63 protein-coding genes and 1 tRNA gene (1 of these 64 running past the window's edge) are annotated in these 52552 nt (G+C 66.5%); 6 read left to right on the forward strand and 58 right to left on the reverse strand.

The window, feature by feature from the left end; all coding sequences use genetic code 11:
* The 14 genes from EDC22_RS05060 to EDC22_RS05125 form a co-directional block, all read right to left on the reverse strand.
* Nucleotides 1-1333, reverse strand: the 5' portion of a protein-coding gene (locus EDC22_RS05060) for a S8 family peptidase (protein WP_132805516.1). 284 nt of this gene lie to the left of the window's left edge; 1333 of the gene's 1617 nt are visible here — the first part of the coding sequence; its start codon is at nt 1331-1333; its stop codon lies off the left edge, out of view.
* Between the two features lie 94 nt (nt 1334-1427).
* Nucleotides 1428-2627 carry a GGDEF domain-containing protein gene (locus EDC22_RS05065; RefSeq protein ID WP_132805517.1) on the reverse strand — a complete coding sequence of 400 codons (1200 nt, stop codon included), beginning with the start codon at nt 2625-2627 and terminating at the stop codon, nt 1428-1430.
* A gap of 73 nt (nt 2628-2700) precedes the next feature.
* Nucleotides 2701-3870: an isovaleryl-CoA dehydrogenase gene (locus EDC22_RS05070; protein ID WP_132805518.1), complete on the reverse strand. Its 1170-nt coding sequence runs from the start codon at nt 3868-3870 to the stop codon at nt 2701-2703.
* A 211-nt stretch (nt 3871-4081) separates the two neighbouring features.
* Nucleotides 4082-5737 (reverse strand): acyl-CoA dehydrogenase family protein, encoded by a 1656-nt coding sequence (locus EDC22_RS05075; protein ID WP_132805608.1) that lies wholly within the window; start codon nt 5735-5737, stop codon nt 4082-4084.
* 151 nt (nt 5738-5888) lie between these two features.
* On the reverse strand, nt 5889-6335 hold the full coding sequence (locus EDC22_RS05080) for a PaaI family thioesterase (RefSeq protein WP_132805519.1): 447 nt from the start codon (nt 6333-6335) through the stop codon (nt 5889-5891).
* Complete coding sequence (locus tag EDC22_RS05085; protein WP_207903693.1) at nt 6332-6712, reverse strand: MerR family transcriptional regulator; 381 nt, start codon at nt 6710-6712, stop codon at nt 6332-6334. The genes EDC22_RS05080 and EDC22_RS05085 overlap by 4 nt, the downstream gene beginning before the upstream one ends.
* Before the next feature lie 359 nt (nt 6713-7071).
* Nucleotides 7072-7749, reverse strand: coding sequence for a glycoside hydrolase family 25 protein (locus tag EDC22_RS05090; protein ID WP_245499632.1), 678 nt, complete (start codon nt 7747-7749; stop codon nt 7072-7074).
* Between the two features lie 348 nt (nt 7750-8097).
* The gene (locus EDC22_RS05095; protein WP_132805521.1) at nt 8098-8475 is read right to left on the reverse strand and encodes a GNAT family N-acetyltransferase; all 378 of its coding nucleotides are present in this window, start codon (nt 8473-8475) and stop codon (nt 8098-8100) included.
* Entirely contained in the window at nt 8381-9505 is a 1125-nt protein-coding gene (locus tag EDC22_RS05100) for a DegT/DnrJ/EryC1/StrS family aminotransferase (RefSeq protein ID WP_245499633.1), read from the reverse strand. Before EDC22_RS05100 ends, EDC22_RS05095 begins: the two co-directional genes overlap by 95 nt.
* Before the next feature lie 72 nt (nt 9506-9577).
* Nucleotides 9578-10549 carry a Gfo/Idh/MocA family protein gene (locus EDC22_RS05105; RefSeq protein ID WP_132805522.1) on the reverse strand — a complete coding sequence of 324 codons (972 nt, stop codon included), beginning with the start codon at nt 10547-10549 and terminating at the stop codon, nt 9578-9580.
* Between the two features lie 23 nt (nt 10550-10572).
* On the reverse strand, nt 10573-11979 hold the full coding sequence (gene mgtE, locus EDC22_RS05110; protein WP_425385511.1) for a magnesium transporter: 1407 nt from the start codon (nt 11977-11979) through the stop codon (nt 10573-10575).
* Between the two features lie 94 nt (nt 11980-12073).
* Nucleotides 12074-13162, reverse strand: coding sequence for an NAD(P)/FAD-dependent oxidoreductase (locus tag EDC22_RS05115; RefSeq protein ID WP_132805524.1), 1089 nt, complete (start codon nt 13160-13162; stop codon nt 12074-12076).
* A gap of 75 nt (nt 13163-13237) precedes the next feature.
* A tRNA-Leu gene (locus EDC22_RS05120) sits at nt 13238-13324 on the reverse strand.
* Nucleotides 13325-13425: 101 nt separating this feature from the next.
* Nucleotides 13426-13674 (reverse strand): FliM/FliN family flagellar motor switch protein, encoded by a 249-nt coding sequence (locus EDC22_RS05125; protein WP_132805525.1) that lies wholly within the window; start codon nt 13672-13674, stop codon nt 13426-13428.
* 67 nt (nt 13675-13741) lie between these two features.
* On the opposite strand from EDC22_RS05125, the gene lipB reads away from it, so the two are divergent.
* Complete coding sequence (gene lipB / locus EDC22_RS05130) at nt 13742-14440, forward strand: lipoyl(octanoyl) transferase LipB (protein WP_132805526.1); 699 nt, start codon at nt 13742-13744, stop codon at nt 14438-14440.
* Here the strand turns inward: lipB and EDC22_RS05135 are convergent.
* From EDC22_RS05135 to EDC22_RS05150, 4 genes are all read right to left on the reverse strand, one after another.
* Nucleotides 14418-14693, reverse strand: a complete 276-nt coding sequence (locus tag EDC22_RS05135) for an acylphosphatase (RefSeq protein WP_132805527.1) — start codon at nt 14691-14693, stop codon at nt 14418-14420. The genes lipB and EDC22_RS05135 overlap by 23 nt on opposite strands.
* A gap of 11 nt (nt 14694-14704) precedes the next feature.
* Nucleotides 14705-15955: an SAM-dependent methyltransferase gene (locus tag EDC22_RS05140; RefSeq protein WP_132805528.1), complete on the reverse strand. Its 1251-nt coding sequence runs from the start codon at nt 15953-15955 to the stop codon at nt 14705-14707.
* 253 nt (nt 15956-16208) lie between these two features.
* Entirely contained in the window at nt 16209-18218 is a 2010-nt protein-coding gene (locus EDC22_RS05145) for an acetyl-CoA carboxylase biotin carboxylase subunit (protein ID WP_132805529.1), read from the reverse strand.
* 107 nt (nt 18219-18325) lie between these two features.
* The gene (locus EDC22_RS05150; RefSeq protein WP_132805530.1) at nt 18326-19609 is read right to left on the reverse strand and encodes an MgtC/SapB family protein; all 1284 of its coding nucleotides are present in this window, start codon (nt 19607-19609) and stop codon (nt 18326-18328) included.
* 421 nt (nt 19610-20030) lie between these two features.
* Here EDC22_RS05150 and EDC22_RS05155 point away from each other — a divergent pair, with 421 nt between their 5' ends.
* The 3 genes from EDC22_RS05155 to rimO all read left to right on the forward strand — a co-directional run bounded on the left by EDC22_RS05155 (nt 20031) and on the right by rimO (nt 23107).
* Nucleotides 20031-20960, forward strand: coding sequence for a ring-cleaving dioxygenase (locus EDC22_RS05155; protein ID WP_132805531.1), 930 nt, complete (start codon nt 20031-20033; stop codon nt 20958-20960).
* A gap of 175 nt (nt 20961-21135) precedes the next feature.
* The gene (locus tag EDC22_RS05160; RefSeq protein ID WP_132805532.1) at nt 21136-21756 is read left to right on the forward strand and encodes an alpha/beta hydrolase; all 621 of its coding nucleotides are present in this window, start codon (nt 21136-21138) and stop codon (nt 21754-21756) included.
* Nucleotides 21757-21790: 34 nt separating this feature from the next.
* Entirely contained in the window at nt 21791-23107 is a 1317-nt protein-coding gene (gene rimO / locus EDC22_RS05165) for a 30S ribosomal protein S12 methylthiotransferase RimO (RefSeq protein ID WP_132805533.1), read from the forward strand.
* A 104-nt stretch (nt 23108-23211) separates the two neighbouring features.
* Here rimO and EDC22_RS05170 read toward each other — a convergent pair whose 3' ends face one another.
* Nucleotides 23212-24687 (reverse strand): MDR family MFS transporter, encoded by a 1476-nt coding sequence (locus EDC22_RS05170; RefSeq protein ID WP_132805534.1) that lies wholly within the window; start codon nt 24685-24687, stop codon nt 23212-23214.
* Between the two features lie 205 nt (nt 24688-24892).
* Here EDC22_RS05170 and fghA point away from each other — a divergent pair, with 205 nt between their 5' ends.
* On the forward strand, nt 24893-25726 hold the full coding sequence (gene fghA / locus EDC22_RS05175) for an S-formylglutathione hydrolase (protein ID WP_132805535.1): 834 nt from the start codon (nt 24893-24895) through the stop codon (nt 25724-25726).
* A 225-nt stretch (nt 25727-25951) separates the two neighbouring features.
* On the opposite strand, the gene EDC22_RS05180 is transcribed toward fghA, so the two are convergent.
* From EDC22_RS05180 to EDC22_RS05215, 8 genes are all read right to left on the reverse strand, one after another.
* Entirely contained in the window at nt 25952-27484 is a 1533-nt protein-coding gene (locus EDC22_RS05180) for an acyl-CoA carboxylase subunit beta (protein ID WP_132805536.1), read from the reverse strand.
* A 76-nt stretch (nt 27485-27560) separates the two neighbouring features.
* On the reverse strand, nt 27561-28325 hold the full coding sequence (locus tag EDC22_RS05185) for an ATP12 family chaperone protein (RefSeq protein ID WP_245499634.1): 765 nt from the start codon (nt 28323-28325) through the stop codon (nt 27561-27563).
* Nucleotides 28322-29266, reverse strand: coding sequence for a DMT family transporter (locus tag EDC22_RS05190; RefSeq protein ID WP_245499635.1), 945 nt, complete (start codon nt 29264-29266; stop codon nt 28322-28324). Before EDC22_RS05190 ends, EDC22_RS05185 begins: the two co-directional genes overlap by 4 nt.
* Nucleotides 29263-29736, reverse strand: a complete 474-nt coding sequence (locus tag EDC22_RS05195) for a Na/Pi symporter (protein WP_342635139.1) — start codon at nt 29734-29736, stop codon at nt 29263-29265. The genes EDC22_RS05190 and EDC22_RS05195 overlap by 4 nt, the downstream gene beginning before the upstream one ends.
* A 57-nt stretch (nt 29737-29793) precedes the next feature.
* Nucleotides 29794-30771 (reverse strand): RluA family pseudouridine synthase, encoded by a 978-nt coding sequence (locus tag EDC22_RS05200; protein ID WP_132805540.1) that lies wholly within the window; start codon nt 30769-30771, stop codon nt 29794-29796.
* The gene (locus EDC22_RS05205) at nt 30768-31109 is read right to left on the reverse strand and encodes a DUF190 domain-containing protein (RefSeq protein WP_132805541.1); all 342 of its coding nucleotides are present in this window, start codon (nt 31107-31109) and stop codon (nt 30768-30770) included. Before EDC22_RS05205 ends, EDC22_RS05200 begins: the two co-directional genes overlap by 4 nt.
* 21 nt (nt 31110-31130) lie before the next feature.
* Complete coding sequence (locus EDC22_RS05210) at nt 31131-31511, reverse strand: CrcB family protein (RefSeq protein ID WP_132805611.1); 381 nt, start codon at nt 31509-31511, stop codon at nt 31131-31133.
* 19 nt (nt 31512-31530) lie between these two features.
* Complete coding sequence (locus tag EDC22_RS05215; RefSeq protein ID WP_245499636.1) at nt 31531-31926, reverse strand: CrcB family protein; 396 nt, start codon at nt 31924-31926, stop codon at nt 31531-31533.
* 388 nt (nt 31927-32314) lie between these two features.
* Here EDC22_RS05215 and EDC22_RS05220 point away from each other — a divergent pair, with 388 nt between their 5' ends.
* Entirely contained in the window at nt 32315-33529 is a 1215-nt protein-coding gene (locus EDC22_RS05220; protein WP_165926800.1) for a GNAT family N-acetyltransferase, read from the forward strand.
* Here the strand turns inward: EDC22_RS05220 and EDC22_RS05225 are convergent.
* The 31 genes from EDC22_RS05225 to EDC22_RS05375 form a co-directional block, all read right to left on the reverse strand.
* The gene (locus EDC22_RS05225; RefSeq protein ID WP_132805543.1) at nt 33526-34839 is read right to left on the reverse strand and encodes a replication-associated recombination protein A; all 1314 of its coding nucleotides are present in this window, start codon (nt 34837-34839) and stop codon (nt 33526-33528) included. The two genes, EDC22_RS05220 and EDC22_RS05225, sit on opposite strands and share 4 nt — an antisense overlap.
* Nucleotides 34840-34854: 15 nt before the next feature.
* Entirely contained in the window at nt 34855-36276 is a 1422-nt protein-coding gene (locus EDC22_RS05230; protein ID WP_132805544.1) for a Do family serine endopeptidase, read from the reverse strand.
* Between the two features lie 76 nt (nt 36277-36352).
* Nucleotides 36353-38155: a DNA helicase RecQ gene (recQ, locus tag EDC22_RS05235; protein ID WP_132805545.1), complete on the reverse strand. Its 1803-nt coding sequence runs from the start codon at nt 38153-38155 to the stop codon at nt 36353-36355.
* A gap of 122 nt (nt 38156-38277) precedes the next feature.
* The gene (gene rplQ / locus EDC22_RS05240) at nt 38278-38706 is read right to left on the reverse strand and encodes a 50S ribosomal protein L17 (RefSeq protein WP_132805546.1); all 429 of its coding nucleotides are present in this window, start codon (nt 38704-38706) and stop codon (nt 38278-38280) included.
* 35 nt (nt 38707-38741) lie between these two features.
* The gene (locus EDC22_RS05245) at nt 38742-39776 is read right to left on the reverse strand and encodes a DNA-directed RNA polymerase subunit alpha (protein WP_245499648.1); all 1035 of its coding nucleotides are present in this window, start codon (nt 39774-39776) and stop codon (nt 38742-38744) included.
* Between the two features lie 82 nt (nt 39777-39858).
* Nucleotides 39859-40248 carry a 30S ribosomal protein S11 gene (gene rpsK, locus EDC22_RS05250; RefSeq protein WP_132805548.1) on the reverse strand — a complete coding sequence of 130 codons (390 nt, stop codon included), beginning with the start codon at nt 40246-40248 and terminating at the stop codon, nt 39859-39861.
* Between the two features lie 129 nt (nt 40249-40377).
* On the reverse strand, nt 40378-40746 hold the full coding sequence (rpsM, locus tag EDC22_RS05255) for a 30S ribosomal protein S13 (protein WP_132805549.1): 369 nt from the start codon (nt 40744-40746) through the stop codon (nt 40378-40380).
* 201 nt (nt 40747-40947) lie between these two features.
* Complete coding sequence (locus EDC22_RS05260; protein WP_132805550.1) at nt 40948-41523, reverse strand: adenylate kinase; 576 nt, start codon at nt 41521-41523, stop codon at nt 40948-40950.
* Nucleotides 41520-42854 (reverse strand): preprotein translocase subunit SecY, encoded by a 1335-nt coding sequence (gene secY / locus EDC22_RS05265; RefSeq protein WP_132805551.1) that lies wholly within the window; start codon nt 42852-42854, stop codon nt 41520-41522. Before secY ends, EDC22_RS05260 begins: the two co-directional genes overlap by 4 nt.
* A gap of 55 nt (nt 42855-42909) precedes the next feature.
* Nucleotides 42910-43410 (reverse strand): 50S ribosomal protein L15, encoded by a 501-nt coding sequence (rplO, locus tag EDC22_RS05270; protein ID WP_132805552.1) that lies wholly within the window; start codon nt 43408-43410, stop codon nt 42910-42912.
* Nucleotides 43411-43432: 22 nt separating this feature from the next.
* Nucleotides 43433-43630 (reverse strand): 50S ribosomal protein L30, encoded by a 198-nt coding sequence (gene rpmD, locus EDC22_RS05275; RefSeq protein ID WP_132805553.1) that lies wholly within the window; start codon nt 43628-43630, stop codon nt 43433-43435.
* 32 nt (nt 43631-43662) lie between these two features.
* A complete protein-coding gene (gene rpsE, locus EDC22_RS05280; RefSeq protein ID WP_132805554.1) occupies nt 43663-44205 on the reverse strand; it encodes a 30S ribosomal protein S5 in 543 nt (180 codons plus the stop codon).
* Nucleotides 44206-44255: 50 nt separating this feature from the next.
* Nucleotides 44256-44618 carry a 50S ribosomal protein L18 gene (gene rplR, locus EDC22_RS05285; RefSeq protein ID WP_132805555.1) on the reverse strand — a complete coding sequence of 121 codons (363 nt, stop codon included), beginning with the start codon at nt 44616-44618 and terminating at the stop codon, nt 44256-44258.
* A gap of 11 nt (nt 44619-44629) precedes the next feature.
* Nucleotides 44630-45163: a 50S ribosomal protein L6 gene (gene rplF / locus EDC22_RS05290; protein ID WP_132805556.1), complete on the reverse strand. Its 534-nt coding sequence runs from the start codon at nt 45161-45163 to the stop codon at nt 44630-44632.
* A gap of 37 nt (nt 45164-45200) precedes the next feature.
* Nucleotides 45201-45599, reverse strand: a complete 399-nt coding sequence (rpsH, locus tag EDC22_RS05295) for a 30S ribosomal protein S8 (protein ID WP_132805557.1) — start codon at nt 45597-45599, stop codon at nt 45201-45203.
* A 10-nt stretch (nt 45600-45609) separates the two neighbouring features.
* Nucleotides 45610-45915, reverse strand: a complete 306-nt coding sequence (gene rpsN / locus EDC22_RS05300; RefSeq protein ID WP_132805558.1) for a 30S ribosomal protein S14 — start codon at nt 45913-45915, stop codon at nt 45610-45612.
* A gap of 35 nt (nt 45916-45950) precedes the next feature.
* Complete coding sequence (gene rplE, locus EDC22_RS05305) at nt 45951-46508, reverse strand: 50S ribosomal protein L5 (RefSeq protein WP_132805559.1); 558 nt, start codon at nt 46506-46508, stop codon at nt 45951-45953.
* Complete coding sequence (gene rplX, locus EDC22_RS05310; protein WP_132805613.1) at nt 46501-46815, reverse strand: 50S ribosomal protein L24; 315 nt, start codon at nt 46813-46815, stop codon at nt 46501-46503. The genes rplE and rplX overlap by 8 nt, the downstream gene beginning before the upstream one ends.
* 5 nt (nt 46816-46820) lie before the next feature.
* Nucleotides 46821-47189: a 50S ribosomal protein L14 gene (gene rplN / locus EDC22_RS05315; RefSeq protein ID WP_132805560.1), complete on the reverse strand. Its 369-nt coding sequence runs from the start codon at nt 47187-47189 to the stop codon at nt 46821-46823.
* A gap of 74 nt (nt 47190-47263) precedes the next feature.
* On the reverse strand, nt 47264-47494 hold the full coding sequence (gene rpsQ / locus EDC22_RS05320) for a 30S ribosomal protein S17 (protein WP_132805561.1): 231 nt from the start codon (nt 47492-47494) through the stop codon (nt 47264-47266).
* Nucleotides 47495-47505: 11 nt separating this feature from the next.
* Nucleotides 47506-47709, reverse strand: coding sequence for a 50S ribosomal protein L29 (gene rpmC / locus EDC22_RS05325; RefSeq protein ID WP_132805614.1), 204 nt, complete (start codon nt 47707-47709; stop codon nt 47506-47508).
* 14 nt (nt 47710-47723) lie between these two features.
* A complete protein-coding gene (rplP, locus tag EDC22_RS05330) occupies nt 47724-48137 on the reverse strand; it encodes a 50S ribosomal protein L16 (protein WP_132805562.1) in 414 nt (137 codons plus the stop codon).
* A 33-nt stretch (nt 48138-48170) separates the two neighbouring features.
* Nucleotides 48171-48887, reverse strand: a complete 717-nt coding sequence (rpsC, locus tag EDC22_RS05335) for a 30S ribosomal protein S3 (RefSeq protein ID WP_132805563.1) — start codon at nt 48885-48887, stop codon at nt 48171-48173.
* Nucleotides 48887-49267 carry a 50S ribosomal protein L22 gene (gene rplV, locus EDC22_RS05340; protein ID WP_132805564.1) on the reverse strand — a complete coding sequence of 127 codons (381 nt, stop codon included), beginning with the start codon at nt 49265-49267 and terminating at the stop codon, nt 48887-48889. The genes rpsC and rplV overlap by 1 nt, the downstream gene beginning before the upstream one ends.
* Nucleotides 49268-49270: 3 nt before the next feature.
* On the reverse strand, nt 49271-49549 hold the full coding sequence (gene rpsS / locus EDC22_RS05345) for a 30S ribosomal protein S19 (protein ID WP_132805565.1): 279 nt from the start codon (nt 49547-49549) through the stop codon (nt 49271-49273).
* Nucleotides 49550-49559: 10 nt separating this feature from the next.
* Entirely contained in the window at nt 49560-50390 is an 831-nt protein-coding gene (gene rplB / locus EDC22_RS05350; protein ID WP_132805566.1) for a 50S ribosomal protein L2, read from the reverse strand.
* A gap of 22 nt (nt 50391-50412) precedes the next feature.
* Nucleotides 50413-50706, reverse strand: coding sequence for a 50S ribosomal protein L23 (locus EDC22_RS05355; protein WP_132805567.1), 294 nt, complete (start codon nt 50704-50706; stop codon nt 50413-50415).
* Complete coding sequence (rplD, locus tag EDC22_RS05360; protein ID WP_132805568.1) at nt 50703-51323, reverse strand: 50S ribosomal protein L4; 621 nt, start codon at nt 51321-51323, stop codon at nt 50703-50705. Before rplD ends, EDC22_RS05355 begins: the two co-directional genes overlap by 4 nt.
* A 3-nt stretch (nt 51324-51326) precedes the next feature.
* The gene (rplC, locus tag EDC22_RS05365) at nt 51327-52061 is read right to left on the reverse strand and encodes a 50S ribosomal protein L3 (protein ID WP_132805569.1); all 735 of its coding nucleotides are present in this window, start codon (nt 52059-52061) and stop codon (nt 51327-51329) included.
* A 26-nt stretch (nt 52062-52087) separates the two neighbouring features.
* Nucleotides 52088-52396, reverse strand: a complete 309-nt coding sequence (rpsJ, locus tag EDC22_RS05370) for a 30S ribosomal protein S10 (RefSeq protein WP_132805570.1) — start codon at nt 52394-52396, stop codon at nt 52088-52090.
* Between the two features lie 62 nt (nt 52397-52458).
* On the reverse strand, nt 52459-52552 hold a 94-nt coding region (locus EDC22_RS05375), incomplete at its 5' end, for an EF-Tu C-terminal domain-related protein (protein WP_483754796.1).

The following is a 52552-nucleotide window of genomic DNA, read 5'->3' on the forward strand; positions in this document are numbered from 1 at the left end:
AGGTTCCCCTCGGAATCTTCCTGCCGGGCCGCGGTCGGCTGCCCTCATGCTCGATCTTGAAGCCGCTCCATCCCTCCGTGATCGGCAGTGTCGACCAGATCGCCGTTCCCGGAGCGCAGACCGTGATATGGGGTCCGCGATTGGAGAAGGTGGCAACACGGTCGAGCGGATCGGTCGCCCCGACTGCCACCACGTCCACATGCGCTGCGGGATACATCCTCGGACTCCCCAGCTGCCTCGAATTGCCCATTGCCGCGACCAGCAGCGCGCCCGAGCTTTGCAGCGCGTTGAACAGCATCCGCTCCTCCTCGGAGGGCGCTCCGGTACCGCCGATGCTGAGATTCACCACGTCGAGTTCGGCATCCACGCATTCCGACAATGCCCTCAGATAGAGTCTCGGGTCGACCACGAACCGGTATTCGCCGATCGAGTGGATGAGCGTCGGCTCGTCGGAGAAGATCTTCCAGACATGAAGCGGACACTCGCACAGCCCACGGATACCGGTCCGCGTGTCGAGGCCGGCGGCGATCGTCCCCGCGACGTGGGTACCGTGCCCGACGATATCCTTCGGCCCGGACACGACATTCAGGTCCGGGTAGCTGAAGTCGTACCGCATGACCCGTCCGGCGAAGAGCGGGTGGTCGAGGTCGATGCCGGTATCGAGCACGGCGACCTTGACCTCCGTCGGCTCCCGGTAGGACGGATCCGCCCGTGCCGCGGGCCAATGAATGGCGTCGAATGACCAGCCGACCGTCCTGGCCGCCTCGCCTTTAGGATCCACCGGTTCCCGACTCGCCTGGCGTGACCGGGACGGCTGCGCCATGAGGTAGCGAACCGGCACGGCCTCGGCGCGCATCGACACATCCTCGGCAATCTCGCGCCGCAGTCGGTCGAGCCGCTGGCCGGAGCGCAGCTTGACCAGATTGGTCCCGCGCAGGATCGACTGCCCGATACGTTCGGGATCCCTGACGATCAGAGACGAGGCAAGTGCGAGGTGCACACCGAGAGGATCGCCGGCGAAGGCCGGGGCGACGCTGCCTTCGGCCACCGGAGCGAGCGGCTGCACCTCCTCGATCTGCCCCTGCCGGGCCAGCGATGCGAGCACGGCAAGCCCTGGATGCTCGGCCTCGACCTCGGCAATGGCAACATCCGGCGCATCCGCACCGCGCAGCGAGCCCAGTCTGGAGGGGTCGATGTGCAGCGCCTTCGCCGCAGTACGGGCAGCACCAAGCAGGCGGGCCGCCAACGCGCCTGCCCGCCCATCGACATTGACCAGCAGCAGGTTGTCGTGGGTATCCGCCAGCGCATCGCCGGAAAAGTATGCCATCTGCATGGGTTACCTCAGGAGTTGCCGACCGAGCCTCTCTGTACTTATACGAGAAATTGAAAGAATAGACACGCTTAAGTTGCTTTTGTCGAGCCGCCGTTTAACTCGCCAGCGCGAGCGGCCCAACGACGCGGTCGCGGCCGGCATGCTTGGCCCGGTAGAGCGCCTTGTCGGCTTCCGCCAGCAGCTGATCCACGGACGAACGCCCCGTCTGCGCGGCCGCCACACCGACACTGACGGTGGAACGGATCACGATCCCGCCGTGCTCGATCGGTTTCAGCGAATACGCGGCCCTGATCCGTTCTGCCACAGCCAGTCCATCGGACTCCCCGGCGCCGGGCAACAGCACTGCGAACTCCTCGCCGCCGAGCCGCCCGAATATGTCGTCGACACGCAGACAAGACCGCACCACATCGGCGAAGACCCTGAGCGCCCGGTCGCCGGTGGCGTGACCGAACCTGTCGTTGATCTGCTTGAAGCAGTCCAGATCGAAGACCAGCATCGCGACGTTTGACGCGGGCCCGCCCCGGGTCCTCAGACGCTTGGCTGCTGCCTCGATCAGCGCGCCCCGGTTGAGCGCTCCGGTCAGGGTATCCACCGCTGCCGCAGCCCTCTGGCTGGCCAGCGCGCGCTCCATGGTGATGGCGACGACCAGTACGGCGGCTGCAATACCCAGCATGATCGGCATGAGAACCCAGAGTCCGAACCAGACGTCCGGTGCCATGACCTCGGCCGGAGGCGGCAGGATGAGCGTCGCCGGAACACGGATGCCGTAGAGCACGGCCTGGATCGCGTGCGCCACCACCAGCATGTAGCGGGCTGACAGTGCGTCCGCCCTGCCCCGCCAGAATTCGTAGGCCGTCGCTGCGCAGTAGGAAGCATAGAGCGCCGAAAAGCCTGCTGCCCGCGTCTGGAAGGAGTCGTAGAAGGCGGGAACACGGCAGGCCACAAGCCAGACTACCGCCCCCAGGAACAGCGTCCACACCGGCATGTGGCGGCCGTCGAAGACGCGGCTTCCGCCCCAGGCGAACGCTGCCCCGACCAGAATGAGCGCATTGGCCAGATCGATCGAGAGCGGATCGGCAATGCTGCCGCGCAGCAGGATCAGGATGCAGCCGGCCGATTTCAGCAGGTAGCTTGCGCTCCACCATCCCAGCAAGCGCTGGTCCTGATCCTGATACCAGGCGATCCCGAGCAGGATCGCGATCAGGAACGTTGTTGCCGCCGCCATGAACACGATGGTGAAGGTGTCGAGCATCATGACGTAGCGGCAACCCTGCTGTCCCTTCAGCGGACGCACTATGCACGGTTGCCGTTAACGGAAGACGAAGAGCCGACGCGGCGTTGCAGCAATCGGCGGCGCTACGGACCGTTCAGCGCGTCTCCTCGAACAGCTCCCGTCCGATCAGCCAGCGCCGGATCTCGCTCGTTCCGGCCCCGATCTCGTAGAGCTTGGCATCGCGCAGCAGGCGCCCGGTCGGGTATTCGTTGATGTAACCGTTGCCGCCGAGGCACTGGATCGCCTCGAGCGCCATCCAGGTGGCGGTTTCGGCCGCGTAGAGGATCGCGCCGGCGGCATCCTTGCGCGTCGTCTGCCCCCGGTCGCAGGCCTTCGCCACCGCGTAGACATAGGCGCGGGCGGCGTTCATTCGGGTGTACATGTCGGCGAGCTTGCCCTGCATGAGCTGGAACGATCCGATCGGCTCGCCGAACTGACGGCGCTCGTGCAGGTACGGAATCACGACGTCCATGCAGGACTGCATGATGCCGATCGGGCCCGCGGCCAGCACCACACGCTCGTAGTCGAGGCCGGACATCAGCACGTTGACGCCGCGTCCGACCTCTCCGAGTACGTTCTCTTCCGGCACCTCGCAGTCCTCGAAGACGAGTTCGCCGGTATCCGACCCGCGCATGCCGAGCTTGTCGAGCTTCTGTGCCGTCGAGAAGCCCTTGAACCCCTTCTCGATGATGAAAGCGGTGATGCCGCGGGGACCGGCGTCCGGATCGGTCTTGGCATAGACCACCAGCGTTTCGGCGGAGGGACCGTTGGTGATCCACATCTTCGAGCCGTTGAGGATGTAGCGGTCGCCCTTCTTCTCGGCCCGGGTGCGCATCGACACGACATCGGACCCGGCACCCGGCTCAGACATGGCGAGGGCACCCAGATGCTCGCCCGAAATCAGCTTCGGCAGATAGCGACGCTTCTGTTCCTCGGTGCCGTTGCGGCGGATCTGGTTGACGCAGAGGTTGGAATGGGCGCCGTAGCTCAGCCCGATCGAGGCCGACCCCCGGCTGATCTCCTCCATGGCAACGCAATGCTCGAGATATCCCATGCCGGCGCCGCCATACTCCTCTTCCACGGTGATACCGAGTACGCCCAGCGCCCCGAGTTTCGGCCAGAGATGGCGCGGAAACTCGTTCGTTCGATCGATTTCCGCCGCAATCGGGGCAATCTCGTCGTCACAGAACGAGCGCACCGCATCGCGCAGCATGTCGGCGGTGTCGCCGAGATCGAAATCGAGAGACGGATAGTCGTTTCTCATTCCCGGACCCTCCTGTTCGGTCGCGACCTGCGTTAGGGCAGTTTGCCAGGTTCAAGCCCGACGCGGATGTCGGCGGATCGGCAAGGCATCGGATTCGCCTGCAAATCCCGCGATCCGGCTCCTCACCGGCCGGCATCCTCGCGCGCGGTACACGCCCCATGTCCACATCATGCTCTGGCCTGACCGGGGCATCCTCAACCCCGCGATTGTCTCACCCCAGCTTCACGCTTGCCCGCTCGACGATCGCGGCCTCGTCGAGACCGTCGGGCATCAGGCCGAAGGCCAGTCCAGCGCCCTCCCCGAGCCGCGTTGCGCAGAAGGCATCCGCCACGAAGGCCGGCGCCGCGCGGATCAGCAGCGAGGCCTGAAGCCCGACCGCCAGCTCTTCGGCGATCCGTCGTGCATCGGCTTCGGCGAAGCGGCGGGAGGCAATGCGGCCGGAAATGCGGTCGATATGAGCATCGAACCGCGGATCAGTGCCTTCGGCGAGGCGAAGCTCCGCCATGACCGCCTCCAGCGCGCCAGGTTCGCGGGCGATCGCACGCAGCACGTCGAGTGCCATGACGGTCCCGGTCCCCTCCCAGATGCCGTTCAGGGGCGCCTCACGGTAGAGCCGGGCCATTTCTCCGGTCTCCACATAGCCGTTGCCGCCGTGCACTTCGAGCGCCTCGGCGACCAGCGCCGGGGTTCGCTTGCACAGCCAGAACTTGGCGATGGCGACCGCAATGCGCGAGAAGGCGGCGGCCTGCCCGTCACGCGCCGCTTCGTCGAACGCGCGGGCAACACGCATCGCCAGCGCGGTCGCCGCCTCGCTTTCCAGGGCGATGTCGGCAAGAACCCGGCGCATTGCCGGCTGGTCGACGAGCTTCTTCTGAAAGGCGGTCCGGTAGCGCGCATGGTGGATGGCGCGCGCCACCGCATTGCGCATGATGCCGGCCGCGGAGATTGCCGTGTCTAGCCGGGTATGATGCACCATCTCGATGATGGTCTTCACCCCGCGCCCCTCCTCGCCGACCATCCTGGCCCAGGTGTGTCGATACTCGATCTCCGACGAGGCGTTGGAGCGATTGCCGAGCTTGTCCTTGAGCCGCTGGATGAGGAACACGTTGCGCTCCCCGTCCGGCGTCCAGCGCGGCACGAAGAAGCAGGAGAGCCCCGCATCGGTATTGGCGAGAGTGAGGAATCCGTCGCTCATCGGTGCCGAGCAGAACCACTTGTGGCCGGTCAGCAGGTATTCGCCGCCCGGTCCGCCGGCACCGATCGCAACTGCACGGGTGGTGTTCGAGCGCACGTCGGAGCCACCCTGCTTCTCCGTCATCGCCATGCCGATCGTTGCCCCGGTCTTGACGGAGGCCGGCAGAAAGCGCGGATCGTAGCGGTCCGACAGGATGCGTGGCTCCCAGTCCGCAGCGATCTCCGGTTGCTGGCGCAGCGTCGGCACGGCCGCGAAGGTCATCGTGACCGGACACAGCACGCCGATCTCGGCGAAATTGAACAGGAAGTGCAGTCCTGCGCGTGCGACGAATGCCCCCTCCCTCGGTTCGGCGAAGGGCAGCGCGTGGATGTTCTCGGCGATCGCCTTGCCGAGCAGCTCGTGATAGCTCGGGTGGAACTCCACCTCGTCGATGCGGTTGCCGTACCGGTCATGCGTCTTCAGCACCGGCGTGCAGGTGTTGGCGAGCCGCGCCAGGTCCTGGGTGCGGCCGCTCGCCACCCATTCACCGAGTTCGACCAGCCGGCCATGCGCCCAGCCGCCGCCTTCGCGTGCGATGGCTTCGCCGAGCGCCGCGTCGTGCAGGAAGGCGTTGAAATCTTCCAGCGGCGGCACCTGGTTCGTTACCTCGTGCGTCGCGCCCGGATCGCGCATGGCGCCGACTCTCCTAGTATAGCTGATCTGACCCACCTGCCGGCTGCCTCCGGCGAGGCTCATACTAGCTGAAACGACGGCGGAGGGCGGGCGGCATCCCGCTGCGCCCCCGCCCCGCGATGGCTGCCCTGGCGGGTCGGCAGATCCCGTATCAGTCGTCGAGACCCTCGAGACAGATCATCGAGAGCAGCGCGGTCGCCACATGCGTCTCGCGCTCCGCTTCGATGCCGTAGACGTCGGATCGGCACACTGTCAGCGTGCGCCCCGGTTTCACGACCCTGCCCCGCGCGACGAGCCGCTCGCCCCTGGCCGGGTTGATCAGGTTGATCTTGAATTCGGTCGTCAGCACGCCCGTGCCCTTGGGATAGAGCGACAGCGCCGCATAGCCGGCCGCAGAATCCGCGATCGAGGTCGTGGCCCCGGCGTGGAAGAAGCCGTGCTGCTGGGTGAGGTCCGGCGCATAGGCCATCGACAGGTCAATTTCGCCCGGCGCAGCGTGCGAGATCTCGATGCCGAGCAGCCGCATGAATGCCTGACGGGCAAAGCTCGCCCGGACGCGAGGCTCCCAGTCCGGATCGCGTGGTTGAAAACTGGTCACTCCCGACCTCCCCTGATCGCCGTGAGACGCTGCCTGCAGCCGTCCTCGACGGAATCGAGTTCCGCCAGCGTCTGCTCGATATCCCGCTTCTTCTGTTCGAGCTCGGCCCGACGCTCCGCGATCCTTGCGAGCAGCCGTTCGAGCTGGCCAATCTCGCCCGGCGCCGCGCCATACATGTCGATGATCTCGCGGATCTCGGCGAGCGAGAATCCGAGCCTCTTGCCCCTCAGCACCAGCATCAGCCGCGTCCGGTCAGCGGCCCGGTACAGACGCGTTCGCCCCCGGCGGATGGGCGAGATCAATCCTTGCTGCTCGTAGAAGCGCAGCGTCCGGGTCGTCACCCCCAGTTCGCGGGTGAGCTCCGTGATGGTGAGCAACGGGCGGGTGATGGCGTCCTCGCCGGTCGATGATTGAAGGGACGAATGCAATGATTTTTGACTTTGACGTAAAAGTCAATATAATTCACAAGATCAAATTGCTTCAATGCATTGAGAAGAATTGAGAAGCGTGCGGATGATCCGCTCGTCGGATCGGCCGCCGGAGGATGGCGGCGCCACGGTACCGCGCGACCGCAACGAACCCTGACGCGGTCGGCTCCTCCGCGGGGTGTGCGCGGTCGCAGTCAGACCGCCGTTCAGAGATGTCGAGGCGCCTGCCGGACTGCCTGCGGCGCACGCGGTCGGCCCCAGGTCGGACGGTGCCTGCGGTCGGGAAGCCCGTACGGCGCAGCCCGGCCTCAGTAGCGGCCCTGCAGGAACATCCGCCAGTCGGTCTGCGACCCTACGAAGGCATTGCGGTCTACGTCGCCCTGGATGCCCGGGACCCGCCCCTTGGCCGTGTACTGCCAGAAGGTCCAGCGGCGATCGCCGTAGCGGGTGCTGGGATGACCGGCAACGCTGCGCAGCCAGAAGTGGTGGCCGGTGAAGGCATCCACCAGCCGGTCGCGGTGGAAGTCGACGGAGGTGTAGATGACCGGCCGCTTGCCGTACCAGCGCTCGGCCCCGTCGAGAAATACCTGCATCTCGCGCAGGATCTCGTCGCGCTTGGGCTGGCGCCGGCAGGTCTTCGATTCGCCGACCCACTCCATGTCGAGCACCGGCGGCAAAGCGTTGGGGTCGCGCGGCACGTTCTGGATGAACCAGTCGAGCTGTTCCTGTCCGGTGCGGCACATGTACCAGAAATGATAGGCGCCGCGCGGAACGCCCGCCTCTGCCGCGGCAATCCAGTTCGTCATGAACATGGGATCGACATGATCGCCGCCCTCGGTCGCCTTGATCCAGGCGAAGGCCACACCGCTGTGGGCGACCTGTCGCCAGTCGATATCGCCCTGCCAGCGCGAGACGTCGATGCCATGCACCGGGTAATCCTCCGGTGTCAGGATCCTCGGCCCGAAACTCGCGCACGATGCCGTCAAGGCGACGCTCCCCGCCACCACGAACCGCGCGAACAGCTTGCGCAAGGTTCCAACAACACCCTCAGGCTTCGACATCGCAGGACCGCACAGGTTACCTAACTTCGGACAACCTGCTGCGGTCGCCCGACCTCTAACCAGCCTGCCGGCGGTTAAGGGAACGTAACCCGAATCGCGAAAACGCACAGAACGGGATTAAACTTTCGTAAGGCATCGAACTGTGGGGCATCGGGCCGTTCGCTCGCGATGGCACACTGGGCGCAGACTGCAGCGGGCGTACTGGACGAAGGGCGTCCTGCGGGCGAGCCTGTCACACAGCGTGCGCGCGGTGGTGTCATGTTCCTGGGTCGCTCAGTGGATCCGTCCCGCTTCGCGGGCTCCCGCCGCCGCGTAGACAGCCTCGACCAGCGGCTGGCCCGCGCCGACGCCTCGCGTATCCGCTGCCACGAACAGATCCTCCAGATAGCAGCAGGGGGCGTCCGACCAAGTCGAAGGATGGAACAGGTAGCGGCAGATCCGGACTACCCGACCGCTGCGGACGGCGACGAGCCCGTGCAGGTCGAACTGGGGATGATCGAGCAGGCGCGACCAGGTGCGCCCGGTCCGAGGCTGCGGACCACGGGTCGGGCGCGGCTCACGATACGGCGGACCGCAGCCGCTCGACCACGAAGGCGATCTCGCGGTCTTCGAGGTCGCCGTGGATCGGCAGACTGAGGACCTCTTCCGCAAGACGTTCGCTCACCGGCAGCCGCAGGCCATCCGGGACCCATTGCGCGAAGGCGGGATGGCGATGCAGCGGGATGCGGTAGAACAGCCCCGACCCGACGCCCGACGCCGCCAGCCGGTCGCGCACCGTGTCGCGGCCGTCCACGCGTATGGTGTAGAGCGCCCAGGCGCTGGACCGCCCCTGCGGAACATGCGGAACGATGAATTCGCCGTCCAGGGCGGCCGTGTAGGCGTCGGCAACCTCCTGCCGGCGCTGAAGCTCGTCCGCGAACGCTTCGAGCTTGACGAGCAGCACCGCCGCCTGGATCGTGTCGAGCCGCCCCGTCATGCCGATGCGCAGCGCCTCGTCGCCTGAGCCCTGCCGTCCATGGGTGCGGATCATCCGCACCGCCTCGGCGAGATTGTCATCCTCGGTGAAGATGGCCCCGCCGTCACCATAGGCGCCAAGCGGCTTTGTCGGGTAGAAGCTGGTCGCGGTGATCGGCGCCAGCGTTCCCACACGACGGTTGCCGAGCGCGCCGCCGAAGCTCTGGGCGGCATCGGCCAGCACCGTCATGCCGTATCTGGCAGCGATGGCGGCGATCGTGTCGTAGTCGGCCGGAAGCCCGTACAGATCGACAGGCATCACCACGCGCGGCTGCAGCCGGCCCTCACGTACCACCGTGTCGATTGCGACCTCGAGGGCGGCCGGGTCGAGGTTGAAGCTGCGCTCCTCGACGTCGACGAAAACCGGAGTCGCGCCGAGCGGCGCCACCGAGGCCGCCGACGCGGAAAAAGTGAAGCCCGGCACGAACACGGCGTCGCCGGGGCCAACGCCGATCGCCATCAGTGCCATGGTCAGCGCATCCCGTCCGCTCGACACCGCGATGGCATGGCGGGCGCCGCAAAAGCTCGCCAGGTTGCGTTCCAGCTCCTCGACCTCCGGGCCGAGAATGAACTGGCCATGCTTCAGAACCTCGTCGATCCTGTCCTCGATACGCGCGCCGAGGCGTTCACGCTGTCGCGCCAGATCGTAGAGGCCGACCGCGGTCACGGGGGTCTCCCCGACCAGGGCCGCGATGGAGCTCGCTTTAACCACGCTGATCCATTCCTTCTGCCGGGCCGCTCAAGCGCCGAGACGTGCTTCGATTCGGGCCCTGTGGTTGCGGATGCTTTCAGTGATGCGGGCCGCCACCCCGAGCGCCTCCCGACCGACCCGCCCGTCCACCGTGGGTCGGCGGCCGTGGCGGATGCAGTCGACGAACTCGGCGATCTCGTTGGCGAGACCATCCTCGCGCGGGATGTCCCACGATTCCGCGGCGATTGCATCTGCACCAACCGTCGCAGGGTCGCCGTTGCGGGTGAACCGCGTCAGCCTGTGGGTAACGAAGTCGCAGACCATGTAGCTGTCGGGCTGGAACAGGCGGATCTGCCGTTCGGTCTTCGAGGCGATGCGGCTCGCGGTGATGTCGGCCACTGCACCATTGGCGAAGGTCAGCCGCGCATTGGCGATATCCTCGGTCGCGTTGAGGACGGGAGCGCCCAGCGCCTGCAGCGATTCGACCGGCGCCCCGACGAGACCGAGCACCAGGTCGATGTCGTGGATCATCAGATCGAGGACGACGTCGACATCCGTCGCTCGCGGCTTCCAAGGCGAAATCCGCCGGCTCTCGATGAACAGAGGATGCCTCACCTTGCCGGACAGCGCCTTGAAGGCCGCCGAGAACCGCTCGATGTGGCCGACCTGCAGGACCACTCCGCGCTGCTCGGCCATCGCCACGAGACGGTCGGCGCTGGCGACATCGTCGGTGATGGGCTTCTCGATCAGGACGTGGATGCCCGCCTCGATGAAATCCCTGGCGACCTCGAAATGCTGGGAGGTCGGTACGGTGATCGACACGCCGTCGACCTTCCCGATCAATGCCCGGTGGTCGGTTTCCACCGCGCCGCCGAACTCGGCCGCGACCGCCTCGGCCCGCGCCCGGTCGACATCGCACACCGCGACGAGATCGCAGTCGGCGTTGGCCGCATGGTGCTTGGCGTGGAAGCGGCCGAAGTACCCGAGGCCGACCACTGCGGTGCGAGGACGAAGGTGCATGTCGCCCTCATGGCACTTCGGGCCTACAGAAGCAAGACTGTCGCAAGTCCCAGAAAAGCAAAGAATCCAACAACATCTGTAACAGTCGTGAGGAACACGCTGGACGCGATCGCCGGGTCGGCGCCGATCCTGTCGAGGATGACCGGGATCGCGAACCCGAACAGTCCGGCGCAGAACAGGTTGAACACCATCGCCATGGCGATCACCCCGCCAAGCTGCGGATCCGCGAACCATACCGCCGCAACGATGCCGATGAAGATGGCAAACACGATCCCGTTCAGGATTCCCACCAGCATCTCGCGCAGGAACACCCGGCGGCGGTTGTATCCGCCGAGATCGCCGGTCGCGAGCGCCCGTACCGTCACCGTCATCGCCTGGGTGCCGGCATTTCCGCCCATCGAGGCGACGACCGGCATCAGGACGGCGAGCGCGACCATCTTCTCGATCGAGGCGTCGAACAGGCCGATCACCGAGGCCGCCACCAGCGCCGTGCCGAGATTGATCAGCAGCCAGGGAAACCGGCTGCGGGCTGTGTAGAGGACCGAATCCGAGATCTCCTCATCGCCGACCCCCGCCAGACCGCGGATGTCCTCCTCCGCTTCCTCCTGGATGACGTCGACGATGTCGTCGAAGGTCAGCACACCGACGAGCCGGTCGCTCTCGTCGACGACCGCCGCCGACACGAGGTTGTAGCGCTCGAACAGCTGCGCCGCCTCCTCCTGATCCATGTCGGCACGCACGGTATGGATCGTCGTGTCCATGATCCTCTCGATCGGCACCGGCCGCTTGGCGCGCAGCAGACGGCTCAGCGCGACGCGTCCGATCGGCTTGAATGCGGGATCGACGACGATGATCTCGTAGAATTCGTCGGGCAGGTCGTCGGCCTCGCGCATGTAGTCGATCGTCCGACCGACCGTCCAGAACGGCGGCACCGCGATCAGATCGGTCTGCATGCGCCGTCCGGCGCTGTCCTCCGGATAGTCGAGGCTGCGCTTCAGCAGCGCCCGCTCGAACGCCGGCATCTGCGCCAGGATCTCGGCCTGCTCCTCGTCGTCCAGATCCTCCAGAATGTAGACGGCGTCGTCGGAATCGAGCTCACGGACGCCTTCGGCGACCGCGGCACTCGGGAGGCTTTCCAGAACCTGCTCGCGGATCGTGTCGTCGACCTCGGTGAGCACCGCAAAGTCGAAGTCGTGGCCCAGCAGCTCGATGAAGCGCGGCCGCTCCTCCTGCGACAGCATCTCGAGCAGGTCGGCGATATCGGCCTCGTGCCGGTCCGCGCACATTGCGCGCAGCGCATCGGAGTCTGCCGCCGCGATCGCCGCGCGCACCGCCTCGACAAAGGTCTCGGCGATTGCCCCCGTGTCATCGCGCAAGACCGCAGCGACGCCGGCACCCACCGGCGCCTGATGCTCCGGATGCTTCTGCACAATCGACTCCCTGATTTGACCGGCTCGACGAAGCCCGGTCATCCAGCTTGTAGCGCAATGCCGAAGGCCGGCAAAGCTACTCCGGATGCCGCAATCAGCGGCCCAGCAGCGCGGCGACCTCCTCGCCGACGGCCAGCGACGCGGTCAGGCCCGGCGATTCGAAGCCGTAGAGGTTTATCAGGCGGTTGCCACACGGCCGGTCGATGCGGAAATCCGGTGCCGCGGCGCCGCCGAGCTTGACGCGAATGCCGGCATAGTCCGGATAGAGTGCACCGTCCGGCAAGCCCGGCCAGTAGCTGCGGATCGCCGCATAGAAGGGCTCGGCGCGCGACGGATCGACCGTGTAGTCAAGACGGTCGACCCATTCCACGTCAGGGCCGAACCGCGCCCGGCCGGCCATGTCAAGCGTCAGGTGCACGCCGAGCCCGCCGGGTTCGGGCAGCGGATAGATCAGCCGCGAGAACGGACAGCGACCGGCAAGCGCGAAATAGTTTCCCTTGGCATAGGCGACCGTCGGAATCGTAGCCCGCGGCACCCCTTCGATGGCGGCCGCCACCGCATGAGCGAACAACCCGGCGGCATTGATGACATGCGCCGCGTGAAGGGTGAACGGCTGATCGCCGCCGAACTCCAGCACGACCCCATCCCGTTCGATCCGCCCCTTGCACAAGGGCGTGCAGAAGGCGATGGCGGCACCGGCGGCCTCGGCATCACCCTGCAGCGACAGCATGAAGCCATGGCTGTCGACTATCCCGGTCGATGGCGACATCAGCGCCGCAGCAACATCCAGTGCCGGTTCCAGTTCGAGCGTACGATCACGGTCGAGCAGGACAAGATCGCGGACACCGTTTGCCTCGGCACCGGCGCGGATGCCGGCGAGCCTGACGGCCTGCTCCGCCGTCGAGGCGACGATCAGCTTGCCGCAGCGGCGGACAGCAACGCCGCGCTCCGCGCAATAGGTGTACAGCCTGTCACGTCCGGCGACGCACAGCCGCGCCTTCAGGCTGCCGGCCGGATAGTAGATGCCGGCGTGGATGACCTCGCTGTTGCGGCTGGAGGTGCCGGATCCGATCTGCGCTTCCGCCTCCGCCACGATGACCTCGCGCCCGGCTTGCGCAAGCGCCCGGGCGACCGCCAGCCCGATAACCCCGGCGCCGACGACGACGCAGTCGACCCGGTCCACTGCTCAGACCACCGCAACTGGATCTTCATGAAGAAAAAAAGCCCCGCCGGTCAGAAGACTGCCGGGGGTTCTTGATGGTGCGGTCGAGAAGACTCGAACTTCCACGGGGTCTCCCCCACAGCGACCTCAACGCTGCGCGTCTACCAATTCCGCCACGACCGCACTGGTTGCCGCGACCGACCGGTCGCGGACACGGCCGTCATGTAGCAAACGCGTTGCGCTGGAACAAGGGCTTCGCGTCGTCGCGCCTGCCGGGAAATGTGTCAGGTTCTGCGCCGATCGGAGGCGAGCGGCAACATCCGGGTGATGGAAACCGTGATCTTCTCGCCCTGCACCAGCACTTGCCCCTCGGCGATCGGCACGTTGTTGGCCAGCAGCACGACATCATCCGATTCGCGGCTGTCGAGCGCGATCACGGCGCCCCGGCCCATCCGAAGCAGCTGATGCACGGGCATGGTCGCGCAGCCGAGCTGGACTGCAAGAGCGACGGACACGCTTTCGATCGTGGACATTGTTCCGCTGACTGCCGCAAACCCCTATATCAACACAGTGCGATCCTGATGCGGACATGGTTAGCGTATGGTTAATCCCCACACCGCCGAAGATACCGCACGCTGCCTGTCCGGCATCGAATGGCGCATCTCGGACCGTCCAGTCGGCTATCTCGATGCCGTTGCCGAGATGGAAGCACGCGTGGCCGCGATCGCGGCTGGTACCGCGCCCGAGCTTGTCTGGCTTCTGGAGCATCCCCCGCTCTACACGGCCGGAACGAGTGCCGCGGATGACGAGCTGATCGACCCGCGGTTTCCGGTCTATCGGACTGGCCGGGGCGGCCGCTGGACGTACCATGGTCCGGGCCAGCGCATCGCCTATGTGATGCTCGACCTCAACGCTCGCGGCCGCGACGTGCGCCGCTTCGTGGCGGATCTCGAAACATGGCTCATCCGCACGCTGGCCGCATTCTCCGTTCGCGGCGAGGTCCGCGAGGACCGCGTCGGCGTCTGGGTCCGGCGGCCCGACAAGGGCCCGGGGATCGAGGACAAGATCGCGGCAATCGGCATCCGTGTCCGACGCTGGGTGAGCTTCCACGGCGTCGCCCTAAACGTTGAGCCCGACCTCGACCACTTCGGCGGCATCGTGCCCTGCGGCATCGCCCGGCATGGCGTCACCAGCCTCGCGGACCTCGGCCATGTCGTCACGATGCCGGAAGTCGACATGGCGCTGAAGGACACGTTCGCCGAGCTGTTCGGCCCGCTCAGACCGTCGGCAGTACGGTAAAGCCGTCGGGGGCGGCCCCGCCCTCGGCCAGGATCGCGACGGAGCGCACGCGCGCGTCGCGCGGTCCGATGCGGCAGCGCGCCAGCATCTCGGCGACCCGCTCCGGATCGCCGGCGAACAGCGCCTCGACCGCGCCGTCGCGCCGGTTGCGCACCCATCCCGACACCCCCAGCATCTCGGCCTGCTCGCGGGTCCAGGCGCGGTAGTAGACCCCCTGGACAAGCCCCTCGATACGCACATGAACGGTGCGCACGCTGCCTCCGCCTATCCCGACCTGCGCCGGCGCGCCGGCTTCGACGGTGCCAGCAGGCTGCGCTCGTCGTCGACGATGTAGTCTCGGATCACCGGCACCGCGTCCCGCTCACGGCTGAGCAGAAGCTGGAAGACCATGTTCGAGCCGTTCAGGAATCCCAGCTCCACCGCCGACAGGTAGAACTCCCACATGCGGCAGAAGCGCTCGTCGTAGATCGCCCGGGCAGCCTCGCGGTTGGCGGCGAAGCGCTGCCGCCAGTGCCGAATCGTCCAGTAGTAGTGCAGCCGCAGGATCTCCGCATCGCAGGCCCACAGGCCGACGCGCTCGAGCGAGGCGAACACCTCCGATAGGGCCGGCACATAGCCGCCGGGGAAGATGTACTTGCGGATGAACGGGCCGGTCGTTCCGGGCGGGCTCATCCGGCCGATCGCATGGATCATGGCGAATCCGTTCGGTTCCAGCAGGTCGTGCACCTTGCCGAAATACCCATCGAAGTGATTGACGCCGACATGCTCCATCATGCCGACGGAAACCACCCGGTCGAACCGCCCGGTCAGCTCCCGGTAATCACGCTCGAAGAAGGTGACCCGATCCGCCACGCCTGCCTGTTTCACCCGCCGGCGCGCCACGCGGATCTGTTCCGGCGAGACGTTGATGGCCGTCACCTCGGCACCGAGCCGTGCCAGCTGGATCGCCAGCGATCCCCAGCCAGAGCCGATCTCCGCAACTCGCATGCCCGGTTCGAGCCTGAGCTTGGCAGCAACATGCATCAACTTGGCCGCCTGCGCCTGCTCCAGCGTATCGGTCTGGGGATCGCGGAAATAGGCGCAGGAGTAGTTCAGCCCCTCATCGAGGAACAGCCGATAGAACTTCTCGGAAAGGTCGTAGTGATGGCGCGCATGCCTGGCCGCGACTCCGAGCGGGTTGGCCTGCTGCCAGCGCTTGAGCCCCCGCCAGACGCGCCGCAGCAGCTTCTGCGAGCCGGCCGAGGCCAATCCTGACCGGTTGACCGAGAACAGCTCCACAAGGCCATGCACATCGGAGCCGTCCTCGAAGGTCAGCGTGCCGTCCATATAGGCCTCGGCCGCGACGAGTTCCGGATTGAGCGCGAGCTTCCAGTCGAGAGCCTTGTCGTGCAGGCGCACCGTGACGACCGGTCCGTCGACCCCGCTGCCGAATTCGCGCAGTTCGCCGTCCGCATCGTATAGCCGCAGGTGTCCGTTGCGGATGAACTTCCTCAGCAGACGGGGCAGAAACCGCATCACGTTCTCCTCGCGCAAAGGAAGGTTAGCACCGGGATCGGTACCTCGCGAATCCCGAGGCCGTGCGAACGTGCGAGAGACTCCCCGAGCACTGGCGGCGGCGCACGGCATGATCACCGGATCAAGGGTCTCGGCACCGCTGCAGACCCGCCCGGGCTCGGCATTGCCCGCCCGCCGGCGGTTCACCCCAACGTCCCGTTGCCGCCCGCCCGCGACGGTTCGATGGGATCGACGTGAACGGCCGGCGCGATCCTCACGCGAATTCCAGGATGACGGCATCGACAGCGAGGCTGTCGCCTGGCTTGGCATGCACCTTGGAAACGGTCGCGTCGCGTTCGGCGCGCAGCACGTTCTCCATCTTCATTGCCTCGACGACCGCCAGCGTCTCGCCCGCCTTCACCTCCTGGCCTTCGACGACAGCGATCGAGACGACGAGGCCCGGCATCGGACACAAGAGCAGCTTCGAGGTGTCGGCTGCGACCTTCTTCGGCATCAGCGCGGCAAGGGCCGCCTCGGCCTCGGTGAACACGTCGGCCTTCACCGCCACGCCGCGATGGGCAAGCGCGTAGCCGGCCAGCGTCGGCTTGACCTGCACGCAGACCGCCTCGCCGCCAATGGTACCGGTCCATACCGGCTGTCCGGGAATCCAATGGGAATGGACGTGCACCGGACCGCCTTCGTCGTCATCGAAGGCGACCGTGAAATCCGGCAGTTCGCCGGACACGGTCAGGCGGATCTCCCGTCCCTCGAACCGGACCACGCGCCGATTGGGGAACCGGTAGCCGCCGACCCTCAACTGACCGGTGATCGAGCGACGGCGCGAATTGTGCAGGTGATCGACACAGGCTGCGACCGCTGCGACGACTCGCTCCGCCTCGCGGTCCGGCTCGCGCGGATGAAAGCCGTCGGGATACTCCTCGGCGATGAACCCGGTGGACAGATTGCCTGCAATCCAGCGCGGATGCTCCATCAGCGCCGACAGGAACGGGATGTTGTGCTGGATGCCGTCGATGTGAAAGGCGTCCAGCGCCCGGCTCATCTGACGGATCGCCGAGCGGCGGTCGGGCCCGTGTGTGACCAGCTTGGCGATCATCGGATCATAGAACATCGAGATCTCGCCGCCTTCGTCTACGCCGGTGTCGATCCGCACGGTCAGGCCCTTGTCGCTCGTGCCCTCCTCCGGCGGCCGGTAGCGCACCAGGCGGCCGATCGAGGGCAGGAAGTTGCGATAGGGATCCTCGGCGTAGACCCGCGATTCGATCGCCCAGCCGTTGAGGCGGATATCCTCCTGGCGGAACGGCAGCGGTTCGCCCGCCGCGACCCGGATCATCTGCTCGACGAGGTCGATGCCGGTGACAAGTTCTGTAACCGGATGCTCGACCTGCAGACGCGTGTTCATCTCCAGGAAGAAGAACGACCTGTCCTGACCGGCGACGAACTCGACGGTGCCGGCCGAGTAGTAGCCCACGGCCCTCGCCAGGGCGACCGCCTGCTCGCCCATCGCCCGGCGCGTCTCCGGGTCGAGCAGCGGCGACGGCGCCTCCTCGACGACCTTCTGGTTGCGCCGCTGGATCGAGCATTCGCGCTCGCCGAGATAGACGATGTTGCCATGCTTGTCGCCGAGCACCTGGATCTCGACATGGCGCGGGTTGACGATGAACTTCTCGATGAACACCCGGTCGTCGCCGAACGACGACTTCGCTTCGGACTTCGACCGGGCGAATCCCTCGAGCACTTCCGCTGCCGTCCAGGCGACACGCATGCCCTTGCCACCGCCGCCGGCGGACGCCTTGATCATCACCGGATAGCCGATCTCCTCGGCGATCTCGACGGCGCGCTCCGGCGTCTCGATAACGCCCAGGAAGCCCGGTACGGTGGACACGCCTGCTGCATCCGCCGCCTTCTTCGACTCGATCTTGTCGCCCATCGCCTCGATGGCGCCGACCGGCGGGCCGATGAAGGTGATGCCCGCAGCCTCGAGCGCCCGTGCGAAGCCGGCGTTCTCCGAGAGGAAACCGTAGCCGGGATGCACCGCCTCCGCCCCGGTCTGGCGGCAGGCCTCGATGATCCGGTCGACAAGCAGATACGACTCGGCGGCCGGCGGCGGGCCGATGCGGATCGCCTCGTCTGCCATCTCCACATGGAGGGCGTCCTTGTCGGCGTCCGAATAGACAGCGACTGTCGCAATGCCGAGCCGGCGAGCGGTACGGATCACGCGGCAGGCGATTTCGCCGCGGTTGGCGATCAGGATCTTCGAGAACATGTGGCCGGAACGCCCCCTGCTGGCGGTAACAGACCTGTGTGCCAAGGTCTTTTAGTCGCGGCGAACAGGCCCGTAAATGGCCGAGCGGGCCCGGCCTGCCGGATGCGTCATGGCCAGGCCGGCATGAATGGCAGCATGGCCCGGTAGACAAGGGCCATCAGCACCACCGACGCCAGCATCGCCGCCACGTGGCGCCAGGCGAAGGCGGAACTGCCCGAGACGACCGACAGCACGGACTTGGAGACCGAGTTGGCGCACGCCACCACCAGGATGGCGAGCACGGCGATGGTGGGCGGCACCGTGCTTCCGGCGCCGCGCGCCATCGACAGCGTCACCGCGTCGACATCGGCAAGGCCGGCCGCCGCCGCGAGCCACAAAGCGCTCTGCGGACCGAACCAGGCCTGCAGCGCGTTGGCGAGGAACATCACCAACGCCAACAGGCCACCGAAGCGCAGCACCGTCGCGAATTCGAAGGGATTTCCGAGCGCAATGGTCGTGGACTGCCCCTTGGCCGGGCTTCGTCCCGCACGCAGATAGGCGAAGCCGAACAGGCCGGCGACGGCCGCCGCCGTCACGAATGCAGGCGCGAGAAAGGGCCAGAGCCGTTGCTCGATGAGCACCGCGACGACGAGGATCCTCCCGAACATCACGGCACCGGACAGGCAGGCGCCGCTGGCCAGCAGCTTCGGATCGGCGGCCGGGTCGCGGCTGCGGCGGGCCATGTCGAGTGTCACGGCCGTGGAGGACACCAGCCCTCCGACGAAGGCCGTCAGTACGAGACCGCGCCGTTCTCCGACGAGGCGGGTCGCCGCATAGCCGGCGAACGACACTGTCGCGATCATGACGGTGAGCAGCCAGATGGCGTGCGGATTGAATGCGCCGAACGGACCGAAGGCCCGGTCCGGCAAGAGCGGCAGCGCCACGAAGGTCATCGCCAGCAACACGATCGCCGACCGGATCTCCGGCCAGGAAAGCGCCGCCACCCAGCGATGCAGCATGGTCTTGAACGCGAGCAGCGCGGCCGTCACCACGGCCGCGGCCGCGGCCAGGGCGATGTGGCCGACCACCGCGTAGCCGCCCAGAACGAAAACCAGCATCGCCGCGACCACCGTCGTCACGCTGTAGTCGTTCTCCTTGCCGGCCTCACGCCATTTGAACAGCGTCACCGCGCCGGCGAAGCCCAGGAAGACGACGGCGAAGATCGCAACGCCGAGTTCGCGCGCAAGAAGCGCGGTCAGACCACCCAGCAATCCCGACAGGGCGAAGGTGCGAAGTCCCGCCGTTCGTCCGCCTTCGCCCTCACCGCGCTCGCGCCAGCCGCGTTCGATACCGATCAGGAATCCGATGGCAAGGGCCAGCCCCAACCTCTCGAACAGCTCCACCGTGTCCATCGTCCTGCTCCTGCTCCACCGGACGTTCGGGCGCGCCGCAATCGCTTGTCCGGCCGCCGTCCGCCTGTCGCCGTGACCGAGCGCACCATCGGTTTGTGGAAGACACCGCACTCCATCGGGTCTTTCAGCAGCCACAGGTTGCGATTTCCGGGCTGAACCCTATTCTGACTCGAGCGATCAGTCTCGCAGACGCTGGTCGCAGACTGAAATTGCGTCAGTCCGCCCCGCCGGTCCATGGCCGGCGGGGTTTGACGACCGGGACAGGACGATACCGGGGCGGCCGATTGCCGGACTGTTGCGATTCCCGATACAGCCCGTTGTCCGATCGCACGATTGAATCTGCGACGTCATCCCCGACATCTCCCGCATCGTCCACCCCCGAGTCCCCAGGCCAGTCTCCAGGCCCAAACCGAGGTTCGCCATGGTCACCAGTGCCGGACTGCATCACATCACCGCCGCGGCCACCAGCGCGCGCGGCAATGTCCGCTTCTACACCCGAGAACTCGGCCTGCGCCTGGTCAAGCGCACGGTCAATTTCGACGACCCCGGCACCTGGCACCTGTATTACGGCGACGAGATCGGCAGCCCCGGCACCGCGCTGACCTTCTTTCCGTGGGAAGGCATCCCCCGCGGCCGCCATGGCTCTGGCCAGGCCGAGGAGATCGGCTTCGCGGTCCCGAGATCTTCGATTGCCTGGTGGTCCGAGCGGCTTTCCGCCCGCAACATCGCCCACGACCAGCCCGTCAGGCGGTTCGACGAGACGGTGATCGCCTTCAAGGATGCCGACGGCATGCTGCTCGAACTGGTCGGCACCGACTGGGCCGGCGACATTCGCGGCTGGGACAATGGCGACATCCCCGCCGAGCACGCGATCCGCGGTTTCTCGGGCGTGTCGCTGTGGCTCACCGACACTGCGCGCACGGCGGAGGTGCTGACGCGCGCGCTCGGCTACCGGTCGGCGGGCAAGGACAATGGCCGCCAACGGTTTGTCGCGGGCGACGGCAGGCTCGGCGGCGCCATCGACCTGAGGAAGGTGGACGGGCCGGCAGGCGGCTTCGCTGGCGGCATCATCCATCACATCGCCTTCCGCGCCGCCGACGATGGCGAGCAGGCTGCGATGGTGAGGGCGCTGCGCGAACTGCGGATCGGCGCCACCGAACAGAAGGACCGCAACTACTTCCGCTCCGTCTATTTCCGCGAACCGGGCGGCGTCCTGTTCGAGATCGCCACCGACATACCCGGCTTCACCATCGACGAACCGGTCGAATCCCTTGGCACCGAGCTGCGGCTGCCGGACTGGCTCGAGCCGCACCGCCAGCAGATTGCGGCGGCCTTGCCGCCGCTCGCGTAGGCGCCGGCCTCGGCGACGCCTTCACCACGCCGTCGGCTGCCGCAAAGCCGGTCCCGGATCGGGAGGGCAAGACGGCAGACCGAAGGCGAACCGCGCATCCAGCCCGGCCTTCGGCCGTCTGGGAGAAGGCAGAGATTGAAGCAGATGCGGCGTTCGGCGCCGACAGGAGAATGACATGCCCGTTTCCAGCGACTTCGGCTTCCGCCACGCGTTCGAATCCGGCGGCGCGCCTGCCCTGCTCCTCTTGCACGGAACGGGCGGCGACGAGACCGATCTCGTCCCGCTCGCCCGGCATGTCGCGCCAGGATCGGCGATCCTGTCGCCGCGCGGCAATGTCAGCGAGAACGGCTTGCCGCGCTTCTTCCGCCGTTTCGCCGAGGGCGTGTTCGATCTCGAGGATGTCGCCCGGCGTGCCGACGAACTGGCCGCCTTCATCGCAGATGCGACGGCCGCCTACGACCTGTCGAAGCCAGTTGCAATCGGTTTCTCTAACGGCGCCAACATCGCCGCTGCGATGATGCTGCGTCATCCGCAGGCGCTGGCGGGAGCGGCGCTGATCCGCGCGCAGCCCACCCTCACCCCCGGCACCCTGCCCGATCTCGGCGGAGTCCCGGTCCTGATGCTTGCGGGTGAGCGGGATCCGATCGTATCGGCCTATGACTGCAGCGGGCTGGCGGCAACGCTGGAGGCCGCGGGAGCCGAGGTGCGTCTCGAAACGCTCCCGGCCGGCCACAGCCTCACCCAGCTCGATGTCGACATTCTGAAGGACTGGCTTGCACGCCTCACCCTGGTGTAGGGAGAAGCCTTCCCGACAACCGGACCATTCCGACATGCCCCGCCAGACGCCGACCGTCGGCATCGTAAGCCTCGGCTGCCCCAAGGCCCTCGTCGATTCCGAGCGCATCCTGACCAAGCTGCGCTCCGAAGGCTACAGGATCTCGCCGGACTACGCCGGTGCCGACGTTGTGATCGTCAATACCTGCGGCTTCCTCGATTCCGCCAAGCAGGAGTCGCTCGAGGCGATCGGCGAGGCGATGTCCGAGAACGGACGCGTCATCGTGACGGGCTGCATGGGCGTCGAGGAAGCCCGCATCCGCGACGCCTTTCCCGATGTCCTCTCGGTCACCGGCCCGCACCAGTACGAGGCGGTGGTCAGCGCCGTCCACGCGGCGGTCCCGCCGGTGCACGATCCCTTCGTCGATCTGGTGCCGCCGGAGGGATTGCGGCTGACGCCGCGACACTACGCCTATCTGAAGATATCTGAGGGCTGCAACAACCGCTGCTCGTTCTGCATCATCCCCAGCCTGCGCGGCGACCTCGTCTCGCGACCGATCAACCGGGTGCTGCTGGAGGCCGAGAAGCTTGTAAAGGCCGGCGTGAAGGAACTGCTCGTCATCAGCCAGGACACGTCCGCCTATGGCCTCGACCTCAAGTATGCCGAGAGCGACTTCCGCGGCCGGCCTGTCCGGACCCGCTTCTTCGAGCTGGCCAAGGAACTCGGCGAACTCGGTGTCTGGGTCCGCCTGCACTACGTCTATCCCTATCCGCATGTCGACGAGGTCATCCCGCTGATGGCCGACGGCAAGGTGCTTCCCTATCTCGACATCCCGTTCCAGCACGCCAGTCCGCCCGTCCTGAAGGCGATGCGCCGCCCCGCCCATGCGGAAAGGACGCTGGAGCGCATCCGCCGCTGGCGCGACATCTGTCCCGACCTTGCCATCCGCTCGACCTTCATCGTCGGCTTCCCCGGCGAGACGGAGGACGATTTCGAGACTCTGCTCGACTTCATCGAGGAGGCCGGGATCGACCGCGTCGGTTGCTTCCGCTACGAGCCCGTGGAGGGTGCGAAGGCCAATGATCTGCCCGGTTCGGTTCCCGATGAGGTCAAGGAAGAGCGCTGGGCGGCGCTGATGGAGGCAGCTCAGGAGGTCAGCGCCGCACGGCTCCAGGCGAAGATCGGCCGCGAGATCGACGTCATCATCGACCGCGTCGACGGCGACGGCGCCACGGGCCGCTCGGTCTGGGACGCACCCGAGATCGACGGCGGCGTGTTCATCCCCCACGAGGACGACCTCGCCCCTGGCGACATCGTGCGCGCCCGGGTCGTCAAGGCGAGCGAATACGATCTCGAAGCCGATCTTGTTTGAGGGCTGGAGCTGTTCGCAAAAGCCGAGGATGGGCTCTGCGTCAGGACGCGCAACCAAGCAGGGAGTCGGAGGGGCTCATCGAACCCGCGGCACGATTCGCCGCTCTACCCGTCGACGCTCTCACGCAGCGGGCGCTCTTCCAGCCCGAGCAGCAGGGCGAGCGAGATCATCAGGCTCGTCGCCACCGCCAGCAAGACGCAGCGGAACGCGACATCGAAATCCGCGGCATCGCGGGCGGCCTCGGCGACGAGAAGTTCGATCGACGCTCCGGCGATGTTCGGCAGCCCGACCGCAGCGAGGAAGATGGCTCCGACCGCCGTGACCAGCAGCGCGCTGCCGAGCGCCCTGGTGAAGTTCAGGAGTGACGTCGCGGTGCCGACGGCGCCCGGATGGACTGCGTTCTGCACCGATACGGTGACCACCGGCAGATGCGTGCCGATGCCGACACCGAGCAGCCCGAGCAGGATCTCGATCTCCAGAGCGCTGGCGTTCCCGGAACGCACGGCGATCGCAGTTGCGGCGAGAACGGCCAGCGACAGCCCGAACATCGGCGCGCGCTTGTAATGGATGACCTTCGACATCAACCGTCCGGACGCAGTTGCCCCGACCACCACGCCTGCCATCAGCGGGATCAGTCCGAGGCCCGACCGGGCAGCGTCGAAGCCCAGATGCAGTTCGAAATAGAGCGGCATGTAGACGGTCGTCGCGATCATCGCTCCCATGCCGAAGAACGTCACGGCGGTTGCGGACCGCACCACACGGTTGGCCAGAACGTCGAGAGGGATGAACGGTTCGTCCGCCGCGCGCAGCCGCACCGCCAGCAACGCCGCCATGACCGCCGCCAGCGCCAGCAGGCCGAGGATCTGTGGCGAGACCCAGGAATAGGTCGTGCCGCCCCAGGTGAGCGCCAGCATCAGCGACAGCGTAGCCGTCATCATCAGCACCGCGCCGAGAATGTCGAGGCTGTGCGATCGGTGCCGGACCGGCAGCAGCCGCAGGACCCGCGACGTCATCGCGTAGGCGAGTGCCGACAGCGGCACGTTGATCCAGAAGATGAAGGACCAGTGCAGGTGCTCCGACAGGAAGCCTCCGAGCACCGGTCCGGCGACGCTGGCCAGCGCGAACACCCCGCCGATGTAGCCCTGGTAGCGCCCCCGCTCACGCGGGGACACGACGTCGGCGATGATGGTCTGGGCGAGCGAGATCAGCGCCCCGCCGCCGAGCCCCTGGATTGCGCGGGAAAAGATCAGCACGCCCATCGTCGGCGCCAGAGCACAGGCGATCGAGCCGGCGGTGAACAGGCCAATCGCCACCAGCACCATCGGCCGGCGGCCATGGATGTCGCTGAGCTTGCCGTAGAGTGGCGTCACCGCGATGGCGGCGAGGAAGTAGGCCGTCACGACCCAGGACAGGTTCTGCAGGGCGCCGAGATCGCGGCCGATGCTGGGCAGCGCGGTGACCACGATGGTCTGGTCGAGCGCGCCGAGGAAGATGGTCAGGATCGCGCCGACGACGACCATGCGCACCTGCGCGATGGCGAGGCGCGGCGTGCCGGTTGCGATGCCGGGTGTGATGGTCATGCGGCTGTCCGGAATTGTCTGGCGCCTGCAGCCTGAAGGTCCGCACCGCACCCTATCAGCGGCGCCCGCATTCGGGGAAGCTGCCGGAACGCAGGGCTGCACCCCGCTGCCGGAATATCGCGCGCCCCCTCCGATCCGCGGGGTGACGGGCCGCGACGCGCGACATATGGTGCGGCCCGATCGGACCGAGTTGAGGAGCAGAGAGATGGAGCAGCTGTCCGCCAACCGTGCCTTTGGCGGCATCCAGACGGTACATCGGCACAAATCGGCTGCCTGCGGCTGCCCGATGACCTTCGCGGTCTACCTGCCGCCGCAGGTGGCCGACGGCCCCTGCCCCGTCCTCTGGTATCTCTCGGGGCTGACCTGCACCCACGCCAATGTCATGGAGAAGGGGGAGTACCGCCGCGCCGCCGCCGAGCATGGCATCATCGTCGTCTGCCCGGACACCTCGCCGCGCGGCGCGGCGATCCCCGACGACGCGGCCTACGATCTCGGCCAGGGCGCAGGCTTCTATGTCGATGCGACGCAAGCCCCCTGGGCCGGCCACTTCAACATGTACAGCTATGTGGTGGACGAACTGCCCGCCCTGATCTGCCGGCATTTCCCCGCCGACATGGACCGGCAGGCGATCTTCGGCCACTCTATGGGCGGTCATGGCGCGCTCACGGTCGCATTGCGCAATCCTGATCGCTTCCGCTCGGTATCGGCGTTCGCGCCGATCACCAACCCGATCGCCGTTCCCTGGGGCCGCAAGGCGCTCACCGCCTATCTCGGGCCGGACGAAGCCGCCCAGCGCCGTCACGACGCAACCGCGCTGATCGAGGACGGAGCGCGGGTCAGGGAGATTCTGGTGGATCAGGGCGACGCCGACCCGTTCCTCACCGAGCAGCTCGATCCGACGGCTTTCGTGCGCGCCTGCCAGAACGGCGGCATCGCCCTGACGCTGAACCTGCGTCCGGGCTACGACCATTCCTACTATTTCATCTCGACCTTCATGGCCGATCACATCGCCTGGCACGCGGAGCGGCTGCGGGGTTGAGGGCGGACGCAATCTGCATCGACGCAAGGTCACGAACCTTGCCCGCCTGTTCGCTCGCCACACCCAGCCGCCGGAGTGTCGCCGAAAGCCGGGATCGGCAAGAACCCGACCGCGCCGCCGTGGCCTTCCGGTCCCGGATCGGCGTCGGCGCCCTCCCGGATGACCGACAACGATCGGGACAGGAAGCGGGCGGATACCCAGTCCGCCGGCATGGGGATAGCCCCCCTACAATGGAATGTTGTCGTGCTTCTTCCAGGGATTCTCGAGGTTCTTGTTGCGCAGCATCTCGAGCGCGCGGGCGATCCTGCGCCGCGTCGAGTGCGGCATGATCACCTCGTCGATGTAGCCGCGCTCGGCGGCGACGAACGGATTGGCAAAGCGGTCGGTATACTCCTGGATGCGCTTGCCGATCTTCTCCGGATCGTCGAGTTCCGAGCGATAGAGGATCTCTGCGGCCCCCTTCGGCCCCATCACCGCGATCTCGGCGGCCGGCCAGGCATAGTTGACGTCGCCGCGCAGATGCTTCGATGACATGACGACATAGGCGCCGCCATATCCCTTGCGGGTGATAACCGTCACCTTCGGCACCGTCGCCTCGGCGTACGCGAACAGGAGCTTGGCGCCATGCTTGATGAGCCCACCATATTCCTGCGCCGTGCCCGGCAGGAAACCCGGCACATCCACGAAGGTGACGAGCGGAATGTTGAAACAGTCGCAGAAGCGCACGAACCGCGCCGCCTTGCGGCTCGCGTCGGAGTCCAGGACGCCGGCCAGCACCATGGGCTGATTGGCCACGAAGCCGACCGTGCGGCCGCCGATCCGTCCGAAGCCGGTGACGATGTTCTTCGCGAAAGCTGCCTGGATCTCGAAGAAGTCCCCCTCGTCGGCGACCTTCAGGATAAGTTCCTTCATGTCGTAGGGCTTGTTCGGATTGTCCGGGATCAGCGTGTCGAGCGACGTCTCAATGCGGTTCGGGTCGTCGAACGCGTCGATCTGCGGGACGCCGGCGAGGTTGTTGGCCGGCAGGAAATCCATCAGCCGCCGCATCTGGATCAGCGCCTCGACATCGTTGTCATAGGCGCCGTCAGCGATGGAGGATTTCGTCGTGTGGATCGAGGCGCCGCCGAGCTGCTCGGCGGTCACGGTTTCGTTGGTGACGGTCTTCACCACGTCCGGTCCGGTCACGAACATGTAGCTCGTGTCGCGCACCATGAAGATGAAGTCGGTCATCGCCGGCGAATAGACGTCGCCGCCCGCGCACGGCCCCATGATCACCGAGATCTGGGGAATGACGCCGGATGCCAGCACATTGCGCTGGAACACCTCGCCATACCCGCCGAGCGCCGCCACGCCCTCCTGGATGCGGGCGCCGCCGGCGTCGAACAGGCCGATGATCGGGGCGCGGTTCTTCAGCGCCATGTCCTGGATCTTGGTGATCTTCTGGGCGTGCGTCTCGCTGAGCGAGCCGCCGAATACCGTGAAGTCCTTGGCGAACACGAACACGGTCCGGCCGTTGATCGTGCCCCAGCCGGTGACCACGCCGTCGCCGGGAATCTTGGTTTCGGCCATGCCGAAATCGGTGGCGCGGTGCTCGACGAACATGTCGAACTCCTCGAACGAATTCTCGTCGAGAAGAAGCGACAGGCGCTCGCGTGCGGTCAGCTTGCCGCGCTGGTGCTGCGCCTCGATGCGCTTCAGCCCGCCGCCGACCCGCGCCACCGCGCGTCGAGCCTCGAGTTGTTCGAGTATTGCCTTCATGTCATCAACCCGTCACCAGGATCCTGCCTTGGCCCGGTCCATATCATGCGCGACCGCCGACCGGGAGTCGCGCCATTCAGACCGGCTTGCCCCCTGCACCAGCCGCCATCGCGACGAGCACCGCCGCGTCGAACTCCCGGCGATTCATCTCACGCCGCCTGCGTGCCTCGGCATCCTCGCCCCAATGGCTGATCTGCCAGTCCTCGTCCACATGCGCGGCTGTCCAGCCCTGATCCGGCGTCAGCCGGCCACGCGTGACAGCCAGCGCGATGACCAGCGACCCGGTCAGCGTCGTCAGCACGTGCAGCGCAGCAAGGCCAAGTGGATCGAACGCCAGCAGCAGGTCGGCAGCGCGTGCCAGCGAGGCGGGGGGCTGTGCCACATGCATCACTCCCTCGGCGAGAACGAAACCCAGCCCGAGTTCGTCGCGTGCCCAGGCGCAGAGCGGGTCCCAGTGGCGCCGCTGCAACTCGACCAGCCCCTCCGGATCGCCGGCCCGATAGCAGATCAGGTCGGTTTCGGCGAACCGCGCGATATCCGCCCGGACCGCGTCGGCCCGATCCGCCACGCCGTCCAGCGCGGTGTTGACGATCCGTGTCACCGGCATCGCCGCCGGATCTATGGTCTCGCCCTGCGCGCGCCACTCCGCGGCGATCGCTTCGGCAAGAGCCGGGATTGCCACGGTCAGAGGCCGTCGTCCGGGCGTGCGCAGGGGCCGGCCATCGAGCAGAACGGCGATGCCATCCGCCCGCTGCTCGGTGGCGACAACGGTATAGAAGCGCTTCGGCAGCGCCGGTCGCGACAGCGCCTGAGCCTTCGAGATCGGGTTATCGTTGCTCACGATGGTCTTCCGTCAGGTCCGATCGCATCGGCCGACACACGCGGCGGCCGGTTCACGAGATAAATGCCGAAAGTCACCAGCGCGAGTCCGGCCACCAGGCGCCAGCCGATCGCCTCGCCGAGCAGCAGGCCGCCGAACAGGACGCCGAACACCGGGGTCAGGAAGGTGAACGCCGTCAGCCGGTTGGCCGGATAGACCTGGATCATCCAGAACCATATCAGGAAGGTGACGGTCGCAACCACCACCACCTGGAACGCAAAGGCGCCGATCACCACCGCCGAGACGTCGCGCAGGATCGGCCCGAACAGCGGCGCGATCGCCAGCAGGACGACGGCCGAGACACCCAGCTGATAGAGCAGCACCTTCTCCGCGGAGATCCGCCGCAGCGACGTCGTCTTGATGAGGATCGTCACCGCCCCCCACAGGACGGCTGCGAGAATCGAGAGGAAATCGCCGAAATAGGCGTTTGGCCCAGGCAGGCTGAGCTTGTCGGAGAACACCGCCAGCACACCGAGAAAGGCGAGGAAGAGGCCACCGAGACTGACCGGTGTGATGCGCTCGCCGGGCACCAGAAAATGCGCGCCGATCGCGACCACGAAGGGCATCGTGTAGACGAAGACCACGCTGCGGGAGGCGCTGGTGTAGTCGAGTCCCAGCGCGATCAGCGCGAACTCGACGCCGAACAACGTTCCGGCGACGATCCCCGGCACCAGGCTGCCATCGCGCTCGAACAGCCGCACCTTGCGCATCGCGCACCATGCCAGGATCGCCGCACCGGCAAGCGCAGACCGCAACCCGGTATGGAAGACAGGCTGCAGGCCGAGATTGACGAACTTCGTCAGGGCGTAGTTCAGCCCCCAGGTCAGGCACAAGAGCAACAGCACGGAAGTCGCGAGGATATCCAGCCTGTCGCGTGATGCGATTGCCGCTGTATGGGTCACGTCGTCTCCGCAGAACTCGGCCCCGCGGACCCGGTGACCGCGTTCGGCATCGATGCCTCCGCCTGTGCCATGCGGAGGGCCGCCTTGGCAATCCTGCTGACCATGCATCGGTTGGCGTCGATGCGGCGGATCAGGTCGTCCAGCGCCGCGACGGCGATCGTTCCGGCCGCAGTCGCCTCGAGCTTCAGCTTCAGACCGATGACCGCGACGATCCACGCTGTCGTCGTCGTGCCCACATTGCTGCCGAAGACGATCCATACGGCCTCCATCAACGTCAGCAGCCCTGCGTTGACGAAGCCAATGGTGGCAACGGCGACGGCGGTGGAGGATTGCACGAGCGCCGTCATCCCGAGGCCGGCCGCCAACCCACGCAGCCTGGTACGCGTCCACACGGCCAGAATGTCGCGCAACCGGCTGCCGGCGGAGGCCCGGAGGCCGTCAGTGATCAGCTTCATGCCCAGCAGGAACAGGGCTGGAACAGGCCAATGCCGCCGATCGGCTCAGCGATCTGTCCGGCACGACCCATTCTACTTCTCTTCCGGCGCCCCGGCCGCCTCGAATCCGAGCGCCGCGAAGCTGCGTGCCATGTGATCCGGCAGGGGCGCCGTGACATCTACCGGGCGGCCCGTGACCGGATGCGGGAACACGATCCTTCTGGCATGCAGATGCAGCTTGTCGGCCACGCTGTCGGGAAGGTCTCGGTCGGTTGGATACTTCTCATCACCAACAATCGGATGACCGAGGATCGCCATGTGCGCCCTGAGCTGGTGCTGGCGGCCGGTCACCGGCTTGAGCGACATCCAGGCGAATTTCTGCGCAGCCCGGTCGATGACGGAGTAGTAGGTGACGGCCGTCTGCGCCGCATCCTGTTCGCCCGGCCGTGCTGCCCGGACTCGGTCACCAGCCGGCCCGGTCGCCTTCACCAGCGCGGCCTCGACCTTGCCCTGCGGCGGCTTCGGCACACCATGAACGATCGCCCAGTAGATCTTGCGTACCGAACGGGTCTGGAACATCCGCCCCATTCTCGCCGCCACCCCCCGCCGCTTGGCGACCACGAGCACGCCGGAGGTGTCGCGGTCGAGCCGATGCACCAGACGCGGCCGGCTGTCGGCATCCTCGCCGAGGCCCGCGAGCAGACCGTCGATGTGCCGGGTCGTCCTGGTGCCGCCCTGAACCGCCAGACCGGACGGCTTGTTGAGGACCATCAGGTCATCGTCCTCGTAAAGCACGAGCGAGGCGAGCCATGCCTGATCGGCGGCGGAGATGCGCGGCCGGGGCTTCGACGTCTGGGCGTCTGCCGCCGGCAGCGGCGGGACGCGCACCGTCTGCCCGGTCGCCAGCCTGTCGTTCGCCTTGGCCCGCGCGCCGTCAACACGCACCTGACCCGTCCGCAGCAGCTTCTGCAGGTAACCCTGTGTGACGTGCGGAAAGTGCTGGCGGAACCAGCGGTCGAGGCGCATGCCGTCCTCGCCGGTCGCCACCTGAAGCTGACGGACGCCAGTCATGCCGGACGCCTGTGGCCGTAGCGGATCACGCGGACATTCTCGACAGTGATCAGGCAGCTCTGGGTCATCTGCGTCACCTTCTCGATGAAGGACTCGATCTTGGTGGCCACGTCGACGATCTCGATGATGACCGGCAGATCCTCGGACAGCCGCAGGATCTTCGCGGTATGGAGACGGCTCGATCGACCGAACCCCATCGGCCCGCGCAGCACGGTCGCGCCCGCCAGTCCGTGCTCGCGGGCTTTCAGGACGATCGCCTCATAGAGCGGATGGCCGTCTGCCCGGTCATCCTCGCCGATATAGATCTTGAGAAGGACCGATTGTTCCGACAGCTCCATCAAACCCTCCAAACCTGCCGGTCAGCGGTTGACCCAGGCGGCGATTGCGTGACCGAGCCAGACGGCGCCCAACGACAGCACTATGGTCATGCCCAGATAGAGGGCCGCTCCCGCCGCGTCGCCGGCGAGAATAAGCAGCAACGTGTCGAGGCTCGCCAGCGAAAAGGTGGTGAAGCCACCGCAGATCCCCGACATCACGAACTGCCGCACGGTCGGCGAGACCAACAGACGACCGTCGGGTCCGGACAGCGTCGCGAACAGACCGATGACGAACGAGCCGACGATGTTGACGGCGAGCGTTCCCCCAACGACCCCGAAGACCGAGCCTCCCCCGAAGAGGAGGGTCACGACGTATCGTGCGAGGGCTCCGATCGCAGCGCCGCAGCCCACTGCCAGATACATCGCCACCGCCAATCCGTCCTCACCCCAACAGCCAGGTGGCTGCGACGTTGCCGACGATAATGGCCACGACGCACCCCCCGGCCGACAGGACGACGTTGAGCACCGCCTTCAGGGACTCTCCCGCACGGGCAAGCGCCAGCGTCTGCAGACTGAACGACGACACGGTCGTGAAGCTGCCGACGACGCCGATCAGCACCAGCTCCCTGAACCAGTTTGCGTCGAAGGTACCGCCACGATCGGAGGCCAGCGCGGTGAGGGTGCCCATGGTGGTGCATCCGGTCAGGTTCACTACCAAGGTGCCCCAGGGAAACCGCTCGCCGACGACCCGTCCCACCAGGCCAGACACGCCGAACCGCAGCATTCCTCCGACGAATCCGCCGGTGACGATCAGCAACAGATGGACCGGATCGAACACGAGCCGCCTTTCCGTTACGGGGCGATCGGCAGGCCGCGTGCGCGGCAGCGCTGGCGCACCCCCCGGCCATCGCAGGCACCGTGATACCTCACGGCAGGCGTCGCGATGCGGGGGCTGCCGACAAGGTCGTCCACGGCAGCCGTCGGCGGATTGACAGGCACGTGCAACATCGGGCTGGTCTCCCAAGATCGGACGGGTGTCGGTTGGCTTGGACCCTCCAGACGGAACCGTCAAGCCGCTGCCGCAGCGGCTCCGGTAGCAGCGCCGTTAACCCTTGCATCCCCGAGCAGTGGCGGAGAACTCCGTCAGGGGTTAATTGTCTCTTACCATGATCTGCGCCGCGCCTCTCTCGACCTGCTGTGTGGCTCTGCACGACAGGATTGCAGACATGCCCGCCACCATGACCCCGTTGCCCTCTAGATCAGCCGACGCGTCGGGATTCCGGATCGAGGTCGCGGGGTCGCCGGAGGACATCGAGTCCACCTGGCGGGAGTTCGAGCGCCATGCAGTGGGACATGTCTTCCAGACATTCGTCTGGATGCAGAGCTGGTGCCGCACGGTCGGCGCGGCGTACGGGATCGTGCCGCGTATCCTGACCGGCCGCGATGCGGCCGGACGGACGTCGTTCATCCTGCCGATGGGCATCCGCAAGGCATTCGGTGCCCGCGTCGCCGGCTGGCTCGGCGGCAAGCAGGCCGACTACCACGGCGGTCTCTTCGAGCGACACACACTGGAAAGACTGGCCAACGACCCGGCGGCGTTCTCCACCTTCCTCGCCGGAATCCTGGCAGCCCTCGGCGAGATCGACCTGCTGCACCTCGTGCGCCAGCCGGCGGTGCTGGAGGGGGTCGCCAACCCGTTTCTCGCGCTGCCGTCCTGGCTCAACGCCAACAGCGCCCATGCGACGGTGCTGGAACCCGACTGGGAGACCTTCTACCGGGCGCGCCGTCCGAGTGGCTGGCGCAGGACCGACCGCAAGAAGGAACAGGCGCTCGCCGCGCGTGGTCCGGTCGCATTCGTCGTCGCCGACAGCACGGAATCGACGGATCGCCTGCTGACCACGCTTATGGAGCAGAAGCGGCAGGGTCTGGCGCAGCTCGGCGTGCCGGACATGTTCGCGCCAGAGGCAACGGCGGCATTCTACCGGGATCTGGCCCGGTCGAGCTGCGCCGCTGGTCCCGTCGAGCTGTCCGCGCTGACCGCCGGCGGCGATATCGCCGCGGTAAGCTACGGGCTCAGGCATCGTGGCATCTACTACTACGTCCTGCACAGCTACGACATTGCGCGACTGGCCGACCTGTCACCCGGACGTCAGCTCATGTATCGCCTGATGCAGCGCGAATTCGAGGCTGGAACCCGCGTGTTCGACTTCACGATCGGTGACGAGGGCTACAAGGACCAGTGGTGCGAGATCACCACAGCGCTTTGGGATTCCGAACTGGCGATGACCGCGCAGGGCGCCGTGCTGGCGCGCGGATACCGCCTTGCCGAGGCCGGCAAGCGGCGCATCAAGACCGATCCCGTTCTCTGGCAGAAAGCCGTCGCCGTGCGCAGGGCCTGGCTCGGCTGGCGTGGCAGCAGGCAGCCGCGGCGAGCCGCCTAGCCGGTCCCGCCGCGTTCGGTGCGCAGCCGCGCCCAGTAGTCGAGACGTTTGCGGATCTCACGCTCGAAGCCCCGCGCGGGCGGATCGTAGAATCGCTGCCGCTCCATGCCCTCGGGAAAGTAGTTCTGGCCCGAGAACGCGTCCGGCGCATCGTGGTCATAGGCGTAGCCGGCGCCATAGCCTTCATTCGCCATCAGCTGCGTCGGCGCGTTCAGGATGTGCTTGGGTGGCAGCAGCGAACCGTGTTCGCGCGCTGACTGGACCGCAGCCTTGTAGGCGATATAGCCTGCATTCGACTTCGGCGCGGTCGCCAGATAGATCACCGCCTGGGCGATGGCCAGCTCGCCTTCCGGCGAGCCGAGGAAATCGTAGGCGTCCTTCGCCGCATTGGCGATGATCAGCGCCTGCGGATCGGCTAGTCCGATGTCCTCGAACGCCATCCGCACCACACGGCGAGCGATGTAGAGCGGACTTTCCCCCGCCGCCATCATGCGCGCCAGATAGTACAGCGCTGCATCCGGGTCGGATCCGCGCACTGACTTGTGCAGGGCCGAGATCAGGTTGTAGTGGCCGTCCTGTGCCTTGTCGTAGATGGGCGCCCGCCGCTGCACGACCTCGGCGAGCCCGGCCGTGTCGAAGGTCTCGCCGTCGCGGGCTGCCCGGAACAGATCCTCGGCCAGGGTCAAGGCGGCGCGCCCGTCGCCGTCGGCCATGGCCGCGAGCGCGCGCCGGGCGTCCGCGTCAACGGGCAGCGACCGCCCCTCGGCCGCCTCGGCGCGCTCGAGCAATCGGTCGATGGCGACCTCATCCAGCCGCCGGAACACCAGCACCTGCGCCCGCGACAGGAGCGCGGCGTTGAGCTCGAAGGACGGATTCTCGGTCGTCGCCCCGACCAGCACCACCGTCCCGTCCTCCATGACCGGCAGGAAGCTGTCCTGCTGGGCGCGGTTGAAGCGGTGGATCTCGTCGACAAACAGCAGCGTTCCCTGCCCCGCCAGACGCCGCTGCCGGGCCGCCTCGAACAGCTTCTTCAGCTCCTGGACACCGGAGAAGATCGCCGAGACCTGCTCGAAGGCATGTCTCGTCTCCCCCGCCAGCAGCCTCGCGACCGTGGTCTTGCCGGTCCCGGGCGGCCCCCAAAAGATCAGTGAGCCGAGGCTGCCGGAACCGAGCATCCGGGTGAGCATGCCATCAGGCCCGACCAGATGATCCTGCCCCACCACATCGGCGAGCCGTAACGGCCGGAGCCGGTCGGCGAGCGGTCGCGGGACCTGGCGATCCAGACCCGCCGCCTCGAACAGCGTGGCCATCGCGCCCCCGTACCCTCAACCGGAGAAGGTCGAAGAGATGCGGCGCCCATCGCGGATGATGGTAATCGTCCAGGAACGCCGGCGATTCTCGGTCATCCGCGCCAGCCGGGCGGTTGATTGCACGCCCTCGCCGTTGATCTCGTCGATGATGTCGCCGACGATGAAGCCTACGCGCTGCGCCGGCGAACCCCGCTGTACGGCGATCACCACCACGCCGTCGGCATCCGTATCGAGCGACAGCTCCTCCGCCACGGCCGGTGACAGGTTGGCGACGCGAACTCCGGTCAGCGGCGAGGCGCCACCGATGTCGCGCACGTCGCGGGGCGGATCCTCCGGCGCGGCGATGAGCGACACGCCGACCACCTTTTCCCGGCCCCGTGTCCGCACGGTCAATTGCGTCGTCTCGCCGAGTCCGCGCGTCGCCAGACGGTATCTGAAGGCGTTCGGGTCGGTGATCTCCCAGCCGTCCACGGCCGTGATCACGTCGCCGGTCTTCAGGCCGGCGGCAATGGCCGGGCCGCGCGGATGCAGCTTGCCGACAAGTACGCCGACCGGCCGGTCCATGCCGAGGCTTTCGGCGATGTCGGGTGTGACCTCCTGGACGCTGGCGCCGAACCAGGGCCTGCGCACCTCGCCGCCGTTGCGCGCGCTCGCGACGACGAGACGGACCATGTTGGACGGAATGGCGAAGCCGATGCCGTGCGAGCCGCCGGAGCGCGAGAAGATCGCCGTATTGATCCCGACGACGCGGCCGCGCAGATCAACCAGCGCGCCGCCCGAATTGCCGGGGTTGATCGCCGCGTCGGTCTGGATGAAGAAGCCGTAGTCCGACACCCCGACCTGAGTGCGCGCCAGCGCCGAAATGATGCCGCTGGTCACCGTCTGCCCAACGCCGAAGGGATTGCCGATCGCCAGGACGATGTCGCCGACCTCCAGATTGTCGGAATCATCGAATTCGAGGGCGGGAAAGGGTCCCTGTGCCCGTAACCTCAGGACCGCGAGATCGGTCTTCTCGTCGCGGATCACGACCTCCGCCTCGAACTCGCGGCGATCCGCCAGCGCCACCTTGATTTCGTCCGCCCCCTCGATCACGTGGGCATTGGTGACGACAAGGCCGACGGGATCGACGATGACCCCCGACCCCAGCGAGTTCTGCACCCGGCTCGTTTCCCCGCCCGGCACTTGCGGCAGACCTGGGCCGCCGAAGAATCGGCGAAAGAACGGATCATCGAAGAACGGCGGGTAATTGGGCCGGCGCACCAGCCGACTGGTGTAGACGTTGACGACCGCGGGAGCCGCCCGCTTGACCACGGCCGCATAGGAATAGGTGAGGTCTTCCGTCGTCGCCGGAACGGCACGCGTCTGCGCGGAGGCCGTGCCCGCGGCAAGCGCAAGCAGCACCAGGGCCGCAACCAGGGGAGTACGGTTCATCGCCATTCCTTTCGTGCCGCCAATATAGGGGGCCGAACCGGGAAAAAGAACGGCCGCAAAGTGCCGCGCAGCGGCCGTCTCATCACTCGTTCAGGACCGACAGGAAGGCCGGCCCGAATGCGGCCAGCTTGGCGGTACCGACGCCGCGCACACCCGCCAGTTCGTCCAGCGAGCGGGGCCGATAGGCGGCCATTTCCTCCAGCGTCCGGTCGGTGAAGACCACGTAGGCAGGCACGTTGCGGGCGGCGGCGAGGTCGCGGCGCAGCGACTTCAGGCGGGCAACCAGCTCGGCATCGGGAGCCGGCGGGGCGGGCGTCGCCCGGCGCCGCGCACGCCGCCCGCCCGGCTTCGGCGGTTCGAGCCGCAAGCGGAATGTCTCGGTCCCGTCGATCAGGCCAGCGGCCCGATCGGCCAGCGACAGCGAGCCGTAGCCGCCCGGTTCGACGGCGAGATACCCGTCGGCCACGAGCTGGCGCAGGATCGTCTGCCATTCCGAGCGGCGCCGGTCGGCGCCGGCCCCGAACAGCGGCAGCCGGTCGTGGCCCCTGCCGATGACCGTTTCGCTCGCCTCGCCCGTCAGAAGGTCAGCAAGGTAGACCGCCCCGTACCGCTCGCCCGTCGTGCGGACCATGTCGATCGCCAGCCGCGCAGCCGGCGTCGCATCGACGAACTGCGGCGGCACCAGACAGATGTCGCAGTTGCCGCAGGGACCCGAGGCCTCGCCGAAATAGCCGAGAAGCACCTGGCGGCGGCACGAGGTGGTTTCACAGAAACCGACCAGCGCCTCCAGCCGCAGCGCTTCGATGCGCTTGCGTTCCTCGTCACAGTCCTGCTCCTCGATGAAGCGGCGCCGCGTGCGTACATCCTCCCGGCCATACAGCATCACCGCATCCGACGGCGCCCCGTCGCGTCCCGCCCGGCCGATCTCCTGGTAATAGGCCTCCAGGCTACCGGGAACATCGCCGTGAATGACGTAGCGGACATTCGACTTGTCGATACCCATCCCGAAGGCAACGGTGGCAACCATGACCACGCCGGCCTCCGCGAGGAAGGTCTCCTGGTTTGCTGCCCTTTCGGCAACGCTCATGCCGGCATGATAGGGCAGCGCCCGCACGCCGAGACCCTGCAGCGCGGCCGCGGTCTCCTCCACCTTCCTGCGCGAGATGCGATAGATGATGCCGCTCTCGCCCGGTCGCTCCCGCACCAGACGCTCGATCTGGCGCTGCGCATTGGATTTGGCCAGGACGGTAAGGCGAATGTTGGGACGGTCGAAACCGCAGACGATGGTCTCGACTGCGCCGCCGAACAGCCTGTCGCAGATCTCGTCACGGGTGGCGCGGTCGGCAGTTGCCGTCACTGCGGCCAGCGGCACATCGGGAAAGGCCTCGCGGAGGGCGCCGAGGCCAAGATAGTCCGCTCGAAACGAATGGCCCCATTGCGAGATGCAATGCGCCTCGTCTATCGCGATCAGGCAGACCGGCAGTCTGCGGAGCGCCGCGAGCATGCGCGGCGCCATCAGCCGCTCCGGCGACAGGTAGAGCAGGCGAACCGCACCGCGCACGACGCGTCGCCAGATCGCTACATTAACCTCGCGCGTCTTGCCGGAATGGATCGCCTCGGCGGCAAGTCCGGCTAGCTTCAGGGCCGCCACCTGATCGTCCATCAGCGCAATCAGTGGCGAGACAACGATCGCCAGACCGCCACGGACAAGTGCGGGAAGCTGGTAGCAGAGCGACTTTCCGGCACCGGTCGGCATGATCGCCAGCACGTTGCGGCCGTCGATCAGCGCATCGACAATCGGCTCCTGTCCTGCCCGGAACGCGGCAAATCCGAATGCCTCACGCAGGACGGCGAACTTGCGGCTGTCTTGATCGATCTGTCCCACCGGGAGGCGTTTACAGCAGCCGCCGCCGATCTGTCATCCGATTCGGCAAAGCGGCTTCTTGCCGTCGCGAACACGAAAGGGGCCCGAAGGCCCCTCTGAATGCTCCGCCCGGGCAGGCAGACTCACGCCGCCTCGGTCCCCGAAGCGGTTTCCGCCTCATGCCGGGCGCGGTCCTCGGCACCCTTGGCGCTTTCGTCGCGGTCGACCAGCTCGATCACCGCGACCGGCGCTGCGTCGCCGTAACGGAAGCCCGCCTTCAGCACACGCGTGTAGCCGCCATTGCGCTGCCTGTAGCGCGGACCAAGCGTCTCGAACAGCTTCGACACCGCGTCCTTGTCGCGGATCTGGCTGATCGCCTGACGACGCGCATGAAGATCGCCGCGCTTGCCGAGCGTGACAAGCTTGTCGACGATCGGCTTCAGCTCCTTCGCCTTCGGCAGCGTCGTGACGATCTGTTCGTGTCGGATCAGCGACGCGGCCATATTGGCGAACATCGCCTTGCGGTGACTCGAGCTCCGATTGAGCCTCCGGCCCGCCTTTCCATGACGCATGGAACTCTCCCTGAATTCGGTGGCGCCGGCGGCGCTCAGTAGTGGTCCTCGTACCGCTTGGCCAGTTCCTCGATGTTCTCCGGCGGCCAGTTCGGTACTTCCATGCCCAGGTGCAGCCCCATCTGGGCGAGCACCTCCTTGATCTCGTTCAGCGATTTGCGTCCGAAGTTCGGCGTGCGCAGCATCTCCGCCTCCGACTTCTGGATCAGATCGCCGATATAGACGATGTTGTCGTTCTTGAGGCAGTTCGCGGAGCGCACCGACAGCTCCAGTTCGTCGACCTTCTTCAGCAAGGCCGGGTTGAACGCGAGTTCCGGGACCATCTCCTCGATGATCTCCGCCTTCGGCTCCTCGAAGTTGACGAACACCTCGAGCTGATCCTGCAGGATGCGCGCCGCATAAGCCACCGCATCCTCCGGACTGACCGAGCCGTCGGTCTCGACCTCCATGGTCAGCTTGTCGTAATCGAGGATCTGGCCCTCGCGGGTGTTCTCCACCCGATAGGACACCCGGCGCACCGGGCTGTAGAGGCTGTCAACCGGAATCAGACCGATCGGCGCGTCGTCCGGCCGATTGCGATCGGCCGGAACATAGCCCTTGCCGGTGTTGACCGTGAACTCCATGCGGATCTCGGCGCCCTCGTCGAGCGTGCACAGAACCAGCTTGGGGTTCAGCACCTCGATATCCCCGACCGTCTGGATATCGCCCGCGAACACCTGACCGGGCCCCTGCTTCTTCAGGACCATCCGCTTCGGTCCCTCGCCATGCATCCTCAGCGAGATTTCCTTGATGTTCAGAACGATATCGGTGATGTCCTCGCGAACACCGGGGATCGAGGAGAACTCGTGCAACACACCGTCGATCTGCACCGACGTCACCGCCGCACCCTGCAGCGAGGACAGCAGCACGCGACGAAGCGCGTTGCCGAGCGTCGTGCCGAAACCGCGCTCGAGCGGTTCGGCCACCAGCGTCGCAAGACGCTTCGGATCGCTGCCCGGCGCGACCTCCAGCTTGGACGGCTTGATCAGCTCTTGCCAGTTCTTCTCAATCACGGTCGTACCTCGTCGGATAGTGCCTGACGCGCGGCAGGTTCCGCCAACCGCCGCAGCGCAACCGGCGGCCGGGACGATCCCGCCGCCGGTGAATGAGAGATCAGACGCGCCGACGCTTGCGCGGCCGGCACCCATTGTGAGGAATCGGCGTCACGTCGCGGATCGCGGTGATCATGAAGCCCGCGGCCTGCAGCGCCCGCAGCGCCGATTCCCGGCCCGAACCAGGTCCGCGAACCTCGACTTCCAGCGTACGCATCCCATGCTCGGCTGCCTTCTTGGCCGCATCCTCCGCCGCCATCTGAGCGGCAAAGGGAGTCGACTTGCGCGAGCCCTTGAAGCCCATTGTGCCCGCCGACGACCACGAGATCGCGTTGCCCTGCGCATCCGTGATCGTAATCATCGTGTTGTTGAAGGTAGCGTTCACATGCGCAACGCCCGAGGTGATGTTCTTGCGCTCGCGGCGGCGTACGCGCGTCGTATCTCTGGCCATCTGAAGTCCTTGCTCTCGATATCCTCGCCGCCGTAATGCCAGCGGCTCCACCTGACAGACTGCCAGCCAACCCGCGGATGGCGGCCTTCACCGCCTGCCGTGGTTCGCCAGCGCCGATTTCCTATCCGCTCACTTCTTCTTTCCGGCGATCGGCTTCGCGGGTCCCTTGCGGGTACGGGCATTGGTATGGGTGCGTTGACCACGCACCGGCAGGCCGCGGCGATGCCGCAATCCCCGATAGCAGCCGAGGTCCATCAGCCGCTTGATGTTCATCGCCACCTCACGGCGCAGGTCGCCCTCGACCAGATAGTCGCGGTCGATCGTCTCGCGGATCTGCAGCACTTCTGCGTCGGTCAGCTCGTTCACCCGCCGCTCCGGCGGAATCGAGACCTTTTCGCAGATCTCCCGCGCCTTGGCCGGTCCGATTCCATGAATGTAGCGCAGCGCGATCTCAACGCGCTTGTTGGTCGGAATGTTGACGCCTGCAATTCGGGCCACGTTATTCGCTCCATTCGCACCGGCCCTCGGGCCGGAAGTCCGATCCTGTCCGCGTCAACCACCCGGAACGCACGATACGGGCGACGCGGCCTGCAATCAGGCCCCGCGGCACCCACCGGCTCGACTCCTTACGGACAAGAGCGGCTGGATACCGCATGGCTCGGGTGGAAGTCAACCTCTCCGATCAGATTCCGTGCCAGATCAGGCCGCCTCCAGCACGGAGACGATCTGGTTCGTCACATCATCCATCGAAGCCATTCCGTCCACCGTCCGCAGAAGGCCCCTGTCGCGGTAGAATGCGATCAGCGGCGCGGTCTGCGCATGGTACACCTCGAGACGCTTCTTCAGCGCCTCAGCATTGTCGTCGGCGCGCGGGCCGCCGGCCGACTCGCGGGCACGCTTCTCGATCCGCTCGATCAGGATCGAGCCGTCGACCTCGAGTTCCACCACGGCGTCCAGCCTGATTCCCTTTGCCTTCAGAAGCTCCTCGAGCGCCTCGGCCTGGGCGACGGTGCGCGGAAACCCGTCGAGGATGAATCCCTTGGCGCAATCCGGCTGATCCAGCCGCTCGGAGATGATCTGCACCACGACCTCGTCGGGCACAAGCTCGCCGCGGGCCATGATGTCCTTGGCCTTCTGACCGACCGGCGTTCCGGCGGCGACCGCTGCTCGAAGCATGTCGCCGGTCGAGAGCTGCCGGATGCCGTAGCGCTGCTCGATCCGTGCCGCCTGCGTTCCCTTGCCCGCCCCCGGCGGACCCAGCAAGATCAGTCTCATCGGCGCCGTCCCCCCCTAAGCCGCGCCTTCTTGACCAGCCCCTCGTACTGGTGCGCGAGCAGGTGTCCTTGAACCTGCGACACCGTATCCATCGTTACCGAGACCACGATCAGCAACGACGTGCCGCCGAAGTAGAACGGAACGTTCCACCACGATACCAGGAACTCGGGCAACAGACAGACCAGCGTCAGGTAGAGGGCGCCCACGACCGTGATGCGGGTCAGTACATAGTCGATGTACTGCGCGGTGCGCTCGCCGGGGCGAATGCCGGGGATGAAGCCGCCGTGCTTCTTCAAATTCTCGGCCGTATCGGCCGGATTGAAGACGACAGCCGTGTAGAAGAAGGCAAAGAAGATGATGCCGGCCGCATAGAGCAGCATGTAGAGCGGCTGGCCATGCCCGAGCAGTGTCGTCACCGTCGTCAGCCACTCCGGGCCCTGCCCGCTCGAGAAATTGGCGACCGTGATCGGCAGCAGCAGCAGCGACGACGCGAAGATCGGCGGGATGACGCCGGCCGTGTTCAGCTTCAGCGGCAGATGCGAGGAATCGCCCTGGAACACCCGGTTACCGACCTGACGCTTCGGATACTGGATCAGCAGTCGCCGCTGCGCCCGCTCCATGAAGACGATGAACGCGATGACGACGACCGCCATCACGAAGATGGCGAGGATGATGACCGTCGACAGCGCGCCCTGGCGGCCGAGTTCGAGGGTGCCCGCAATCGCCGCTGGTAGCCCGGCGATGATACCGGCGAAGATGATCAGCGAAATGCCGTTGCCAACGCCACGCTGGGTGATCTGCTCGCCGAGCCACATCAGGAAGATGGTGCCGCCGGTCAGCGTGATGACCGTCGATATGCGGAAGAACCAGCCGGGATCCGTGACGACGTTGCCGGCCCCCTCGAGGCCCACGGCTATGCCGTAAGCCTGCACCGCGGCGAGGAACACCGTGCCGAAGCGGGTGTATTGGTTGATCTGCTTGCGGCCCTGCTCGCCCTCCTTCTTCAGCTGCTCCAGATGCGGCGAGACCGCCGTCAGCAGCTGCACGATGATGGACGCCGAGATGTACGGCATGATGTTCAGCGCGAAGATCGCCATGCGGCCCACCGCGCCGCCGGCGAACATGTTGAACATGCCGAGAATGCCCGAGGATTGCTGGTTGAACAGCTCCGCGACCGCGCCCGGATTGATCCCCGGCAGGGGGATGTAGGTTCCGAGCCGGTAGACCAGCAATGCGCCGAGGGTGAACCAGATCCGCTTCTTCAGCTCCGTCGCCTTGGCGAACGCGCCGAAGTTGAGATTCGCTGCGAGTTGTTCAGCCGCCGACGCCATATCGATCTCCGTCCCGCCCCGTTTCCGTGACCGGTCAGGGCGCCAAGGGCGATCCTCAGCCCTGCTCGGCCGCGCCCGCCGCGACCGCCTTGCCGTCCAGACCGACGAGCTCCACCGAACCGCCGGCCTTCTCGACGGCGGCAACAGCCGCCCTCGAGGCGCCCTGCAGACGGAAGGCGACCTTCGCCTTGAGCTCGCCCGTCCCCAAGAGGCGAACGCCGTCGCGGATGCGCCGCACGAGCCCGGCCGCCACCATCGCCTCGGCCGTAACCGGAGCGCTCGCGTCCAGCTTGCCGGCGTCGATGGCCTCCTGCACCCGGTCCAGATTCACGACCGAGAAGGACTTGCGGGAGATACTGTTGAAGCCCCGCTTCGGCAAGCGCCGATGCAGCGGCATCTGGCCGCCCTCGAAGCCCTTGACCGTGACGCCGGAGCGCGACTTCTGTCCCTTGTGACCCCGGCCGGCTGTCTTGCCGAGCCCGGAGCCGATGCCGCGGCCGACGCGCTTGCGCGCCTTGCGGGCGCCGGGATTGTCGGCGAGTTCATTGAGCTTCATGACACGCTCGCTCCGTAGCCGCTCAGTTCTCTTCCACGACGCGCACCAGGTGGCTGACCTTGCGGATCATCCCCCGCACCGCCGGGGTGTCCGGCAGCGTGCGCCTGCGGTGCATCTTGTTCAGTCCGAGTCCGATCAGAGTCGCCCTCTGATCGCCGGGACGGCGGATCGGGCTGCCGATCTGCTCGACGGTGATCGTCTTCTCGCTGGTCTTGGCCATCGGACCGTCTCCTCGAATTTCAGCAGGCGCCATCAGGCCTCGGCAGCCGCATCGGTGACGCCGTCGCGGCGCCGGCTCTGCAGCGTCGATACCTTGATGCCGCGCCGTGCCGCCACCGCGCGCGGGCTGTCCTCGCGCTTGAGCGCCTCGAACGTCGCCCGCACCATGTTGTAGGGGTTGGACGAGCCCAGCGACTTCGCCACCACGTCCTGAACACCCAGCGTCTCGAACACGGCACGCATCGGACCACCGGCGATGATGCCGGTACCGGGAGGCGCTGCCCGCAGCAGCACCTTGCCGGCGCCCCAGCGGCCCGCGACATCGTGGTGGAGCGTGCGGCCCTCGCGCAGCGGCACGCGCATCAGCGAACGCTTCGCCGCCTCGGTCGCCTTGCGGATCGCCTCCGGAACCTCGCGCGCCTTGCCATGGCCGAAACCGACCCGGCCCTTCTGGTCGCCGACGACGACGAGGGCCGCGAAGCCAAAGCGCCGGCCGCCCTTCACCACCTTGGCCACACGGTTGATGTGGACCAGCTTGTCGACGAACTCGCTGTCGCGCTCGCGATCTTCTCTCATCGGACCCGCCACGTCGTCATTCCTCTTCCTTGTCACGCCGGACCGTGGCCTCAGAACTCGAGGCCGCCCTCGCGCGCTGCATCGGCGAGCGCCTTGACGCGCCCGTGATAGAGATATCCGCCCCGGTCGAACACGACCTGCTTGATGCCGGCGTCGATCGCCCGCTGGGCAATCAGCTTGCCGACCGCCTCGGCGGCCGCCTTGTCCGCGCCGGTCTTGATCGACCCGCGCAAATCCTTGTCCAGCGAGGAGGCTGCCGCGACCGTGTGCCCCTTCGCGTCGTCGATCACCTGGGCATAGATGTTCTTCGAGGAGCGGAACACGCTCAGCCGTGGCCGGCCGTTCGCCGCCCGCCTGATGGCGCGGCGCACGCGCAGCGCGCGCTTCTCGCGATTCGTCAGACCCTTGCTCATGTTCGGCCCCGTTACTTCTTCTTGCCTTCCTTGCGGAAGATGAATTCGCCCGCGTAGCGCACGCCCTTGCCCTTGTACGGTTCAGGCTTGCGGTATCTGCGGATCTCCGCGGCGACCTGGCCGACGCGCTGCTTGTCGATGCCGCTCACGACGATCTCGGTCGGCTTCGGACATTCGATCGAGATGCCTTCGGGGATCGGATACTGCACGTCGTGGCTGAAGCCGAGCGCCAGTTGCAGGGTCCTGCCCTGAACCTGAGCGCGATAGCCGACGCCGACGATCTCCAGCCTGCGACTGTAGCCCTCGCTGACACCCGTGACGATGTTGGACACCAGTGTCCGCGACAGGCCCCACATGGCGCGCGCCCGCTTGGACTCGTCGCGCGGGCTGACCTTGATGCCCTCGTCGGTCATCTCGGCCGCCACCTCCTCGTTCAGCACGATGGACAGCATGCCCTTCGGCCCCTTGGCCGATACGCTCTGTCCCTCGATCGTCGCCGTCACCCCGCGGGGGACGGGGACCGGCTTCTTTCCGATGCGCGACATCGAACAGACTCCCGCTCGTTCTCTTCTGCCCTGCCCGTCAGAACACCCGGCAGAGCACTTCGCCGCCGACATTCTCCTCGCGCGCCTGCCAGTCCGGCATGACACCCTTTGGGGTCGACACGATCGATACCCCAAGCCCGTTGTTGACCGTCGGCAGCGTCTTGACGGAGGCATAGACCCGACGGCCGGGCTTGGAGACCCGCTCGATCGTCCGGATCACTGGCTCGCCGTCGTAATACTTCAGCTCGATCTCGAACTCCGACCGGCCACCATCGAACTCGATCGTCGAATAGCCGCGGATGAAGCCTTCTGACTGCAAAACGTCCAGCACCCGCCGCCGCAGCGTGGAGGCCGGCGTCGTCACCTTGGGCTTGCGCCGCATCTGCGCGTTGCGGATTCGCGTCAGCATATCGCCCAGCGGATCGCTTATCGCCATGACCCGTTCCTCACCAGCTCGACTTGACCAGACCGGGGATCAGGCCCTTCGAGCCCAGTTCCCGGAGCGCGATACGCGACAGCTTCAACTTGCGGTAGAAGGCGCGCGGCCGGCCCGTCACCTCGCAACGATTGCGGATGCGGGTCTTCGAGGAATTGCGCGGCAAGGCAGCGAGCTTCAGCCGCGCCTGGAACCGCTCCTCCATCGACAGCGACTCGTCGTTTGCGATCGCCGCGAGCCGCCCGCGCTTTCCCGCGAACTTCTTCACGAGCTTGACGCGCCTGCGGTTCTTCTCGATCGCGCTCTTCTTCGCCATTACGGAACCTCCTGAGGTTTCCCGCCCCGTTTCCGTCAGTTCCGGAACGGGAAGTTGAAGGCCTTCAGCAACGCCCGCGCCTCGTCATCCGACTTCGCGGTCGTGCAGATCACCACGTCCAGCCCCCAGATCTGGTCGACCTTGTCGTACTCGATCTCGGGGAACACGATGTGCTCCTTGATGCCGAGCGCGTAATTCCCGCGCCCGTCGAAACTCTTCGGATTGAGCCCGCGGAAGTCGCGCACCCGCGGCAGCGCGATCGTGACCAGCCTGTCCAGGAATTCGTACATCCGCGCCTTGCGCAGCGTGACCTTGGCGCCGAGCGACATGCCCTCGCGCACCTTGAATGTGGCGATGGATGTGCGCGCCTTGGTGATCACCGCCTTCTGGCCAGCGATCCGCGTCAGATCCGCTGCGGCCGAGACGGTGCGCTTCTGGTCGCCGACGGCCTCGCCGATCCCCATGTTCAGCACAATCTTGTCCAGCCGCGGCACCATCATCGGATTCGTGTAGCCGAACTCTGCCAGCAGCTTCGGCTTCACGACGTCGTTGTAGTGGCGCTTGAGGCGCGGCTCGTAAGCTGCTTCAGCCATCGATCACTTCTCCCGACCGCTTGGCGACACGCACCTTGCGACCGTCGTTCAGGAACTTGAACCCGACCCGGCTCGGCTTGCCGTCCTTCGGATCGGCCAGCGCCAGATTGGACAGGTGAATGGGCGCTTCCTTGGACTTGATGCCGCCTTCCTCCTGCGCCGTCTGGCGCTGGTGGCGCTGCACCATGTTGACCCCCGACACGATCGCCCGGTTCTCCTTCGGGAAAACCTTCAGGACGTCGCCGGTCCTGCCCTTGTCGCGGCCGCTAAGGACCACGACCTTGTCGCCCTTGCGGATCTTCGCCATCGACATCACAGCACCTCCGGCGCAAGCGATACGATCTTCATGTGGTTCTTCGCCCTGAGCTCGCGCGGCACCGGGCCGAAGATGCGCGTGCCGATCGGCTCCTTGTTGTTGTTCACCAGCACCGCGGCGTTGCGGTCAAAGCGGATGACGCTTCCGTCCGGCCGGCGGATGTCCTTCGCGGTGCGCACGACGACCGCCTTCATGACGTCGCCCTTCTTCACGCGGCCGCGCGGGATGGCCTCCTTCACCGACACCACGATGATGTCGCCGACCGATGCGTACTTTCGCTTCGACCCGCCCAGCACCTTGATGCACTGCACCCGGCGCGCGCCCGAATTGTCGGCGACATCGAGATTCGTCTGCATCTGGATCATGGCCGGCCTCTTCTTCCTTTTCGTCGTGCGGCCGCAGCCGCACCTTGCCTGTTTCCTGCGCTACCGGTCCGGCCTCAGTCCGCCAGGGCGACCCAGCGCTTCAGCTTCGAGATCGGTGCGCACTCCTCGATCCGTACCTGATCCCCGACCTTGAACCGGTTCTCGGCGTCGTGGGCATGGTACTTCTTGCTCGTGCGGACCACCTTGTGCAGCAGCGGATGCGTGTAGCGCCGCTCGACCTCGACAACGATCGTCTTGTCGTTCTTGTTACTGACGACGGTTCCGCTCAGAATTCGCTTTGGCATGTCTTAGGACCTCAAGCCTTGCCCGCCGCGCGGCTCTTGCCGCCCAGCACGGTCTGCACGCGCGCAATGTCGCGCCGCACCTGGCGAACCCGCGCGGTGTTCTCGAGCTGGCCCGTCGCCTTCTGGAAGCGCAGATTGAACTGCTCCTTCTTCAGCTTGGCCAGCTCGTCCCTGAGCTCGTCCACGGTCTTCGACCAGACCTCGCTCGCCTTCATCTCGCTCACTCCGCTCACTCGCTGGCGCGCTGCACGAAGCGCGTCTTGATCGGCAGCTTCGCCGCCCCAAGCCGCAGCGCCTCGCGTGCCACGACCGGCGGCACCCCGTCGATCTCGAACATGATCCGACCTGGCTTCACCCTGGCGACCCAGTACTCCGGCGCGCCCTTGCCCTTTCCCATGCGCACCTCGGTCGGCTTCTTCGACACCGGCACGTCCGGGAAGATGCGGATCCACACACGGCCGGCGCGCTTCATGTGACGCGTGATGGCGCGCCGCGCCGCCTCGATCTGCCGGGCAGTGATCCGCTCCGGCTCGAGCGCCTTGATGCCGAAGGAGCCGAAGGTCAGCAACGTGCCGCTGGTGGCGACGCCGTGAATGCGGCCCTTGTGCTGCTTGCGGAACTTGGTGCGCTTGGGTTGAAGCATGGTTCTTCTCTACTTCAGGTCCTGTGCCCGTCTTCAGCTGTGCATCTCGCGCCGGCCACCGCCGCTGCGCCCGCCGCTCTCCGCAACTTCCATCGCACGGCGCTCGGAGGCCATCGGATCGTGCTCGAGAATCTCGCCCTTGAAGATCCACACCTTGACACCACACGTGCCGTAGGCCGTCACGGCGGTCGCCTCGCCATAGTCGATGTCGGCGCGCAGCGTGTGCAGCGGAACCCGACCCTCCCGATACCACTCCATGCGCGCGATCTCGGCGCCACCGAGCCGACCGGAGCAGTTGATGCGGATGCCCTCGGCGCCGAGCCGCATTGCCGACTGCACCGCCCGCTTCATGGCGCGCCGGAACGAGACCCGGCGCTCGAGCTGCTGGGCAATCGAGTCAGCCACCAGATTGGCGTCGATCTCCGGCTTGCGAACCTCGACGATGTTGAGATGCACTTCCGACTGCGTCATCCGAGCGATCTTGCGGCGCAGCTTCTCGATGTCGGCGCCCTTCTTGCCGATGACGATGCCCGGACGTGCGCTGTGGATCGTCACCCGGCACTTCTTGTGCGGACGCTCGATCACGATCTTCGATACCGCCGCCTGCTTCAGTTCCTTCTTCAGCATGTCGCGGATCTTCAGATCCTCGTGCAGCAGCGACCCATATTCGCGCTGCCCGGCGAACCAGCGGGAATCCCAGGTACGGTTGATCCCGAGCCGGAGCCCGATCGGATTGACTTTCTGGCCCATCAGGCGGACTCCTCGACTTGCCGCACGATGATCGTCAGGTTGGAGAACGGCTTCTCGATCCGACCGACGCGTCCGCGCGCCCGCGGCGTCCAGCGCTTCATCACCAGCGCCTTGCCGACGAAGGCCTGCGACACGACGAGGTCGTCGACGTCGAGGTCGTGATTGTTCTCCGCATTGGCGATCGCGGATTCCAGCGTCTTCTTCACATCCCGCGCGATCCGCTTCTTCGAGAAGGTCAGATCGGCCAACGCCGCCGAAACCTTCTTGCCGCGGATGGAGGCCGCCACGAGATTGAGCTTCTGAGGGCTTACCCGGATGTTGCGGGTGACGGCCTTCGCCTCGTTCTCGGGCAGGGCGCGCTCGCGAGCAGCTTTGCCCATGGCCTATCTCCTCTTCGCCTTCTTGTCAGCCGCATGCCCGTAGTAGGTGCGCGTCGGCGAGAACTCTCCGAACTTGTGGCCGACCATGTCCTCCGACACCAGCACCGGCACGTGCTTCTGACCGTTGTAGACGCCGAACGTCAGGCCAACGAACTGCGGCAGGATCGTCGAGCGCCGGCTCCAGATCTTGATGACCTCGTTGCGGCCCGAAGACCGTGCGGCCTCCGCCTTCTTCAACAGATAGCCGTCGACGAACGGCCCCTTCCAAACGGAACGCGTCATGATCCGTGCCCTACTTCTTCAGGTGCCGCGAACGCAGGATGAACTTCTGCGTCGCCTTGTTGCGCCGGGTCTTCTTGCCCTTGGTCGGCTTGCCCCAGGGGGTGACCGGATGCCGGCCACCGGAGGTGCGGCCCTCGCCGCCGCCATGCGGATGATCGACCGGGTTCATCGCGACACCACGCACCGACGGGCGTTTGCCGCGCCAGCGCGACCGGCCGGCCTTGCCATCATTGATGTTGGCATGATCCGGATTGGAAACCGCGCCGACGGTGGCCATGCAGGCACCATGCACCAGCCGCTGCTCGCCTGAGTTCAGGCGCAGGATCGCGTAGCCCTGGTCGCGTCCGACCAGCTGAACATAGGTCCCTGCCGACCGCGCGATCTGGCCGCCCTTGCCAGGCTTCATCTCCACGTTGTGGACGATCGTGCCGATCGGGATCGACGCAAGCGGCATCGCATTGCCTGGTTTGACGTCGACCTGCTTGCCGGCGACCACCGTATCACCAACGCCCAGCCGCTGCGGCGCCAGGATGTAAGCCTGCTCGCCGTCCGGATAGGAGATGAGTGCGATGAACGCGGATCGGTTCGGATCGTACTCGAGACGCTCGACCGTGCCGGGTACGTCGAACTTGGTTCGCTTGAAGTCGATGATCCGGTACAGCCGCTTGTGGCCGCCGCCGCGTCGGCGCGCGGTGACACGTCCGGCGTTGTTGCGGCCGCCCGACTTGATCAGGCCCTCGGTCAGCTTCTTTACCGGCCTGCCCTTCCAAAGGCCAGAACGATCGACGATGACCAGCTGGCGCTGGCCGGGCGTCGTCGGATTGTAGCTCTTCAGTGCCATGTTCCGTAGCCTCGCCCGTCGCTCACAGACCGGTCGTCACGTCGATGGAGTGGCCTTCGGCGAGCGTCACGAACGCCTTCTTCTCGTCCGACTGCTTGCCCTTGACGCCCTTGAACCGCTTGTTTTTGCCCTTGCGAACCAGCGTGTTGACCGCCGAAACCTTGACCTGGAACAGCGCCTCGACGGCAGCCTTGATCTCCGCCTTGGTCGCACCCGGCGCGACCTTGAAGACCACCTTGTTCTGCTCCGAGGCCATCGTCGACTTCTCGGTGATGACCGGTGCCACCAGCACGTCGTAGTGCTTTAGATTGGTCATTTGAACCGCTCCTCCAGAGCCTCGATGGCGGCCTTGGTCAGCACCAGCTTGTCACGGCGCAAGATGTCATAGACGTTGATGCCCTGAACCGGCAGCACATCGACGTTCGGGATATTCCGCGCAGCGAGCCGGAAGTTCTCCTCCACCTCGCCTCCGCCGACGACAAGCGCCGAGCCCAGACCGAGCTTGGCGAACTGCTCGAGCAGCACCTTCGTCTTGGCACTCGCGGCGGTCGCCGACTCCAGCACGATCAGCGACTCCGACCTCGCCTTCGCCGACAGCGCATGCTTCAGCGCCAGCGCCCGCACCTTCTTGGGCAGATCATGCGCATGGCTGCGCACAACCGGACCGAAGGCCTTGCCGCCGCCGCGGAACTGCGGCGCGGTTCTCGCACCGTGACGGGCGCGACCCGTGCCCTTCTGCTTGTACATCTTCGCGGTGGTGCCGTGCACTTCGCCGCGAGTCTTCGACTTGTGCGTCCCGGCCTGACGCCTGGCCAGCTGCCAGCGGACCATGCGCTGCAGGATGTCGCTGCGCGGCTCCAGACCGAAGATCTCGTCGGAAAGATCAACCGATCCCGACTTGTTGCCGTCGAGCGCAATCACGTCGATCTTCATGGATCACCCCTCCGAACCGGTCTCGGCCGCGCCCGGCTGGGCAGCCGAGTCGACGCCATTCGCCGCCGTCCGGAATGCGCCCGGAAACGGAACGCCCTCGGGCAGCTCTTTCTTCACCGCGTCGCGCAGCATCACCCAGCCGCCCTTCGCGCCCGGAACCGCCCCGCGCACCATGATCAGCCCACGATCGGAGTCAGTGCCAACGACCTGAAGGTTCTGCGTGGTGACCCGAACGCTGCCCATGTGGCCGGCCATCTTCTTGTTCTTGAAGACCTTGCCGGGATCCTGGCGGCCACCGGTCGAACCATGCGAACGGTGACTGATCGACACGCCGTGCGAGGCGCGCAGGCCGCCGAAATTGTGCCGCTTCATCGCGCCGGCGAAGCCCTTGCCGATCGAGATGCCGGTCGCATCCACGTACTGACCGGCGACGAAATGATCGGCCGTCAGCTCAGCACCCACCTCGATGACGTTCTCCGGGCTCACCCGGAACTCCGCCAACTTCCGCTTCGGCTCGACTTTGGCCACCGCGAAATGCCCGCGCATGGCGCGCGGCGTGTTCTTCGCCTTGGCGAGCCCGGCGCCAAGCTGCAGCGCAACGTAGCCGTTCTTCTCTTCGGTGCGATGAGCCACGACCTGGCAGCCGTCCACCTTCAGCACGGTGACCGGGACCTGTTCCCCGGTGTCCGTGAAGATGCGGGTCATCCCGACCTTCTGAGCGATCAGTCCTGAGCGCATGACCGTGTCGCTTTCCTAACCGTTCCTCAGAGCTTGATCTCGACGTCGACGCCGGCGGCGAGATCGAGCTTCATCAGCGCGTCCACCGTCTGCGGCGTTGGCTCGACGATGTCGAGCAGCCGCTTGTGGGTGCGCATCTCGAACTGCTCGCGGCTCTTCTTGTCGATGTGCGGCGAGCGGTTGACCGTGAACTTCTCGATCCGCGTCGGCAGCGGGATCGGGCCGCGCACGCGCGCACCGGTCCGCTTGGCGGTGTTGACGATCTCGCGCGTCGAGGCATCGAGGATCCGATGGTCGAACGCCTTGAGTCGTATGCGGATGTTCTGGCCGTTCATGGTCTTGTTCCTGAAACCGGCGGACGCGCCCGGCAAGCGGGGGCGCGCCCTGCCAATTCGCCCTACTCGATGATCTGGGAGACGACGCCGGCGCCGACGGTGCGGCCGCCCTCGCGGATGGCGAAGCGCAGGCGCTCCTCCATGGCGATCGGCACG

Origin of the sequence: Tepidamorphus gemmatus (genome assembly GCF_004346195.1) — a bacterium.
In the GTDB taxonomy this organism is placed as follows: Bacteria; Pseudomonadota; Alphaproteobacteria; order Rhizobiales; family Tepidamorphaceae; genus Tepidamorphus; species Tepidamorphus gemmatus.

Excerpts from the sequence above, each read along its gene's own strand:
- EDC22_RS05075 (WP_132805608.1), bottom strand. The coding sequence starts at position 5,737 with ATGCGCGATCCGGGCGCGACGCACGAGGTAACGAACCAGGTGCCGCCG.
- EDC22_RS05210 (WP_132805611.1), bottom strand. The coding sequence starts at position 31,511 with ATGTATCTGGCAGTGGGCTGCGGCGCTGCGATCGGAGCCCTCGCACGA.
- EDC22_RS05070 (WP_132805518.1), bottom strand. The coding sequence starts at position 3,870 with ATGAGAAACGACTATCCGTCTCTCGATTTCGATCTCGGCGACACCGCC.
- rpsJ (WP_132805570.1), bottom strand. The coding sequence starts at position 52,396 with ATGAACGGCCAGAACATCCGCATACGACTCAAGGCGTTCGACCATCGG.
- EDC22_RS05105 (WP_132805522.1), bottom strand. The coding sequence starts at position 10,549 with ATGCACCTTCGTCCTCGCACCGCAGTGGTCGGCCTCGGGTACTTCGGC.
- EDC22_RS05160 (WP_132805532.1), top strand. The coding sequence starts at position 21,136 with ATGCCCGTTTCCAGCGACTTCGGCTTCCGCCACGCGTTCGAATCCGGC.
- rpsQ (WP_132805561.1), bottom strand. The coding sequence starts at position 47,494 with ATGCCAAAGCGAATTCTGAGCGGAACCGTCGTCAGTAACAAGAACGAC.
- EDC22_RS05180 (WP_132805536.1), bottom strand. The coding sequence starts at position 27,484 with ATGAAGGCAATACTCGAACAACTCGAGGCTCGACGCGCGGTGGCGCGG.
- rplV (WP_132805564.1), bottom strand. The coding sequence starts at position 49,267 with ATGGGCAAAGCTGCTCGCGAGCGCGCCCTGCCCGAGAACGAGGCGAAG.
- rplP (WP_132805562.1), bottom strand. The coding sequence starts at position 48,137 with ATGCTTCAACCCAAGCGCACCAAGTTCCGCAAGCAGCACAAGGGCCGC.
- secY (WP_132805551.1), bottom strand. The coding sequence starts at position 42,854 with ATGGCGTCGGCGGCTGAACAACTCGCAGCGAATCTCAACTTCGGCGCG.
- rplX (WP_132805613.1), bottom strand. The coding sequence starts at position 46,815 with ATGGCGAAGATCCGCAAGGGCGACAAGGTCGTGGTCCTTAGCGGCCGC.
- rpmC (WP_132805614.1), bottom strand. The coding sequence starts at position 47,709 with ATGAAGGCGAGCGAGGTCTGGTCGAAGACCGTGGACGAGCTCAGGGAC.
- EDC22_RS05205 (WP_132805541.1), bottom strand. The coding sequence starts at position 31,109 with ATGGAGCTGTCGGAACAATCGGTCCTTCTCAAGATCTATATCGGCGAG.
- rpsC (WP_132805563.1), bottom strand. The coding sequence starts at position 48,887 with ATGGGCCAGAAAGTCAATCCGATCGGGCTCCGGCTCGGGATCAACCGT.
- rpsH (WP_132805557.1), bottom strand. The coding sequence starts at position 45,599 with ATGGCGATAAGCGATCCGCTGGGCGATATGCTGACGCGAATCCGCAAC.
- EDC22_RS05140 (WP_132805528.1), bottom strand. The coding sequence starts at position 15,955 with ATGCGGTTTCTGCCCCGTCTGCTGAGGAAGTTCATCCGCAACGGACAC.
- rplQ (WP_132805546.1), bottom strand. The coding sequence starts at position 38,706 with ATGCGTCATGGAAAGGCGGGCCGGAGGCTCAATCGGAGCTCGAGTCAC.
- rimO (WP_132805533.1), top strand. The coding sequence starts at position 21,791 with ATGCCCCGCCAGACGCCGACCGTCGGCATCGTAAGCCTCGGCTGCCCC.
- EDC22_RS05200 (WP_132805540.1), bottom strand. The coding sequence starts at position 30,771 with ATGACTGGCGTCCGTCAGCTTCAGGTGGCGACCGGCGAGGACGGCATG.
- EDC22_RS05150 (WP_132805530.1), bottom strand. The coding sequence starts at position 19,609 with ATGGACACGGTGGAGCTGTTCGAGAGGTTGGGGCTGGCCCTTGCCATC.
- EDC22_RS05355 (WP_132805567.1), bottom strand. The coding sequence starts at position 50,706 with ATGACCAATCTAAAGCACTACGACGTGCTGGTGGCACCGGTCATCACC.
- fghA (WP_132805535.1), top strand. The coding sequence starts at position 24,893 with ATGGAGCAGCTGTCCGCCAACCGTGCCTTTGGCGGCATCCAGACGGTA.
- rpsS (WP_132805565.1), bottom strand. The coding sequence starts at position 49,549 with ATGACGCGTTCCGTTTGGAAGGGGCCGTTCGTCGACGGCTATCTGTTG.
- EDC22_RS05125 (WP_132805525.1), bottom strand. The coding sequence starts at position 13,674 with ATGTCCACGATCGAAAGCGTGTCCGTCGCTCTTGCAGTCCAGCTCGGC.
- rpsK (WP_132805548.1), bottom strand. The coding sequence starts at position 40,248 with ATGGCCAGAGATACGACGCGCGTACGCCGCCGCGAGCGCAAGAACATC.
- EDC22_RS05155 (WP_132805531.1), top strand. The coding sequence starts at position 20,031 with ATGGTCACCAGTGCCGGACTGCATCACATCACCGCCGCGGCCACCAGC.
- rplO (WP_132805552.1), bottom strand. The coding sequence starts at position 43,410 with ATGAAGCTCAATGAACTCGCCGACAATCCCGGCGCCCGCAAGGCGCGC.
- EDC22_RS05145 (WP_132805529.1), bottom strand. The coding sequence starts at position 18,218 with ATGTTCTCGAAGATCCTGATCGCCAACCGCGGCGAAATCGCCTGCCGC.
- rpsE (WP_132805554.1), bottom strand. The coding sequence starts at position 44,205 with ATGAGAGAAGATCGCGAGCGCGACAGCGAGTTCGTCGACAAGCTGGTC.
- rplE (WP_132805559.1), bottom strand. The coding sequence starts at position 46,508 with ATGGCTGAAGCAGCTTACGAGCCGCGCCTCAAGCGCCACTACAACGAC.
- rpmD (WP_132805553.1), bottom strand. The coding sequence starts at position 43,630 with ATGGCCAAGACCAGCGAGAAGACGATCACCGTCGAGCAGATCGGCAGC.
- EDC22_RS05260 (WP_132805550.1), bottom strand. The coding sequence starts at position 41,523 with ATGAGACTGATCTTGCTGGGTCCGCCGGGGGCGGGCAAGGGAACGCAG.
- EDC22_RS05225 (WP_132805543.1), bottom strand. The coding sequence starts at position 34,839 with ATGGCCACGCTGTTCGAGGCGGCGGGTCTGGATCGCCAGGTCCCGCGA.
- EDC22_RS05170 (WP_132805534.1), bottom strand. The coding sequence starts at position 24,687 with ATGACCATCACACCCGGCATCGCAACCGGCACGCCGCGCCTCGCCATC.
- EDC22_RS05230 (WP_132805544.1), bottom strand. The coding sequence starts at position 36,276 with ATGGCGATGAACCGTACTCCCCTGGTTGCGGCCCTGGTGCTGCTTGCG.
- rplC (WP_132805569.1), bottom strand. The coding sequence starts at position 52,061 with ATGCGCTCAGGACTGATCGCTCAGAAGGTCGGGATGACCCGCATCTTC.
- EDC22_RS05220 (WP_165926800.1), top strand. The coding sequence starts at position 32,315 with ATGCCCGCCACCATGACCCCGTTGCCCTCTAGATCAGCCGACGCGTCG.
- rplN (WP_132805560.1), bottom strand. The coding sequence starts at position 47,189 with ATGATCCAGATGCAGACGAATCTCGATGTCGCCGACAATTCGGGCGCG.
- rplD (WP_132805568.1), bottom strand. The coding sequence starts at position 51,323 with ATGAAGATCGACGTGATTGCGCTCGACGGCAACAAGTCGGGATCGGTT.
- lipB (WP_132805526.1), top strand. The coding sequence starts at position 13,742 with ATGGTTAATCCCCACACCGCCGAAGATACCGCACGCTGCCTGTCCGGC.
- rplB (WP_132805566.1), bottom strand. The coding sequence starts at position 50,390 with ATGGCACTGAAGAGCTACAATCCGACGACGCCCGGCCAGCGCCAGCTG.
- rpsN (WP_132805558.1), bottom strand. The coding sequence starts at position 45,915 with ATGGCGAAGAAGAGCGCGATCGAGAAGAACCGCAGGCGCGTCAAGCTC.
- rplR (WP_132805555.1), bottom strand. The coding sequence starts at position 44,618 with ATGAGCAAGGGTCTGACGAATCGCGAGAAGCGCGCGCTGCGCGTGCGC.
- rplF (WP_132805556.1), bottom strand. The coding sequence starts at position 45,163 with ATGTCGCGCATCGGAAAGAAGCCGGTCCCCGTCCCCCGCGGGGTGACG.